This is a genomic window from Stenotrophomonas sp. PFBMAA-4, assembly GCF_030053215.1.
Classification (GTDB): domain Bacteria; phylum Pseudomonadota; class Gammaproteobacteria; order Xanthomonadales; family Xanthomonadaceae; genus Stenotrophomonas.
Genome location: NZ_JASGBW010000029.1, coordinates 1 through 56,379, shown reverse-complemented (window position 1 = coordinate 56,379; position 56,379 = coordinate 1). Strand labels below are relative to the sequence as shown.

General features: G+C 68.4%; 49 protein-coding genes and 3 tRNA genes. 26 read left to right on the top strand and 26 right to left on the bottom strand.

Annotation, left to right across the window (positions count from 1 at the left end; all coding sequences use genetic code 11):
• Positions 1-12: 12 nt before the first annotated feature.
• Both QMZ26_RS16685 and QMZ26_RS16680 read right to left on the bottom strand, forming a co-directional pair.
• Positions 13-1,023 carry an N-acetylornithine carbamoyltransferase gene (locus tag QMZ26_RS16685; protein WP_053443310.1) on the bottom strand — a complete coding sequence of 337 codons (1,011 nt, stop codon included), beginning with the start codon at positions 1,021-1,023 and terminating at the stop codon, positions 13-15.
• Positions 1,024-1,375: 352 nt separating this feature from the next.
• A complete protein-coding gene (locus tag QMZ26_RS16680; RefSeq protein WP_283222101.1) occupies positions 1,376-1,939 on the bottom strand; it encodes a hypothetical protein in 564 nt (187 codons plus the stop codon).
• Positions 1,940-2,127: 188 nt separating this feature from the next.
• Here QMZ26_RS16680 and cysS point away from each other — a divergent pair, with 188 nt between their 5' ends.
• Genes cysS through QMZ26_RS16665 form a run of 3 tightly spaced genes read left to right on the top strand, consistent with a single transcriptional unit; the run spans position 2,128 to position 5,256 of the window.
• Positions 2,128-3,504 carry a cysteine--tRNA ligase gene (cysS, locus tag QMZ26_RS16675; protein WP_200734447.1) on the top strand — a complete coding sequence of 459 codons (1,377 nt, stop codon included), beginning with the start codon at positions 2,128-2,130 and terminating at the stop codon, positions 3,502-3,504.
• Positions 3,505-3,559: 55 nt separating this feature from the next.
• Positions 3,560-4,012, top strand: coding sequence for a SufE family protein (locus QMZ26_RS16670; protein WP_079222523.1), 453 nt, complete (start codon positions 3,560-3,562; stop codon positions 4,010-4,012).
• The gene (locus tag QMZ26_RS16665) at positions 4,009-5,256 is read left to right on the top strand and encodes an MFS transporter (RefSeq protein WP_108758198.1); all 1,248 of its coding nucleotides are present in this window, start codon (positions 4,009-4,011) and stop codon (positions 5,254-5,256) included. The genes QMZ26_RS16670 and QMZ26_RS16665 overlap by 4 nt, the downstream gene beginning before the upstream one ends.
• Positions 5,257-5,437: 181 nt before the next feature.
• Here QMZ26_RS16665 and dksA read toward each other — a convergent pair whose 3' ends face one another.
• Positions 5,438-6,679, bottom strand: a complete 1,242-nt coding sequence (gene dksA, locus QMZ26_RS16660) for an RNA polymerase-binding protein DksA (RefSeq protein ID WP_283222100.1) — start codon at positions 6,677-6,679, stop codon at positions 5,438-5,440.
• 270 nt (positions 6,680-6,949) lie between these two features.
• On the opposite strand from dksA, the gene yidD reads away from it, so the two are divergent.
• The 4 genes from yidD (at position 6,950) to QMZ26_RS16640 (ending at position 11,009) form a co-directional block, all read left to right on the top strand.
• Positions 6,950-7,204, top strand: coding sequence for a membrane protein insertion efficiency factor YidD (gene yidD / locus QMZ26_RS16655; protein ID WP_200734450.1), 255 nt, complete (start codon positions 6,950-6,952; stop codon positions 7,202-7,204).
• Position 7,205: 1 nt separating this feature from the next.
• Entirely contained in the window at positions 7,206-8,552 is a 1,347-nt protein-coding gene (locus QMZ26_RS16650) for a dihydroorotase (RefSeq protein ID WP_110712924.1), read from the top strand.
• Positions 8,552-9,400, top strand: coding sequence for a M23 family metallopeptidase (locus QMZ26_RS16645; protein ID WP_079222528.1), 849 nt, complete (start codon positions 8,552-8,554; stop codon positions 9,398-9,400). Before QMZ26_RS16650 ends, QMZ26_RS16645 begins: the two co-directional genes overlap by 1 nt.
• Positions 9,401-9,500: 100 nt before the next feature.
• Positions 9,501-11,009 (top strand): hypothetical protein, encoded by a 1,509-nt coding sequence (locus tag QMZ26_RS16640; RefSeq protein WP_283222099.1) that lies wholly within the window; start codon positions 9,501-9,503, stop codon positions 11,007-11,009.
• An 87-nt stretch (positions 11,010-11,096) separates the two neighbouring features.
• Here the strand turns inward: QMZ26_RS16640 and QMZ26_RS16635 are convergent, their stop codons facing one another.
• The 5 genes from QMZ26_RS16635 to efp all read right to left on the bottom strand — a co-directional run bounded on the left by QMZ26_RS16635 (position 11,097) and on the right by efp (position 15,320).
• Positions 11,097-11,801 (bottom strand): phytoene/squalene synthase family protein, encoded by a 705-nt coding sequence (locus QMZ26_RS16635; RefSeq protein WP_283222098.1) that lies wholly within the window; start codon positions 11,799-11,801, stop codon positions 11,097-11,099.
• Between the two features lie 11 nt (positions 11,802-11,812).
• Positions 11,813-12,508, bottom strand: coding sequence for a phosphoglycolate phosphatase (locus QMZ26_RS16630; RefSeq protein WP_108758195.1), 696 nt, complete (start codon positions 12,506-12,508; stop codon positions 11,813-11,815).
• A complete protein-coding gene (gene ubiG, locus QMZ26_RS16625) occupies positions 12,505-13,221 on the bottom strand; it encodes a bifunctional 2-polyprenyl-6-hydroxyphenol methylase/3-demethylubiquinol 3-O-methyltransferase UbiG (RefSeq protein WP_283222097.1) in 717 nt (238 codons plus the stop codon). Before ubiG ends, QMZ26_RS16630 begins: the two co-directional genes overlap by 4 nt.
• A gap of 25 nt (positions 13,222-13,246) precedes the next feature.
• Positions 13,247-14,590, bottom strand: coding sequence for a TRZ/ATZ family hydrolase (locus QMZ26_RS16620; protein ID WP_108747050.1), 1,344 nt, complete (start codon positions 14,588-14,590; stop codon positions 13,247-13,249).
• 163 nt (positions 14,591-14,753) lie between these two features.
• The gene (efp, locus tag QMZ26_RS16615) at positions 14,754-15,320 is read right to left on the bottom strand and encodes an elongation factor P (protein WP_079222535.1); all 567 of its coding nucleotides are present in this window, start codon (positions 15,318-15,320) and stop codon (positions 14,754-14,756) included.
• A gap of 120 nt (positions 15,321-15,440) precedes the next feature.
• Between efp and epmB the strand changes: the two genes are divergently transcribed.
• Positions 15,441-16,457, top strand: coding sequence for an EF-P beta-lysylation protein EpmB (gene epmB, locus QMZ26_RS16610; RefSeq protein WP_283222096.1), 1,017 nt, complete (start codon positions 15,441-15,443; stop codon positions 16,455-16,457).
• Between the two features lie 409 nt (positions 16,458-16,866).
• On the opposite strand, the gene QMZ26_RS16605 is transcribed toward epmB, so the two are convergent.
• Positions 16,867-18,993 (bottom strand): GGDEF domain-containing protein, encoded by a 2,127-nt coding sequence (locus QMZ26_RS16605; protein WP_283222095.1) that lies wholly within the window; start codon positions 18,991-18,993, stop codon positions 16,867-16,869.
• A gap of 285 nt (positions 18,994-19,278) precedes the next feature.
• On the bottom strand, positions 19,279-20,049 hold the full coding sequence (locus tag QMZ26_RS16600) for an RNA methyltransferase (protein WP_283222094.1): 771 nt from the start codon (positions 20,047-20,049) through the stop codon (positions 19,279-19,281).
• Between the two features lie 120 nt (positions 20,050-20,169).
• On the opposite strand from QMZ26_RS16600, the gene QMZ26_RS16595 reads away from it, so the two are divergent.
• Positions 20,170-20,997, top strand: coding sequence for an inositol monophosphatase family protein (locus QMZ26_RS16595; protein WP_079222538.1), 828 nt, complete (start codon positions 20,170-20,172; stop codon positions 20,995-20,997).
• Positions 20,998-21,102: 105 nt separating this feature from the next.
• Here QMZ26_RS16595 and QMZ26_RS16590 read toward each other — a convergent pair whose 3' ends face one another.
• Together QMZ26_RS16590 and htpX are read right to left on the bottom strand one after the other, a co-directional pair.
• A complete protein-coding gene (locus QMZ26_RS16590) occupies positions 21,103-21,480 on the bottom strand; it encodes a hypothetical protein (RefSeq protein ID WP_283222093.1) in 378 nt (125 codons plus the stop codon).
• A 127-nt stretch (positions 21,481-21,607) separates the two neighbouring features.
• The gene (htpX, locus tag QMZ26_RS16585; protein ID WP_200733057.1) at positions 21,608-22,474 is read right to left on the bottom strand and encodes a protease HtpX; all 867 of its coding nucleotides are present in this window, start codon (positions 22,472-22,474) and stop codon (positions 21,608-21,610) included.
• Between the two features lie 93 nt (positions 22,475-22,567).
• Here htpX and gluQRS point away from each other — a divergent pair, with 93 nt between their 5' ends.
• The 3 genes from gluQRS to phaR all read left to right on the top strand — a co-directional run bounded on the left by gluQRS (position 22,568) and on the right by phaR (position 24,964).
• Positions 22,568-23,488, top strand: a complete 921-nt coding sequence (gluQRS, locus tag QMZ26_RS16580; protein WP_283222107.1) for a tRNA glutamyl-Q(34) synthetase GluQRS — start codon at positions 22,568-22,570, stop codon at positions 23,486-23,488.
• A gap of 17 nt (positions 23,489-23,505) precedes the next feature.
• Positions 23,506-24,246 carry an acetoacetyl-CoA reductase gene (phbB, locus tag QMZ26_RS16575; RefSeq protein ID WP_079222542.1) on the top strand — a complete coding sequence of 247 codons (741 nt, stop codon included), beginning with the start codon at positions 23,506-23,508 and terminating at the stop codon, positions 24,244-24,246.
• Between the two features lie 184 nt (positions 24,247-24,430).
• A complete protein-coding gene (gene phaR, locus QMZ26_RS16570; RefSeq protein ID WP_079222543.1) occupies positions 24,431-24,964 on the top strand; it encodes a polyhydroxyalkanoate synthesis repressor PhaR in 534 nt (177 codons plus the stop codon).
• A gap of 165 nt (positions 24,965-25,129) precedes the next feature.
• On the opposite strand, the gene QMZ26_RS16565 is transcribed toward phaR, so the two are convergent.
• From QMZ26_RS16565 to QMZ26_RS16540, 6 genes are all read right to left on the bottom strand, one after another.
• Positions 25,130-26,074 carry a TraB/GumN family protein gene (locus QMZ26_RS16565; protein WP_283222092.1) on the bottom strand — a complete coding sequence of 315 codons (945 nt, stop codon included), beginning with the start codon at positions 26,072-26,074 and terminating at the stop codon, positions 25,130-25,132.
• A gap of 2 nt (positions 26,075-26,076) precedes the next feature.
• Positions 26,077-27,006, bottom strand: coding sequence for a DUF1684 domain-containing protein (locus QMZ26_RS16560; RefSeq protein ID WP_283222091.1), 930 nt, complete (start codon positions 27,004-27,006; stop codon positions 26,077-26,079).
• Between the two features lie 25 nt (positions 27,007-27,031).
• On the bottom strand, positions 27,032-28,933 hold the full coding sequence (gene mutL, locus QMZ26_RS16555) for a DNA mismatch repair endonuclease MutL (RefSeq protein ID WP_283222090.1): 1,902 nt from the start codon (positions 28,931-28,933) through the stop codon (positions 27,032-27,034).
• Positions 28,934-29,002: 69 nt separating this feature from the next.
• The gene (locus QMZ26_RS16550) at positions 29,003-30,571 is read right to left on the bottom strand and encodes an N-acetylmuramoyl-L-alanine amidase (protein WP_283222089.1); all 1,569 of its coding nucleotides are present in this window, start codon (positions 30,569-30,571) and stop codon (positions 29,003-29,005) included.
• An 81-nt stretch (positions 30,572-30,652) separates the two neighbouring features.
• Positions 30,653-31,135, bottom strand: a complete 483-nt coding sequence (tsaE, locus tag QMZ26_RS16545; protein ID WP_108747055.1) for a tRNA (adenosine(37)-N6)-threonylcarbamoyltransferase complex ATPase subunit type 1 TsaE — start codon at positions 31,133-31,135, stop codon at positions 30,653-30,655.
• Positions 31,132-32,616, bottom strand: a complete 1,485-nt coding sequence (locus QMZ26_RS16540) for an NAD(P)H-hydrate dehydratase (RefSeq protein ID WP_283222088.1) — start codon at positions 32,614-32,616, stop codon at positions 31,132-31,134. Before QMZ26_RS16540 ends, tsaE begins: the two co-directional genes overlap by 4 nt.
• Before the next feature lie 23 nt (positions 32,617-32,639).
• Between QMZ26_RS16540 and queG the strand changes: the two genes are divergently transcribed.
• The 3 genes from queG (at position 32,640) to QMZ26_RS16525 (ending at position 35,468) form a co-directional block, all read left to right on the top strand.
• Positions 32,640-33,710 (top strand): tRNA epoxyqueuosine(34) reductase QueG, encoded by a 1,071-nt coding sequence (queG, locus tag QMZ26_RS16535; RefSeq protein ID WP_283222087.1) that lies wholly within the window; start codon positions 32,640-32,642, stop codon positions 33,708-33,710.
• Between the two features lie 45 nt (positions 33,711-33,755).
• The gene (gene xseA / locus QMZ26_RS16530; RefSeq protein ID WP_200733063.1) at positions 33,756-35,087 is read left to right on the top strand and encodes an exodeoxyribonuclease VII large subunit; all 1,332 of its coding nucleotides are present in this window, start codon (positions 33,756-33,758) and stop codon (positions 35,085-35,087) included.
• 168 nt (positions 35,088-35,255) lie between these two features.
• Positions 35,256-35,468 carry a hypothetical protein gene (locus QMZ26_RS16525; protein ID WP_283222086.1) on the top strand — a complete coding sequence of 71 codons (213 nt, stop codon included), beginning with the start codon at positions 35,256-35,258 and terminating at the stop codon, positions 35,466-35,468.
• A gap of 37 nt (positions 35,469-35,505) precedes the next feature.
• On the opposite strand, the gene QMZ26_RS16520 is transcribed toward QMZ26_RS16525, so the two are convergent.
• A complete protein-coding gene (locus QMZ26_RS16520; RefSeq protein WP_283222085.1) occupies positions 35,506-36,402 on the bottom strand; it encodes a M48 family metallopeptidase in 897 nt (298 codons plus the stop codon).
• Between the two features lie 89 nt (positions 36,403-36,491).
• Entirely contained in the window at positions 36,492-38,363 is a 1,872-nt protein-coding gene (locus tag QMZ26_RS16515; protein ID WP_283222084.1) for a formylglycine-generating enzyme family protein, read from the bottom strand.
• A gap of 84 nt (positions 38,364-38,447) precedes the next feature.
• Between QMZ26_RS16515 and rnd the strand changes: the two genes are divergently transcribed.
• Positions 38,448-39,527, top strand: coding sequence for a ribonuclease D (gene rnd / locus QMZ26_RS16510; protein WP_283222083.1), 1,080 nt, complete (start codon positions 38,448-38,450; stop codon positions 39,525-39,527).
• A 209-nt stretch (positions 39,528-39,736) separates the two neighbouring features.
• Here the strand turns inward: rnd and QMZ26_RS16505 are convergent, their stop codons facing one another.
• The 4 genes from QMZ26_RS16505 to QMZ26_RS16490 form a co-directional block, all read right to left on the bottom strand.
• Positions 39,737-40,870 carry a hypothetical protein gene (locus QMZ26_RS16505; RefSeq protein WP_283222082.1) on the bottom strand — a complete coding sequence of 378 codons (1,134 nt, stop codon included), beginning with the start codon at positions 40,868-40,870 and terminating at the stop codon, positions 39,737-39,739.
• A gap of 127 nt (positions 40,871-40,997) precedes the next feature.
• Complete coding sequence (locus QMZ26_RS16500) at positions 40,998-43,325, bottom strand: TonB-dependent receptor (protein ID WP_283222081.1); 2,328 nt, start codon at positions 43,323-43,325, stop codon at positions 40,998-41,000.
• Positions 43,326-43,515: 190 nt separating this feature from the next.
• Positions 43,516-46,074, bottom strand: a complete 2,559-nt coding sequence (locus tag QMZ26_RS16495) for a Cache 3/Cache 2 fusion domain-containing protein (protein WP_283222080.1) — start codon at positions 46,072-46,074, stop codon at positions 43,516-43,518.
• Positions 46,075-46,195: 121 nt separating this feature from the next.
• Positions 46,196-46,501: a Rho-binding antiterminator gene (locus QMZ26_RS16490; RefSeq protein WP_283222079.1), complete on the bottom strand. Its 306-nt coding sequence runs from the start codon at positions 46,499-46,501 to the stop codon at positions 46,196-46,198.
• Positions 46,502-46,598: 97 nt separating this feature from the next.
• Here QMZ26_RS16490 and QMZ26_RS16485 point away from each other — a divergent pair.
• Positions 46,599-46,674 (top strand) — tRNA-Ala (locus QMZ26_RS16485).
• 108 nt (positions 46,675-46,782) lie between these two features.
• Positions 46,783-47,676: a hypothetical protein gene (locus QMZ26_RS16480; RefSeq protein ID WP_283222078.1), complete on the top strand. Its 894-nt coding sequence runs from the start codon at positions 46,783-46,785 to the stop codon at positions 47,674-47,676.
• 27 nt (positions 47,677-47,703) lie between these two features.
• Here the strand turns inward: QMZ26_RS16480 and QMZ26_RS16475 are convergent, their stop codons facing one another.
• A complete protein-coding gene (locus tag QMZ26_RS16475; protein ID WP_174208691.1) occupies positions 47,704-47,880 on the bottom strand; it encodes a hypothetical protein in 177 nt (58 codons plus the stop codon).
• 110 nt (positions 47,881-47,990) lie between these two features.
• Positions 47,991-48,752, bottom strand: a complete 762-nt coding sequence (locus QMZ26_RS16470) for a hypothetical protein (RefSeq protein ID WP_283222077.1) — start codon at positions 48,750-48,752, stop codon at positions 47,991-47,993.
• Positions 48,753-48,878: 126 nt separating this feature from the next.
• Between QMZ26_RS16470 and QMZ26_RS16465 the strand changes: the two genes are divergently transcribed.
• The 8 genes from QMZ26_RS16465 to dxs all read left to right on the top strand — a co-directional run bounded on the left by QMZ26_RS16465 (position 48,879) and on the right by dxs (position 56,062).
• The gene (locus QMZ26_RS16465) at positions 48,879-49,343 is read left to right on the top strand and encodes a hypothetical protein (protein ID WP_283222076.1); all 465 of its coding nucleotides are present in this window, start codon (positions 48,879-48,881) and stop codon (positions 49,341-49,343) included.
• 420 nt (positions 49,344-49,763) lie between these two features.
• Positions 49,764-49,839: transfer RNA gene (locus QMZ26_RS16460), tRNA-Phe, on the top strand.
• Between the two features lie 72 nt (positions 49,840-49,911).
• Positions 49,912-49,987 (top strand) — tRNA-Phe (locus tag QMZ26_RS16455).
• A 131-nt stretch (positions 49,988-50,118) separates the two neighbouring features.
• Positions 50,119-50,676 (top strand): lipocalin family protein, encoded by a 558-nt coding sequence (locus QMZ26_RS16450; RefSeq protein ID WP_283222075.1) that lies wholly within the window; start codon positions 50,119-50,121, stop codon positions 50,674-50,676.
• 165 nt (positions 50,677-50,841) lie between these two features.
• Entirely contained in the window at positions 50,842-51,318 is a 477-nt protein-coding gene (locus QMZ26_RS16445; protein WP_108747063.1) for an LEA type 2 family protein, read from the top strand.
• Positions 51,319-51,379: 61 nt separating this feature from the next.
• A complete protein-coding gene (locus QMZ26_RS16440; RefSeq protein ID WP_079222564.1) occupies positions 51,380-53,170 on the top strand; it encodes an acyl-CoA dehydrogenase C-terminal domain-containing protein in 1,791 nt (596 codons plus the stop codon).
• Positions 53,171-53,383: 213 nt separating this feature from the next.
• Positions 53,384-54,049 (top strand): HNH endonuclease, encoded by a 666-nt coding sequence (locus tag QMZ26_RS16435; protein WP_079222565.1) that lies wholly within the window; start codon positions 53,384-53,386, stop codon positions 54,047-54,049.
• A gap of 105 nt (positions 54,050-54,154) precedes the next feature.
• Positions 54,155-56,062, top strand: coding sequence for a 1-deoxy-D-xylulose-5-phosphate synthase (gene dxs, locus QMZ26_RS16430; protein WP_283222074.1), 1,908 nt, complete (start codon positions 54,155-54,157; stop codon positions 56,060-56,062).
• The last annotated feature ends 317 nt before the right edge of the window (positions 56,063-56,379 follow it).

Here is a 56,379-nt window from a genome sequence, read left to right as displayed (position 1 = left end):
CCTTTGTTTGACCTAGCGCCCGGCAACCGCCGCCATGATCGCCTTCTGCACGTGCAGTCGGTTCTCGGCTTCGTTGATGGCGATGCACTGCGGCGAATCCATCACGCCGTCGGTGGCCTTGACGTTGCGGCGCAGCGGCAGGCAGTGGCTGAACACGCCGTTGTTGGTCAGCGCCATCTTGCGTTCGTCGACGATGAAGTGCTTGAACTGGTCGCGGATCGGCTTTTCCGGTTCCCAGTTGCCGAAGAACGGCAGCGCGCCCCAGCTCTTGGCGTAGACGACGTCGGCGCCGGCGTAGGCGCTGTCGATGTCATGGCTGATCTTCAGCGAACCACCGCTTTCGGCCACGTTCTGCTCGGCCCAGCCCATGTAGCGGTCGTCGAGGATGTAGTCGGCGGTCGGGCACAGCAGGGTCACGTCCATGCCCATGCGGGTGGCGATGGTCAGCGCCGAATTGGCCACGGCGGTGTTCAGCGGCTTGGGGTGGTAGGTCCAGGTCAGCACGTACTTCTTGCCGCGCAGGTCCTGGGTACCGAAGTGCTCCTGCAGCGCCATCACGTGGGCCAGTTCCTGGCACGGGTGGGTGATGGTCTCCATGTTGATGACCGGCACCGGCGAGTACTTGGCGAAGCTGTTGAGGACGATGTCCTGGCGGTCGTAGGCCCAGTCGATGAACTTGGGGAACGCACGCACGGCGATGATGTCGCAGTAACGTCCCAGCACCTTGGCCACTTCCGCGATGTGCTCTTCCGTGTCGCCATCCATCACCGTGCCGAGGTTGAACTCGATCGGCCACGCATCCTTGCCCGGCTGCAGCACCACCGCGTGGGCACCGAGCTGGAACGCGCCCAGTTCGAAGCTGGTGCGGGTGCGCATGGACGGGTTGAAGAACACCAGCGCGATCGACTTGCCCTTGAGCTGGTCGCCGAGCTTGTTGCGCTTGAACAGCGCGGCCTGGGTCAGCAGCGCGTCAAGATCGCTGCGGCTCCAGTCCTGGGTGTTCAGGAAGTGCTTGGGGGACATCATCTTTCCTTGCGTGGCGGCGCCGGGGGTGCGGCGCGGTGGAAGGGAGAACAGGGAACAGGGTGGGACGAAAAAGTTGCAGATGAAGCTTTCGGAACATGCATTTTTGAAGCGCGGAAACGAAAAAACCCAGCCGGGAGGCTGGGTTTTCATCGGACGAACAGCAGAAAGCTCCGGTTACCCAGCGAGGATGTGGGGTTCCGGTCGACGGGCACGCGACGTCATGCCAGTGGCCTGGCGGGCGGCGCTGCTGTCGTGCTGGAAGTCGGTGAGCTTCATGGTCGATTATCTTTGCATGGGGGCGGGGTGGGCGCAAGACCCCACGCTGCCGGCAGCGCATGGCCCCAGGCGGTCAGGGGGAACTGGCCGCAGCCTGCTCCGGGCCCACCCAGGGGGTGACCGAGACCCGGATCTTCAACCGGTTGCCGGGGTCTTCCGGCAGCCGCGAACGGTATTTGGTGCCCTTGTAGACGTAGTCAACGTCATAGGCGATGGGCCGGCGGAACTCGCGGCCGACCGGCACGATCTTGCAGTCGCGGGTCAGCATGGGGCCATTGTTGGCCGGGGCCGGGGCCGGATTCTCGGCGACCACCTCCTGGGCGGCCTCCTCGTCGCTGTGCTTGAACATCGAGCGCACCGAGTCCCAGAAGCGACCGATCCGCCCCTTCTCCTCCACCGGCTCCTCGCCGGTCACGTTGACCGGGGCCAGGGTGCGGGTCGAGACCGGCTCGCAGTGCTCCTCGGTGCGGGTCGCGCGCAGGGTCTGGAAGACCGGCTCGACGTTCAGCACCTGGGCGTAGTCGAACTTCACGTTCTCCACGATCACCACCCGGTTGCGCGGCTCGGCCTCCTGGGCCTGGGCCACGACCGGCGCCGCCGACAGGCAGGCCAGGGTGAGCAACGCGGTGGATTTCATTGGCGATGGAAGAAAGGGCACGGCGATAGTGTAGGCAGTGACGACCGCGAGGGGCTGAACATTACCCGTCCGCGCCGCTCCTGCCCACCCCTCGGCGGCCCCCCTGCCCCGCCCGGCCGCCGCCGGCCATCCCCCATTGGGGCCCGACACGTTCTAAAATCACAGGCTTGTCCCCCAGCCACAGCCCCATGACCCTGCGCCTGCACAACAACCTGACTCGCCAGCTCGAACCGTTCACCCCGATCGACCCGGCCTGTCCGACCCTGTATGTGTGCGGCCCGACGGTCTACAACTACGTGCACATCGGCAATGCCCGCGGCCCGGTGGTGTTCGGGGTCCTGGCCGACCTGCTGCGGCGGCGTTTCGGTGGCCTGCGCTACGCGCGCAACATCACCGACGTGGACGACAAGATCAACAACGCCGCGCGCGAGCAGGGCGTGCCGATCAGCACCATCACCGACAGGTTCGCCGCCGCCTACCGTGAAGACATGGCCGCGCTGGGCGTGGTGCCGCCGGACATCGAGCCGGAAGTGACCGCGCACATGCCGCAGATCATCACCATGATCGAGCAGCTCATCGCCAACGGGCACGCCTACGCCGCCGAGGGCCACGTGCTGTTCGCGGTGGCCAGCTTCGATGGCTACGGCAAGCTGTCGCGCCGCGATCCTGAGGAAATGCTGGCCGGTGCCCGCGTCGAGGTGGCCCCGTACAAGCGCGATGCCGGCGATTTCGTGCTGTGGAAGCCCTCCAGTGACGACCTGCCCGGCTGGGAATCGCCGTGGGGCCGTGGCCGCCCCGGCTGGCACATCGAATGCTCGGCGATGGCCGCCGCCCACCTGGGCGAGACCATCGACATCCATGCCGGTGGCGTGGACCTGCAGTTCCCGCACCACGAAAACGAGATCGCGCAGAGCGAGTGCGCCCATGGCGGCAGGATCTTCGCCCGGTTCTGGATGCACAACGGCATGCTCAACTTCGGCGGCGCCAAGATGAGCAAGTCGCTGGGCAACATCGAGCGCGTGCATGACCTGGTGCGCCAGCATCCGCCCGAGGCGCTGCGCCTGGCCCTGCTCTCGGCCCACTACCGGCAGCCGCTGGACTGGTCCGACGCGCTGATCGAACAGTCCGCGCGCACCCTGGACCGCCTGTACGGCACCCTGCGCGACCTGGCCGATGTGACCGCCACGGCGGCGATCCCGGCCGCCGTCGAGGCGACCCTGGACGACGATCTGAACACCCCGCAGGCGCTGGCCGAAGTGGCCCGCATCGCCGGCGAGGCGCGCCGCGCGACCGATCCTGCCGAGCGCACGCGCCTGAAGGGCGAGCTGCTCGGTGCCGGCCTGGCGCTGGGCCTGCTGCAGGCGGACCCGGCGCAGTGGTTCGGCACCGCCGCCAGCGAAGGCGACGACGATGCACGCATCCAGGCCCTGATCGACGAGCGTGCCGCCGCCAAGCAGGCCCGTGATTTCGCCCGCTCCGACGCCATCCGCGACCAGCTGGCCGCCGAAGGCATCGTCCTGGAAGACACCCCGCAGGGCGTGCGCTGGGTGCGCAAGCGCGCCTGACCCGCCCTGCCCCGTGGCTGGCGCCTCCGGCCACGCCCCCACTGTAGAGACCGTTGTGACCGACTCCCCGTTCCCGCTTGAACCCACCGCCGCCGAGGCCCAGGCCGCCATCGCCGAGGAATTTGCCTTCTTCGGCGACTGGTCCGAGCGCTACCAGTATCTGATCGACCTGGGCCGCAAGCTGCCGGCCTTCGCCGACGCCTGGAAAACCGAAGAGCACCGCCTGCTGGGCTGCCAGTCGATGGTCTGGATCGTGCCCGAAGGCAACGCGCAGTCGCTGCGCTTCCACGCCATCAGTGATTCGGCCATTGTCTCCGGCCTGATCTTCCTGGCCCTGCGCGTGTATTCCGGGCGTTCGGCGCAGGAGATCCTGGACACCGAACCGAGCTACATCCAGGACATCGGCCTGGCCCGCCACCTGTCGCCTACCCGCAGCAACGGCGTGGCGGCGATGCTGGCCTTCATCCGCGAGACCGCGCAGGCCCAGCTGCAGCGCGAACAGCCGTGACCGCCGCCGCCACCGGGGACGAAGGCGCGCTGGCCCTGCTGGGCCGGCCGGGCTTTGCCAAGCTGCTGGCGTACCGCATCTTCGCGATGCTGTCCTACCAGGTGGTGGCCGTCACCGTCGGCTGGCACATCTACGAAGTCACCCGCAATCCGTTCTCGCTGGGCCTGGTCGGCCTGGCCGAGGTGCTGCCGTTCTTCTGCGTGGCGCCGTTTGCCGGCTACCTGGTGGACCACCTGCCGCGCCGCCGGCTGGGCATGGTCGCCTGCGCCGGCCTGGTCGCCACCGCCGTGGTGCTGACCGGCGTGGCCACCGGCTGGCTGCCGTTCCAGGGCGTGTGGCCGATCTACGCCGCCATCGCGCTGACCGGCATGGTGCGCGCGTTCCTGTCGCCCATCTACAACGCGCTGTTTGCCCGCGTGCTCGAGCGCAGCCAGTTCGCCCGCGGCGCCGGCCTGGGCAGCGTGGTGTTCCAGTCGGGCATGGTGGTGGGCCCGGCGCTGGGCGGCATCCTGGTCGGCTGGGGCGGCAAGGGCCTGTCCTATGGCGTGGCCACCGCCTTCGCCGTGGTGGCGATGGGCTGCCTGGCCACGCTGAAGGTGAGCGAGCCGGTGCACGACGGCCCGGCCGCGCCGATCTTCAAGAGCATCGCCGAGGGCGCCCGCTTCGTGGTCGGCAACCGGATCATGGTTGGTGCGATGGCACTGGACATGTTCTCGGTGCTGCTGGGCGGCGTGGTGGCGATGCTGCCGGCCTTCCTGCAGGAGATCCTGCACTACGGCCCCGAGGGCCTGGGCATCCTGCGCGCGGCGCCGGCGCTGGGTTCGATCGCGGTGGGCCTGTGGCTGGCCCGCCACCCGCTGCAGAAGAATGCCGGCCGCGTGCTGCTGTTCGCTGTGGCCGGTTTCGGCCTGTGCGTGGTCAGCTTCGGCCTGTCCCAGCACTTCTGGCTGTCGGCGCTGATCCTGCTGTTCTACGGCGCCTTCGACGGCGTCTCGGTGGTGGTGCGCTCGACCATCCTGCAGCTGGCCACGCCGGAGGAAATGCGCGGGCGGGTGTCGTCCATCAACGGCATCTTCATCAGCTCGTCCAACGAGCTGGGCGCGTTCTACGCCGGCACGATGGCGAAACTGCTGGGCCTGGTGCCGGCGGTGGTGCTGGGCGGGTTTGCCGTGTTGAGCGTGGCCGGGATCACGGCGTGGAAGAACCCGACGCTGCGGAAGTTGAACCTGCGCGACCTGCAATGAACCTGTAGAGCCGAGCCCATGCTCGGCTGGCTTCTTTGTAGTGCCGAGCCCACGCTCGGCTGGCCCATGAAGAGCTGAAAAGCAGCCGAGCATCGGCTCGGCTCTACAGGAGCCATCCAGGCACCCAACAAAAAACCCGGCCGAGGCCGGGTTTTTCGCATGACCAGACAACGAACTGGAATCAGTCGCCCTGCTGCTTCTGCAGGTGCTCCCAACGCTCCTGGGCGTCGATGGTGCGCTCGGCGGTCAGGCGCGCTTCGAGGCGCTCCAGGCCGATTTCCTCACCGGTGTCCACGCAGTAACCGTAGTCGCCGGCTTCCAGGCGCTTCAGGGTGCTGTCGATCTTGCCGATCAGCTTGCGGTAGCGGTCACGGGTACGCAGTTCCAGCGAGTTCTCGGTCTCGCGGGTCGCACGCTCGGCTTCATCGCCGATGTCACGCACTTCCTCACGCAGGTTCTCGATGGTCTGCTTGGACTCTTCCACCAGGTCGGCGCGCCAGTTCTGCAGGCGCTGGCGGAAGTATTCCTGCTGCAGCGGGCTCATGTACTCCTCGTCCGAGCCGGGCTTGTAGCCGGTCGGCAGGATCGGGCGGCCGGTGGCCTCGTCGGTCTTGTATTCGACGACCTTGTACTTGCTGCGCGGGGCCGGCGCCGCCGAACGGGCGGTCACAGCCACGGCAACCTTGCCCACGGGGCGCGACACGGTCTTCGGAGCGGGATCTGGTTTCACGGCAGTTTTCACAGCGGTCTTGGCAGGCGATTTCGAAACGGGCACGGGATTCTTGGATTGCGGGGCCGTCGATGCTGCAGGGGTGGCGGCCGGGGCCGGCTTGGGGGCCGGTTGGGCTGCTGCCACTGCCGCGGTCTTGGCCGGGACAGACTTGGCCGGAGCTGCCTTGGCGGCGGGCTTCGGTGCGGTTTTCACTACCGGGGCCGGGGCCGGCTTGGCAGCCGGCTTGGCGACATTCTTGGTTACCTTCTTTACAGCGGCAGGCGTGGCGGCGGGTTTAGCCGTTGCACCCTTCTTCACCGCCGGCTTGGCTGCCGGCTTGGCCGCGGCCTTCTTTGCCACCGGCTTCGGTGCGGGCTTGGCGGCGGCCTTCTTCGGTGCCGGCTTGGCCACGGCCTTCTTGACCGGTGCAGCCTTGCTGGCAGCCTTCTTTGCCACCGGCGCCTTCTTGCTGGCGGCCGCTGGCTTGGTCTTGGCCGGCGCTGCGGCCTTCTTCGCCGCAGGCTTGCTGGCCTTGGCCGGCGTTTTCGTTGCGGTGGCCTTCCTGGCCGCCGGTTGTGAGGATGCTGCCTTGGGGGCCGCCTTGCTGGCCGGCTTCTTGGCAACAGGCTTGGCCGCCAACTTCTTCACAACAGGCTTGGCGGTTTTCTTGGCGGCCTCGACGGCCTTCTTTGCAGTTTTTTTAGCAGCCACGAAACGCTCTTCCTTGGATTCCCCGGGGCCCGGGAAAGCGGGCCTTTATAGCCTACCCGACCCGCAGCAGCAACCTTGGGGGCCTGCTCCATTCAGTCCTGGAGCCAGCGGTCCAAAGCGACGGTCCGACGAACTGGGCCGCCTTGCGCGGTACGGAACCTGGCCGGCACCTCACGGTGCCGGTACCGGTCGCAGGCCATGGGCGACATGCGACCAACGGCCCATCCTGCACAAATGCGGGCTTCATGCCAACTGGCATAAGATGACTGGGTGATCTCGCGCCTGCTCATTGCCCTGCTGCGCTTCTACAAGCGCTTCATCAGCCCCCTGCTGGGGCCGCGCTGCCGTTTTGTGCCCAGCTGTTCTGAATACGCAATGGACGCCATCGCGCTGCATGGCCCACTGCGTGGCAGCTGGCTGGCCGCGCGCCGCCTCGGCCGCTGCCATCCGTTCCACCCCGGCGGCTTCGATCCGGTGCCCGAATCGCCCAACGCCCCCTCTTGCCGTTGCACAGGAAAACACTGACATGTCCTCCACCCTCATCACCAATGCCCGCATGGTCAACGAAGGCCGCACCTTCGACGGCGACCTGCGCATCGAGAACGGCCGCATCGCGCAGATCGGCAGTGGCCTGGCGCCGCGCGACGGAGAACAGGTGGTGGACGCAGCCGGGCGCTGGCTGCTGCCCGGCATGATCGATGACCAGGTGCACTTCCGCGAGCCGGGCCTGACCCACAAGGGCGACATCGCCAGCGAATCGGCGGCCGCCGTGGCCGGTGGCCTGACCAGCTTCATGGACATGCCCAACACCAACCCGCCCACCCTGGATTCAACCATCCTGGAAGCCAAGTACGAGCTGGCACGCGGCCGCGCCTGGGCCAACTACGGCTTCTACCACGGCGCCAGCAATGACAACCTGGAAGCGATCCGCGCGCTCGACCCGAAGAAGGCACCGGGCGTGAAGGTGTTCATGGGTGCCTCCACCGGCAACATGCTGGTGGACAACCCGGAGACGCTGGATGCGATCTTCCGCGAATGCCCCACGCCGATCATCACGCACTGCGAAGACACGCCGATGATCGATGCCAACCTCAAGGCCTTCCAGGAAAAGTACGGCGACGCGCTGACCCCGGACATGCACCCGGACATCCGTTCGCGCGAGGCCTGCATCAAGTCGACCCGCCTGGCCATGTCGCTGGCGCGCAAGCACGGCACCCGCCTGCACGTGCTGCACATCTCCACCGCCGACGAGCTGGCGCTGTTCGAGAAGGGTCCGCTGATCCGCGCCGACGGCAGCCGCAAGCAGATCACCGCCGAAACCTGCGTGCACTTCCTGCACTTCGCCCGCCCGGATTACGCGACCAAGGGCAACCTGATCAAGTGCAACCCGGCCATCAAGGAAGTGTCCGACCGCGAGGCGATCACCGCCGCGCTGGCCGATGACGTGCTGGACGTGCTGGCCACCGACCACGCCCCGCACACCTGGGAAGAGAAGCAGAAGCCGTATGCGCAGGCACCGTCGGGCCTGCCGCTGGTGCAGTACGCGCTGGTGGCCGCGCTGGAGCGCGTGCACGAAGGCAAGCTGACCCGCGAACAGGTGGTGCAGAAGTTCGCCCACGCCCCGGCGCAGCTGTTCGATGTGGAAGAGCGCGGCTTCCTGCGCGAGGGCTACTTCGCCGACCTGGTGCTGGTGGAAGACGTGCCGTTCACCGTCAAGCGCGAGGACGTGCTGTCCAAGTGCGGCTGGTCGCCGTTCGAAGGCACCACCTTCCGTTCGCGCGTGGCCTCCACCTGGGTCAACGGCCAGCGGGTGTGGGACGGCAGCAAGCTGGTGGGCGAACCCGCCGGCCAGCGCATGACCTACGACCGCTGATGCGTTCGGCACTGATGATCGGGGCGCTGCTGCTGGCCGCGCCCCTGCTCACCGCACCCCAGGCGCAGGCGCAGGATGGCATCGGCAGCCTGATCGACAGCCGCGTGGTGTTCCCGGCCAGCGCTTCGCAGGGCGCGCTGGTGATCGGCAAGGTGCCCGCCGGCAGCCGCGTGCAGTACGCCGGCCGGCAGTTGCGGGTGAGCAGCTACGGCAGCGTGGTGTTCGGCATCGGCCGCGATGAGAAGGGTCCGCTGCAGGTACAGGTGCAGCGCCCCGACGGTGGCAGCGAGACGGCCACCATCACCGTGACCGCGCGCGACTGGCCGACCGAGCGCGTCAACGGCGTGCCGCCGAAGACGGTCAATCCGCCACCGGCGATTGCCGAGCGGATCAAGCGCGAACAGGCGCAGGTGACCGCCGCGCGCGCCCGCGATGACGACCGTACCGATTTCACCCAGACCTTCATCTGGCCGGTGCAGGGCCGCATCAGCGGTCGCTTCGGCAATGCGCGCGTGTACAACGGCCAACCCGGCGCCGGTCATTCGGGCATGGACATCGCCGTGCCCACCGGCACCCCGGTGAAGGCACCGGCGGCCGGCGTGGTGACGTTCGCTGGCCCGGACCTGTACCTCACCGGCGGCACCCTGCTGATCGACCATGGCTACGGCGTCAGCTCGAACTTCCTGCACCTGTCGCGCATCGACGTGAAGGTCGGCGACCGGGTGACCCAGGGCCAGGTGATCGCCGCTGTCGGCGCCACCGGCCGTGCCACCGGCCCACACCTGCACTGGGGCATGAACTGGTTCGACACCCGCATCGATCCGTTGCTGGTGCTGGAGCGCAAATAACACGTGCCTGTCGTCGCCGGGCATGGCCCGGCGCTACCCGATCACCGCGCACGGTAGCGCCGGGCCATGCCCGGCGGACAAGGAAACGGAGGAATGTTGCATGCCCGCTCCGGGTGATATCCATGTCGTCCACAACGAACGCCTGCAGGCGTTCGTCGCCTACCAGCTGACCCACCAGGATGCGCGCGACGGCAGCCTGGCCGTGCTGACCCTGGACTGGACCGGCGCCACGCTGCCCGACCCGGACGCCGTGGCGGCCATGCAGCCGGCGCGCTTCAACTACCTGCAACAGGACAACGCGCTGCACCACCTCGGGGTGGGCAAGCAGGTGCCGCGCGACTTCCAGCGCGTGGGCTGGCGCGCGCCCCTGATCGACGCCGCGCCGAACCGGTTCGGCAGCTGGCCCGATGGATCGGAAATCGAACGCCAGCGCCACTGGGATGCACTGGATGCAGCCGCCACGCAGGCTTTCAAGCGCGCCGCCACCGCCGAGGACCGCACGGTACTGCTGGAACACGGCGACCACCCGGTGCGCCGCTGTGCCACCCGCCTCCATGGCGCGGCCATGAACCTGGCCCCGTCATTGCACCTGTTCGATGCCTTGCCCCTGCTCACCCGGCTGGACATCGGCGAGCCGGTGCCCGGCCTGCTGCCGTGGCTGCGCACGCGGCCGCTGATCCACACGCTGGATATCAGCCACACGCAGGACACCACGCTGGACCTGCGCGGCACCGGCCTGGTCCAGGCCAGCATCGATGCCACCGGCCTGCACCACCTGCACCTCAACCACGGCCTGTCCCGGCTGACCCTGCACGGCACGATCACGCCCGGCCTGGTCATCGAAGGCGAGGATGATGGCCGCTGGCTGACGCTCATCAGTACCGATGCCACGCTGCGCTGGTCCGGCCTGGCGGCGCTGGGTGCGCTGCAGCTGCGCGACGTGCGCGAACTTGATGGTGGGCGCATCACCGAACGCTTCCCGCAGCTGCGTGCGCTGCATGTCACCGGCGCGCCCGCCGTGCTGCACGGCCTGCAGCGGCTGGGCGAACTGCAGCAGCTGCATACCCTCAGTGCCAGCGACGTGTTCCCGCCGGAGGATGCGGTGTTTCCTGCACCCGGCTGCTGGCCGCGGCTGTGCCGGCTGTGGCTGGGCAGCGTGCCGGCTGCACTTGGCGCCGCAATCAGGAAGGCCTACAAGCGCGAGGTCGCCGGTGGCCTGGACCTCGCTGTCACCCAGCTGCGCACGCCGGACTGGCTGGCTGCCAACCTCGACAATCCGTTTCGTGATTGGGACGACAGCGCGCAGGTCAGCAGCGCGCAGGCGAAGGCGGCGGCCACGCTGTATCGCAAGGCCTGCAGCGAGGCGCTGAAGCTGGCCTCGGCAAGCGGCGACGCAGCGGCCGTGACGGAGGCGCTGGCGCAGGTGGGACGCACCTACACCGAAGGCTTCAACGCGCTGGATCGTCGCAGCGGCTTCATCGAAACCGAGGAACGCGAGCAGATCTACACCGCGTGGCTGGGCATCGTCGATGCGGTGGAAGCACGCAGCGGAATGGCGCTCGACCGCGAGGCATTGCGCGCGGCGATGAACGAGGTCAGGACGTTCTGAGGGCATCCGCCGGGCATGGCCCGGCGCTACCCGATTACCGCGCCCGGTAGCGCCGGGCCATGCCCGGCGAGCGCAGCGGCAGCCGCATCAACCGCGTGCGGCCCACCACACGCGCAGCAGCGTGCGTACGGGGGTCGCTTCAATCGGCTTGCCGGCCGCCTGTGCGGCCACGCGGGCGCGGGCCAGGCTGGCCCAGACGCGGCGCGCGCGCGGACCGGGTACGCGGGTGCCCCAGCCCTTCAACAGAGCCTGTGCCCACCGCTGCGCGGCGGTGCTGGCGTCCTGGTCCAGCAGGCTGCGCGGCACACCGGCCACGCCGGCATCCTGCAGGCGCTGGGCCAGGGTCTGCAGCTGCACTGCACGGCCGGCGCCCTTGCGCGGCGCGTCGTTGAACAGCACCGCTTCCACGGCGGCAACCGCTTCGGCGTAGTTGGCCAGCGCGCGCTCGGCGCTGGCGGCATCGAGGGCAACCGTGCGCGCCTCGACCAGGTCCGGCAGCGTCCCGGCCAGCTGCGCCCACGGCGCACGCACCGGCTCCAGCAGGCGGCCCAGCGGATGGCGCGAACGCTGCCCCGCCCAGCTGCGCAGCTCCTCGCCCCACCACGCCAGCTTGGCGTCGGCCGGCAGCGGGTCGCCGCTGGTGTTGAGCATGTCGTCGAACTCCTGCAGCAGCGCAAACCACGCCACCGCGAGCTCGCGTTGCGATTCGGCCACGAACGGGGCGGCCACCGACCATTCCGGCCAACGGCTGCGCCACTTGTCGAGGAAACTGTCCAGCGCGGTACTGCTCACTACGTCATTCCTTACGGCTGGGCCGGGGCTGCCGGCCGGGTCGGCCAGAGACTGGCCAGTTGCAGAAGTTCGGCGTTTTCCACCAGCACGTCGGCCTGCCAGGCCAGCGGATCGTCGCTGTGCAGGCGGTAACCCCACAGCGCTGCCACCGAAGGCATGGCCGCCGCGCGTGCGGCGATGATGTCGCGCTCGTCGTCGCCCACGTACACGCAGTCTTCGGCGGCGATGCCGATCGCCTGCGCGGCATGCAGCAGCGGCAGCGGATGCGGCTTGCGCTCGGCCAGGCTGTCACCGCCCACCAGCACCGCGCAGCGCTGCTGCCAGCCCTGCTGCGGCAGGATCAGGCGCGCCAGGTATTCCGGCTTGTTGGTGACGATGCCCCACACGGTACCTGCGGCATCCAGCGCGGCGAGCATGCCGGCCACGCCGTCGAACAGCACCGCGTGCTGGCCGATCAGCGCTTCATAGCGCTGCAGGAACTCGGGAATCAGGGCATCGCGCTCGGCCGCGTCCAGATCCGGGAAGGCGGCGGTCAACATCGCACGCGAGCCCTTGGACACCACCGGGCGCAGCTGCGCCGGGTCGATCGGCGCACGCCCGCGCTCGGCCAGCATCGCATTGCAGGTGGCGACGAAATCCGGCGCACTGTCCAGCAGCGTGCCGTCCAGGTCGAACAGCACCGCCCGCGGGAAGCTGGCCGTGGTCATGCAGGCTTGACCGCGTAGGCCAGGTAGTTGATGTCGGTGCGGCTGCTCAGGCGGGCATGGTTGCGCCACGGCTCATAGGCCATGCCGCTCACATCCACCAGCTGCACATCGGCCTCGCGCAGCCAGCGTGCCAGCTCGGCCGGCTTGATGAATTCCTGGTAGTGGTGGGTGCCCTTGGGCAGCAGCCGTGCCACGTACTCGGCGCCGACAATCGCCACTGCGAACGCGGCAGCGGTGCGGTTGATGGTCGACAGGAACAGGTGGCCACCGGGCTTCAGCAGGCGCTTGCAGGCCTCGATGATCGCGCCCGGATCGGGCACGTGCTCGAGCATTTCCATGCAGGTGACCACGTCGAAGCTGCCCGGCTGCTCGGCGGCCAGGTCCTCGGCGGCCTGCACCCGGTAATCGACGTTGGCGCCGCTTTCCAGCGCATGCAGGCGCGCCACCTTGACCAGCTCCGGGGCGAGGTCGATCGCGGTGACGTCGGCGCCGGCCTGGGCCAGTGCTTCGCTCAGCAGGCCACCACCGCAGCCGATGTCGAGCACGCGCGCACCGCGCAACTGCACGCGGTCAGCCACGTACTTCAGGCGCACCGGGTTCAGCGCATGCAGCGGCTTCTGCGGGCCATCAGCGTCCCACCAGCGGTTGGCCAGCGCGGCGAACTTGTCCAGCTCGGCCTGATCGAAATTGGAGGAAGCGTGGGGGGCAGTCATGAGAAAGTCCTTGCAGCGCCGGGGTTCAGGCGCGGATATGACGGATGCGCTCGCGCCACTGGCGCGCATTGGCGATGATGCCCGGCAGGTCCATGCCGACCAGCTCGCGCTGCACCAGCTTGGGCTTGCCGGCAATCCAGACATCGCTGACCTGCTGGCGGCCGGTGGCGTACACCAGCTGCGACAGCACGTTGTGCAGCGGCTGGGTTTCCAGCGCGGACAGGTCGACGCAGACCAGGTCGGCCTGCTTGCCGACTTCGATCGAGCCGATGCGTTCGCCGAAGCCCAGCGCGCGCGCACCGCCCAGGGTGGAGGCGCGCAGCGTGGTGGCCGCGTCCAGCGCGGTGGCATCGTCGGCCACGGCCTTGGCCAGGATCGCTGCGGTACGGTTCTCGCTGAACATGTCCAGGTCGTTGTTGCTTGCGCAGCCGTCGGTGCCGATGGCCAGGTTCACGCCGGCGCGCTGCAGGGCGCAGGCCGGGCAGAAACCGGAGGCGAGCTTCAGGTTCGATTCCGGGCAATGCACCACGCTGACGCCACGCTCGGCGCAGAGGTGGATTTCGGCGTCGGTCAGCTGGGTCATGTGCACCGCGATCAGGCGGTCGTTGACCAGGCCGAGGCGATCCAGCCGCGCCAGCGGGCGCTGGCCGTGCAGCTTGATCGAATCGTTGATCTCCTGCGCGGTCTCGTGGGTGTGCAGGTGCACCTGCATGTCGAGCTGGTCGGACAGCATCCGCACCCGCTCGAAGTTGGCATCGTTGACCGTGTACGGCGCATGCGGCGCGAACGCGGTGCCGATCAGCGGATCGGTGCGCCACTGATCGTGCAGTTCACCGGCCTTGGCGAAGTACTCGTCGTCGGTCTTGGCCCAGGCGGTGGGGAAATCGATGATGACCGCACCGACCAGCGCGCGGAAACCGTGCTTCTTGTAGACCGCAGCCTGCACGTCGCCGAAGAAGTAGTTCTCGTTGGCGCAGGTGGTGCCGCCGCGCAGCATCTCGGCGATGGCCAGGGTGGTGCCGTCGGCGACGAATTCAGGGCCGATCACCGCCGCTTCCACCGGCCAGATGTGCTGCTGCAGCCAGGTCATCAGCGGCAGGTCGTCGGCGACGCCGCGCAGCAGGGTCATCGGGTTGTGCGTGTGCGCGTTGACCAGGCCGGGCATCAGCGCCGCATCGGGGCGGCTGACCACCTGGGTGGCGCGGAAACGCGCGCGGGCCTCGGCTCGCGGCAGGATGGCGACGATTTCGCTGCCACGCACGGCGACGGCATGATCTTCCAGCACCACCGCATGCGGCTCGATCGGAACGACATAACCGGCTTCGATGAGCAGGTCGCAGGCTTCGGGGAGGTGCGGGCTATCGCTCATGCGGGCTCACTGGCTATTGGAGAAGGGCCTGGCGGGAGGCGGTAGCGCCGGGCCATGCCCGGCGGCTGTCCGTTGCGGCGCCATGGGCGCCGGCAACGGGTTCCGGGCGGTGCCCGGAAAGCCGAGCATGGCTCGGCTCTACAGGTAATCCGGCTGCGCCGGATTACTTGACGCGCGCGGAGTATTCGCCCGAGCGGGTATCAACCTTGACGATTTCATCCTGGTTGACGAACAGCGGCACGCGGACCACGGCGCCGGTTTCCAGGGTGGCCGGCTTGCCGCCGCCGCCCGAGGTGTCGCCACGGACGCCCGGATCGGTCTCGGTGATCTTCAGTTCGACGAAGTTCGGCGGCTGCACGAAGATCGGCGAACCGTTGAACAGGGTGACGATGCAGGACTCTTCGCCCTTCAGCCACTTCTCGGCGCCGCCCATGCCGGCCTTGTCGGCCTGCACCTGCTCGAAGGTTTCCGGGTCCATGAAGTGCCAGTACTCGCCGTCGCTGTACATGTAATCCATGTTGGTATCGACAACGTCGGCCACTTCCACGTCATCGGTGGCCTTCATGGTCATTTCCACGGTGCGGCCCGAGCGGATGAAGCGATAGCGCACGCGGGTGAAAGCCTGGCCCTTGCCCGGCTTGATGAACTCGGTCTCGGAGATGACGGCCGGTTCATTGTTGACCAGGATCTTCATCCCGTTCTTGACATCGTTCATGCCCGCAGTGGCCATGCTCAAGCTCCTCAAATGGCGAAACCGCCGCGCGTGCGGCGAGCCGGTAGAATGGAAAACCCACCGGAACCCCGGTGGGCAACTGTTTATGCCCCCATGATAACCGCAGGCCCCCTCTCCATGCAGCTTTCCGCCTTCCCCCGGCCCCAGTCGCCAGGCGCGCCCGCGCGCTGGCAGCAGCTCTGGCGCCAGGCGCTGCGCGACCCGCACGCCCTGCTGGCCCGGCTGCAGCTGGACCCGGCGGCGCTGGGGGTCTCGGAGGCGGCCATGGCCCAGTTCGCCCTGCGCGTGCCGGAAGGCTTCGTGGCGCGCATGCGCCCCGGCGATGCCGCCGACCCGCTGCTGCGCCAGGTGCTGCCGATCGACGAGGAAATGCGTCCGGCGCCCGGGTTCAGCTTCGACGCGGTGGGCGATGGCGCGGCGAAGAAGGCCACCGGGGTCATCCAGAAGTACCGCGGCCGGGCCCTGCTGGTGGCCACCGGCAGCTGCGCGATCAACTGCCGCTACTGCTTCCGCCGCCACTTCGACTACGGCGCGGAAAACGCCGCCAAGGGTGGCTGGCAGGAGGCCGTGGCGGCCATTGCGGCCGATCCGGACATCGACGAGGTGATCCTGTCCGGCGGCGATCCGCTGTCGCTGGCCACGCACAAGCTGGCCGAGCTGACCGACGCCCTGCGCCAGATACCGCACATCCGCCGCCTGCGCATCCACACCCGCCTGCCGATCGTGCTGCCCGAGCGGGTGGACGAGGAGCTGCTGGCCTGGCTGGGCAGCCTGCCGTGGCCGCTGGCCATCGTGGTGCATGCCAACCATGCCAACGAATTCGATGCCAGCGTGGATGCCGCGATGGCACGCCTGCGCGGCCTTGGCGCACAGCTGCTGAACCAGGCCGTGCTGCTGCGCGGGGTCAACGACAGCGTGCAGGCGCTGCAGGACCTGAGCGAGCGCAGCTTCGCCGCAGGCGTGCTGCCGTATTACCTGCACCAGCTGGACAAGGTCGAGGGCGTGGCCCACTTCGAAGTGGACGACACCCAGGCCAAGGCCCTGATCGCCGGCCTGACCGCGCGCCTGTCCGGCTATCTGATCCCGAAGCTGGTGCGCGAGCTGCCCGGCGACCCCAGCAAGCGCCCGGTGTAACCAGTAGATCCACGCCATGCGTGGATGGGCTTCCTGGCCGAAGCAGCCACGCATGGCGTGGCTCTACTGCGGCGCTCTGGCCCGGTGCGCAAACTGCCCGACGACCCCAGCAAGCGCCCCGTGTAACCAGTAGATCCACGCCATGCGTGGATGGGCTTCCTGGCCGAAGCAGCCACGCATGGCGTGGCTCTACTGCGGCGCTCTGGCCTGGTGCGCAAACTGCCCGGCGACCCCAGCAAGCGCCCCGTGTAACCAGTAGATCCACGCCATGCGTGGATGGGCTTCCTGGCCGAAGCAGCCACGCATGGCGTGGCTCTACTGCGGCGCTCTGGCCCGGTGCGCAAACTGCCCGGCGACCCCAGCAAGCGCCCCGTGTAACCAGTAGATCCACGCCATGCGTGGATGGGTGTCAGAGGCCCGAATCGATCATCCGCACCACTTCGGTGGCGGTGACCGGGTGGCTCAGCCAGTAGCCCTGCCCCAGGTCGCAGCCGCGCTGGGCCAGCAGTTCGAACTGCGCTTCCTGCTCGATGCCCTCGGCCACCACGGTGATGCCCAGCGCATGGGCCATGGCGATGATGGCCGTGGTCAGCGCCAGGTCGTCCGGGTCGCGCTGCATGTCGGCCACGAAGCTCTTGTCGATCTTCACGCCGTCCACCGGCACCTGGCGCAGGTGACTGAGGCCGGAGAAGCCGGTGCCGAAGTCATCCAGCCAGACCTTCACGCCGGTGCGGTGCAGCTTGTCCAGCAGCTGCGCGGCCAGCATCTCGTCACCGATCACCGCGGTTTCGGTCAATTCCAGGTGCAGGCGCGAGGACGGCAGCCCCGATTCGTGCAGGCACTGCGCGACCAGCGCCGGCAGTTCGCCGCCACGCAGCTGGCGCGGCGACACGTTCACGGACACGAACAGTTCGTCGCCGGCTGCGCCACGCGGCCACTGCGAGGCCTCCATGCAGGCCGCACGCAGCACCTTCGGGCCGATCACCTCGATCAGGCCACTCTGCTCGGCCACTTCGATGAACACCGACGGCGGGATCGTGCCCAGGGTCGGGTGCTGCCAGCGCAGCAGCACTTCCACGCCCACCAGGCGGCGGTCGCGCATGCGGAAGATCGGCTGGTAGGCCAGGCGCAGCTCGCCGCGCTCCCAGGCACCGCGCAGCTCCTGCTCCATGTGCACGCGGCGCTCGACCGCGTGGTCCATCGCCCGGCTGTAGTAGCGGTAGCAGTTCTTGCCGGCCATCTTCGCCTGGTACATGGCGATGTCGCCGTTCTTCAGCAGCGTGGTGGCGTCGGCGGCATCGTCCGGGTACAGCGTCACGCCGATCGAGGTGCCCAGGAACAGCTCCCTGCCCTGCACCACCAGCGGCTTGCCCAGCTCGCGCACCAGCACTTCGGCCAGCAGCCGGGCATTGGCAGCCACGTCGCCATCGCCGACCAGGATGACGAACTCATCGCCACCGAAACGCGCCAGCAGCGCGTCGTCGCCGCCCGCCTCGGCCACGGCATGGCCGATGCGCTGGGCGAACTGCAGCAGCGCCTCGTCGCCCGCCTCGTGGCCCAGCGTGTCGTTGACCCGCTTGAAATCATCGATGTCGGCAAACAGCAGGCCCAGCCGGTGCTTGGATGCCCGCGCGGCCATCAGCCGGTGGTCCAGCGCCTCACGGAACGCGAGGCGGTTGGTCAGCCCGGTCAGCGCATCGGTGTAGGCCATGTGCCGCACTTCGCGGTCGTGGCGGGCAATCGCATCGCGCATGCGGGCAAACCCGCGCACCAGCTCGCCGACCTCGTCGTCACGGGTGTTTTCCCGCAGCGGTGCCTGGTAGTCACCGGCCTCGATGCGGCGCGCGGCGGCGGCCAGGTCCCGGATCGGCGCCACCAGGGTGCGTTGCACGTACAGGATGACAACCACCCCGATCACCACCAGCAGGCCCAGCATCAGCAGCAGCCAGCCCAGGTGGCGGCTGCCGACCTGCTGCAGGCGCTCGCCGAGGGTGGCGTTGGCGGCCAGTTCGCGCTCCCGCACTTCATCCAGCGCCATGCCCACGCGGACGCCGCCGATGCGCTGCTTGCCGACCATGATCGGCATGGTGTTGTCGAGCACGGTGGCCGACTGCTGTACCACCAGGCCCTGCGCGGCGGTCGCCGCCGCGGCCAGCGGGTCGGTCATCGGCTTGCCGAAGCCGGGCACGCCGACCGAGCCGTCATGCACCAGCCGGCCCTTGCCGTCGAACACCAGCACGTAGCGCACCACCTGCTGCCGCGAGGTCGAGCGCACCAGCGCGCCCACCTGGCCCAGGTCGTTGTAATAGAGCGGGTTGGCCAGCGAATCGGACAGCTCGCGCGCCAACGCCTCGCCGCGGCTGCGCACGCTGCGGTCGAACAGTTCATGGATGACGCCGCCGCTGAGGCTCTTCACCTCGCTCTGCATTGTCGCCTGGCGGCCCAGCAACACCGCCAGGATCGCCACCACCACCAGCATCGCCCCGCCCATCGCGAGCAGGAAACGGGCCTGCATCCCCGAGCCGAGCCACTTCATGCCACTTCCATCCGTACGTGTCCCGACTGCACTGCCCATTCCAATCCACTCCACCGCGCATGCGCGGCCGCCGGACGCTGCAGCAGCGCCCGGCCCCTCATTGTTTCTGTGACCTTGTCGATCCGATACCACGCCCGAAGCATCTCCGCCGCGGCCATGGCCGCGCGGACAGGCCGCCATGGAACCAGGCTCAGCAATCCCCACTGCGTTGCCTTGCATGAAGCCGACACAAGCATCATCCCCCCAGGGTATCCAGACAGACTACCCGAAAAAATGAGAACGTCGTCAGCCTTCCTTGCCGTGGTTCCCGGCCAGCCGCGCCATGCGCTGGGCATCGGCCAGGATGCCGCGCAGCAGGCGCACTTCCTGTTCACTCGGCTCGCTGCGCAGGAACAGGCGGCGCAGCTTGCGCATGGCCGATTCGGGCGCACGGCCCTTGTGGAAATCGATCTCGTCCAAGGTGTCGCCAAGCTGGGCGAAGAAGCTCTCCATCTGCTCATGGCTGGCCACCGGTTCACGGGAAGCGGCCTCGGCCTCCACCGCCGGCTGCGTGCCCAGCAGCTGCATGCGCGTTTCATAGGCCAGCACCTGCACGGCGGCCGCCAGGTTGAGCGAGCTGAACGCCGGGTCGGACGGGATATGCACCGCCGCATGGCACAGCTGCAGCTCTTCGTTGGTCAGGCCGGTGCGCTCACGGCCGAACACCAGGGCCACTTCGGCGCCCTCGCTGGCCTTGGCCACGGCCCGGGCGGCGGCGTCGGACGGCAGGTATTCCTCCAGCTGGACGCGGCGCGCACGCGCGGTGCAGCCCAGCACCAGGGTGCAGTCGGCGACGGCTTCGGCCAGGGTGGCCACCACCGGGGCGTCGCCGAGCACGTCTTCGGCACCGGCCGAGCGGCGGAAGGCCTCCTCGTCCAGCGGCTTCTCGGGGGCGACCAGGACCATGCGGGCCAGGCCCATGGTCTTCAGGGCACGGGCGGCAGCGCCCATGTTGCCGGGGTGCTGGGTCCCGACCAGGACGAATCGGAGGCGGGTGGCGGCGGAAAACTGGGACATGAACAGGGAAATGTCGAGCTGGACGAAGACCAATGGTAAACTGTGCGGCCGGCCACTGCGCCGGACCCGCTCTTTTCCCCCGCCAGCCCTACCTCTTCTGCCTTTCCGGGAGCCCACGCCATGCAGAAACCCGCCGTCACCGTCATGGTCAAGGCCGCCCGCCTCGCCGGCAACGTCCTGTTGCGCAACATCAACAAGCTCGAGGCGCTCAATGTGGTGCAGAAGGGCCGGATGGATTACGCCAGCGAAGTCGATGCCGACGCTGAAAAGGTGATCGTCAAGGAACTCAAGCGCGCCTACCCCGAGTACGGCGTGTTCGGCGAAGAAGGCGGCGTGCAGGGTGGCCACCGCAACATGTGGGTCATCGACCCGCTGGACGGCACCAGCAACTACCTGCGCGGCGTGCCGCACTACTGCGTGTCGATCGCCCTGGTCGAGAACGGCGAGCCGACCGACGCGGTCATCTTCGATCCGCTGCGCAATGAACTGTTCACCGCCAGCCGTGGCGCCGGTGCCGTGCTCAACGACCGCCGCATCCGCGTGGCCGACCGCAAGGACCTGGGCGGCACCATGATCCACACCGGCTTCGCCCCGCGTGAGCGCGCCCGTGCCAGCGCCCAGCTGAAGGCCGTCGACGCCCTGCTGGTGCAGGCCGAGGACATCCGCCGCAGCGGTTCGGCCGCCCTGGACCTGGCCTACGTGGCCTGTGGCCGCGCCGACGCCTACTTCGAAGCCGGCGTGAAGGCCTGGGACATCGCCGCTGGCGTGCTGCTGGTCCGCGAAGCCGGCGGCAAGGTCTGCGACTTCAAGGGCGCGACCCTGGCCCGCATGGACAACCGTGGCCCGGACACCCAGCAGGTCGTCGCCGGCAACCTGAAGGTGGCCGAGTCGCTGCAGAAGGTGCTGGTCAACACCGGCTACGCCGCCGAGTTCGACGCGAAGTTCTAAGCGTCCAGGCAGCGCGGCTCACTGAAACGGCACCTGCGAGGGTGCCGTTTCTGTTTGTGCCGCGCACGCTTTGTAGAGTCGAGCCATGCTCGACTGCTTCTGCGTTCAGGGATCGATATCGCGGAAGCCCTGCTCGTCGAGCACCGCCTGCACCTTGCCGGAGCGCTTGTCGATGATGCGCAACCCCGCGGGGGGTGCATCGCTGCTGCCGGTCAGCACGTAGGCCGCGCAATGCGCCAGCAGATAGCGGTGCTGCCAGGGAACGTTGTTCCAGGTCTCCACGGTCATCACGTTGCCGCCGCGCTTGCCCGCGTGGCGCAGGCTGATGACGCCGTACCGCTCGCTGTCCCTGATCAATTCGGGGCAGAACGAATGCATGGAGGGCGGAAACGGCGGCGACGGGCCATCCGGCCCCTTGTCACGCGCAGCGGCCGATGCGCTTGCCACCAACAGCAACGGAAGCCAAACCCTGGCGTATCGCATGGATCTCTGTCCTTGAGCATTGCCGGTATGCGGCGCTGGGACGTTAGCACGGGCGCATTGCCAGCGCCGCAGACAAAAACGCCCGGCACAAGGCCGGGCGTTCGTGTTTCCAGGTTCAGCCCGACGCTTACGCGGCAGTCGAAGCGCGCAGCGCGGCGATGCGCTCTTCCAGCGGCGGGTGGCTCATGAACAGCTTCTTCGCCGTCGAACCGGCAATGCCGAAGGCTGCGATCTGGGTCGGCAGCGTGCTCTGGCCGTGGTTGAGCTGCAGGCGCTCCAGCGCGGCGATCATCTTCTGGCGGCCGGCCAGCGAGGCACCGCCAGCGTCGGCGCGGAACTCGCGATGGCGCGAGAACCACATCGAGATCATCGTGGCGAACAGGCCAAACACCATCTCCAGCACGAACACGATGATGAAGTAGGCGAAGCCACGGCCGCCGCCTTCGCGGTTGCCCGACAGCGCGCTGTCGATGACGCCGCCGACCACGCGGGCCAGCACGATCACGAAGGTATTCAGCACGCCCTGCAGCAGCGCCATGGTGATCATGTCACCGTTGGCGACGTGGGCGATCTCGTGGCCCAGCACCGCTTCGGCCTCGTCTTCGCTCATGTTGTGCAGCAGGCCCGTGGACACCGCCACCAGCGCGTTGTTGCGGTTGGCACCGGTGGCGAACGCGTTGATTTCCGGACCGTCATACACGGCCACTTCGGGCATGCCGATGCCGGCCGCCTTGGCCTGGCGCTCGACGGTGGCCAGCAGCCAGCGCTCGGTCGGGTTGCGCGGTTCGGTGATGACCACCGCGCCGGTGGAACGCTTGGCCATCCACTTGGACAGCAGCAGCGAGATGAAGGAACCACCAAAGCCGAAGATGCCGGCCATGACCAGCAGGCCGCTCATCGAACGGGAGTCCACGCCCAGGATGGACATCACGATGCCGGCGAGGATCAGCACCGCAAGGTTGGTGGCCAGGAAGAGGGCAATGCGGGTAAACATGGGAAATTCCGGCTCGGAAGGGGTCGATATCTGCCAATTTGCGGTGCAGTCAGCTTGAATTCAAGCGCCAACCTGACCGACGATTCAGCCAGCATGACCTCGCCTATTCCCTGCGGCCGCTTTGCGCCCTCGCCCACCGGCCTGCTGCACCCCGGTTCCCTGCTCGCCGCCCTCGGCAGCTGGCTGCTTGCGCGCCATCACGGCGGCCTGTGGCGGCTGCGCATCGAGGATGTCGATCCACCCCGCACAGTCGCCGGCGCGGCGCAGTCACAATTGCAGGCGCTCGCCGCCTTCGGCCTGGACCACGACGGCGAGGTGCTCTGGCAGAGCGGACGCGGCGATGCCTACCAGGCCGCGCTGGACGTACTGCTGGCCAGTGGCCTGGCCTTCGTCTGCCACTGCAGCCGCAGCGAAGTGGCCGCCAACGGCGGCATCCACCATCGCTGCGTGGCGCGGCAACCGCGACCGGACCCCGCCGTCCGCTTCCGCGTGCCACCGGGCAGCGTGGTGCAGTTCGAGGATGGCCTGCGCGGCCTGCAGACCCAGGATGTGCACGCTGACGTCGGCGATTTCGTGCTGCGCCGCGCCGATGGCTGCTGGGCCTACCAGCTGGCCGTGGTGGTGGACGACGCCGCGCAGGGCGTCACCGAAGTGGTGCGCGGCGCCGACCTGCTCGATTCCACCGCACGGCAGATCCTGCTGCAGCAGGCGCTGGGGCTGGCAGTGCCGCGCTACTGGCACCTGCCCCTGCTGCTGGATGCGCCCGGCCACAAGCTGTCCAAATCGCTGGCCGCGCTGCCGGTGGACAGCGCGCGGCCGGTACCGGTGCTGCGCCAGCTGTGGCAGCTGCTGGGCCAGGCGCCGGCTGCGCTGGAGGGCATCGGCGAGGTACACGCGCTGCTGGCCGCCGCGCGCCGGGCCTTCGACCCCCAGCGGCTGCCACGCAGCGACATCCTGCTGCCACCGGGCGCACTTTCCGCGCCGATGTTGCAGAATCCCCCTTCCCCCACCTGAAACCCGGACAGCATTCCATGACTTCTCGCGTCGCACTGGTCACCGGCGGAACCGGCGGCATCGGCACCGCCATCTGCCAACGCCTGGCCGACCAGGGCCACCGGGTCGCCACCAATTACCGCGACGAGGCCAAGGCCCGCGCCTGGCAGCAGGCCATGACCGAACGCGGCTACAACGTGTCGATCTTCCCCGGCGATGTGTCCGACCCGGACAGCGCCGAAGCGCTGATCCGCGCGGTTGAAGCCGAGCTGGGCCCGGTCGAGATCCTGGTCAACAACGCCGGCATCACCCGCGACACCACCTTCCACCGCATGCGCGCGGACCAGTGGCACGACGTGATCAACACCAACCTCAATTCGGTGTTCAACGTCACCCGCCCGGTCATTGAAGGCATGCGCCGCCGCGGCTGGGGCCGGGTCATCCAGATCAGCTCGATCAACGGCCTGAAGGGCCAGTATGGCCAGGCCAACTACGCCGCGGCCAAGGCCGGCATGCACGGCTTCACCATCTCCCTGGCGCGCGAGAACGCCGGCTTCGGCATCACCGTCAACACGATCTCGCCGGGCTACGTGGCCACCGACATGGTGATGGCGGTGCCGGAGGAAGTGCGCGCCAAGATCATCGCCGACATCCCCACCGGGCGCCTGGGCAAGCCGGAGGAAATCGCCTACGGCGTGTCCTTCCTGGTGGCTGACGAGGCCGCCTGGATCACCGGCAGCAACCTGGACATCAACGGCGGCCACCACATGGGCTGGTAAGGCCGCGCAGGCACCGGCAGCGGGCAAGCGAAGGCCCCCTGCCGTTGGTCATGCTGCGCAGCACGCAAACCCTTGCTGCGCAACATGATCGGGCGTGAAACCCAAGCCCGGCGGGGGCTGCGGCGGTTGCCAAGGCTTGTGCACTGCGCCATGCTGCACATCTACAGTGACGAGTGACCGCTTCATGGCTGCGACCCGCATCATCAAGAAGTATCCGAACCGCCGTCTCTACGACACCGAAATTTCCAGCTACATCACCATAGAGGATGTGCGCCAGCTGATACTTGACGGTGAAGACTTCGAGGTCCGCGACGCCAAGAGCGGCGATGACCTGACCCGTTCGGTCCTGCTGCAGATCATCGCCGACCAGGAACAGGACGGCGAACCGATGCTGTCCACCCAGCTGCTGAGCCAGCTGATCCGCTTCTACGGCGATTCGCTGCAGGGCTTCATGGGCAACTACCTGGAGCGCAGCATGCAGGTCTTCCTCGACCAGCAGCAGCAGTTCCGCCAGCAGATGGGCAACCTGCTGGGCCAGACCCCGTGGGCGATGATGAACCAGCTGACCGAACGCAACCTGGAGCTCTGGCAGGAATTCCAGCGCAACATGGGCACCGGCTTCGGCGGCCCGCGCCCCGGCGGTACGGGCACCGGCACCGGCACCAAGCCGAACGAGCCGGGTACCGGCACCGGCACCGGCGGCAAGACCCGGCGCTGAGGCCACCGCCCAGCCCGAAACGAAGACGGCGCGCCCTGTGGCGCGCCGTTTTGTTTTGGATGCCGGCATCCCAGCGGGTAGAGTCGACCGTTGGTCGACTATCGCGAAGCGCGGGCATTTCCGCCATCCGACCGAAAAGCAGTCGACCAACGGTCGACTCTACCCTCAACGCTTCGGCTTGCACCCCGTGCACACGCGCTCGACCTTGTAGCCCTTGGCCTTCAGCTTTTCCACAACGCCGTCGCTGCCCAGCAGGTGCAGGCCACCGACCACCACCAGCGTGCCGCCCTGGCCATCCTGCAGGTACGGCAGCAGCTTGGGCACCCAGGCATCGTTGCGCGCGGTGTTGATGCGCTGGTAGAGCTGCGGGTACTGCTGGCGCATTTCCACCGCCATCTTGTTCCACAGCAGGCGGTCATCGCCACGCCGCCAGGCGTCGTGCAGCATCAGCGACTGCGCATCGCCCTTCTCGGCCTGGTCAAGCGCTTCGGCCATCATCTGCCGCTGCTCCTGCAGGCTCATGCCATCGAGCAGGTTGATCTGGCTCTGCATGTCCTCCAGCCCGCCGGTCTGCTTGCCTGCCTTCTTTGCCTGCGCCATGAAATAGCGGTCCAGGCCGAGGTTCGCATCCAGGCCCATCTTCTGCATCTGGCCGATGGTGATGTTGAGCGCGACGAACCAGCTCTTCATGCCCTGCAGCTGCGCCAGGGGCAGCTTGTTCTGCGTGGCATAGGCCTGCAGCTTCTGCCAGGTGGCATCATCCAGGTCACGCTTCAGTTCACTGCCATCGCGGCGGATGGCGGTCTGCACCATCTGGGTGGCGGCCTGGGTCGATTCCATTTCCTCCGGCGACACTTCGAACAGCACGCGCTTGGACGCGGTGAAGGCCTGCTCGACATCGGCCGACAAGGGGTAATCGGTGGGCTTGAGCAGGTGGAACGAGCCAAGCAGGTAGACGCGGGCATCGCCCGGGCCGGTCACCTTCCACAGTAACGGCACCGGCGGCTTGGCGGCCGGCGCTTCGGCCGGTGCGGCGCGGGCGGCGGCCAGGGGAGCGACCGCGCAGGCCAGCAACAGCACGGCACCGCGCAACAATGATCTGATCGACATGGTCAGCCTTCTCCTTCAGGCAGGTGATACGCCTTCTCACCAGCGTCCACGCGCAGGTCCAGCCGGTTTTCCGGCGGTGCCAACGGGCAGGTCGCATACGGGGTGAACGCACAGGGCGGGTTGTAGGCGTGGTTGAAATCGATGCGCACGCTGCCATCGGCGGCCGGTGCATCGATGTCCAGGTAGCGCCCGGCCGGGTAACTGCCGTGGCCGCTGGTGCGGTCGGCAAAGACCAGGAACAGGGGCTCGCCCGGCGCGCCGATCGCTTCCAGGCGCCAGCTGCGCCCGTCGCGTTCAAATTCCACCGCGCCGGCATTGGGCATTTCGGTGGTCAGGCCGGTGATGTCCACGATCGGCAGGGTCTTGCCAGCGGGATGGGCGATGAAACGTGCCTGCACCTGCCAGCCGGCACCGCCTGGCCAGTACTGCAGGCCGGCGAAATCGCGGCGCGCCGCGGCGTCGGCATGCTTCACCCGCAGCGCATCGCGCGGGCCGCGCCGGATGATGCTCAGATGGCCCTTGCCGCCATCGAAGGCGAGCACGGTGGGCGCCGGATCCTTGTCGGTGTTCATGCGCACGCGGCCACGTACCGGCTGGCCGTCCTGGCTGACATCCACGCCGGCTTCGGGGCTGAACCACCACTGGTCGCCCTCGCGCCGCAGCAGGCCCAGCTTGTCCGGGCCCACGCCCAGGCGGATGCCGCTGCTGGCGCCGCTGCCGATGAAGTGCGACTTGTACTGCAGCCAGTGCAGGCCGACCAGCGCCGTCCAGCCGTCGGGCCGGGTGAGGTCTTCATAGCGCTGCACGCGCCATTGCTGCTGCGCGGCCGCGAACGCCGGATCGTCCTTCACCACCGCCACAGGCTCCGGTGACGGGCTGCAGGCGGCCAGCAACAAGGCGACCAGCAGTCCGCCCACTCCCCGATAACGCATGGATGCTCCCTCGATGTTGCGCCGCTCAACGGCCGCGCAGGAACCAGCGGTCGATCTCCGCCAGCGAAAAACGTGCCCAGGTCGGTCGCCCGTGGTTGCACTGGCCCGAGCGCTCGGTGATTTCCATGTCGCGCAGCAGCGCGTTCATTTCCGGCACGGTCAGGCGCCGGTTGGCGCGCACGGCGCCGTGGCAGGCCATGGTCGACAGCAGCTCGTCGCGCGCACTGGCGATGCGCCGGCTCTGGCCATGCTCGCGCAGGTCGGTCAGCACGTCGCGCAGCAGGCCTTCCGGCTCGGCGTTGGCCAGCAGCGCGGGAATGCTGCGCACGTGCAGCGCGCCGGGGCCGGCACGGGTGACCTCGAAACCGAGCGCGGACAGCGTCTCCGCCTCGGCTTCGGCGGTGTCGGCCTCGCGCTCGCCCACGGCCAACGTGATCGGCACCAGCAACGGCTGCGACTGCAGGCCGATGCCATCATGTGCGTTCTTCAGGCGTTCGTAGCCGATGCGCTCGTGGGCGGCATGCATGTCCACCACGATCAGGCCTTCGGCGTTCTCGGCCAGGATGTAGATGCCATGCAGCTGCGCGATGGCGTAGCCCAACGGCGGCACGCCGGCGTCGGCACTGGTCACCGGCAGGCCGTTCTCGCTCGGCATCGGCGGCAGCGCACTGCTGCGTTCGCCTGCACCGGGCGCGGCATACAGTGCGGCATAGGCGGCGGGCGCATCGGCGACCTGCAGGCCCAGCGGCTGCTGCGGGCGCCAACCAGAGAAACCGCCACCACTACCGCCCGATCCCGGGGCCGCGCCGCGCACCAGGCCAAAGCCCGACGCTCCCGCGCTGGACGGCATCGGCGCGCTGCCGGCATCGGCAGGATGGGCCGGACCGGCGCCGATCTCCTGTGCGGAAACGCCGGCACGGGTGTCGGCCAGCGCATCCTTCAAGGTGCGGTAGACGAAGTCGTGCACCAGCCGCGAATCGCGGAAGCGCACTTCGTGCTTGGCCGGGTGCACGTTGACGTCCACCCGGGTCGGGTCCAGTTCCAGGAACAGCACGTAGGCCGGCTGGCGGCCGTGGTAGAGCACGTCGCCGTAAGCCATCTTCACCGCATGGGCGACACTGCGGTCGCGCACCGAACGGCCATTGACGTACAGGTACTGCTGGTCGGCGCTGGCCCGCGAATAATGCGGCTGCGCGATCCAGCCATGCAGGCGCAGGCCGGCACCGGTGTGGTCCACGCGCACGGCCTGGTTGGCGAAGTCCTCGCCGAGGGTCTCGGCCAGGCGCGCATCGGAATACAGGTCGCCGGGCTTGTAGCGGCGCGAGGCCTTGCCGTTGTGCGAGACGCGCAGCTCGACATCGGGGCGGGCCAGCGCCAGCGAGCGCAGCCACTCTTCGATGTGGCCCATTTCAGTGCGCTCGGCACGCAGGAACTTGCGCCGCGCCGGCACGTTGTAGAACAGCTCACGCACTTCCACGGTGGTGCCCGGTGCATGCGCACGCGGGGTCACTTCGCCGATCTTGCCGCCTTCGATCTGCAGCGCCGAGCCGTGCTCGTCATGCGCGCGGCGCGAGGCCAGGGTGAAGCGGCTGACCGAGGCGATCGACGGCAGTGCTTCGCCGCGGAAGCCAAGGGTGGCCACCGATTCGAGGTCGTCGAGGTCGGCGATCTTGCTGGTGGCGTGCCGCGAGACGGCCAATGGCAGCTGCTCGGGGGCGATGCCACTGCCGTTGTCGCGGATGCGGATGAGGCGCACACCGCCCTCCTCCAGATCGATGTCCACGCGGCTGGCGCCGGCATCGATGGCATTCTCGACCAGCTCCTTGACCACCGACGCGGGCCGCTCGACCACTTCGCCGGCAGCGATCTGGTTGATGAGGATTTCCGGCAACGGCCGGATCGGGCGCGGATGGGTAGCAGACGTCATGCGGGGATGATAACGGAGGCACACGTCCGCCGGGCGCGGCCCGGCGCTACCGACCGCTCGATCCGCGGGTTATTTGCTGCCGCCGGCCATGGTCGCGGCGGCGTCGATCTCGGCTTGGGCGCGGGCTGCATACAGCGTGCCCGGCGGCGGCTGCCGGCTGAAGAAGGTGTGCACGCCATCGAGCACCGCGCCAGCGACCTTGCGCTGGTAGGCCGGGTCGATCAGGCGGCGCTCTTCGTCCGGGTTGGAGATGAAGGCGGTTTCCACCAGCATCGCCGGCATGTCCGAAGTGCGCAGCACGGCGAAGTTGGCGCGCTCGAGGTTTGGCTTGTGGTTGTTGCCGATCCGCTTCAGGCCGCCCAGCACGTGGCCGGCCGCGTCTTCGGACGCCTTCATGTAGCCGCTCTGGGCCAGGTCCAGCAGCACGTTGGCCAGGGTGCCTTCGGTCTGCTGCAGGCGCACGCCGCCAACCAGGTCGGCCGCGTTTTCCTTGTCAGCCAGCCAGCGTGCGCGCTGCGAAGAGGCGCCCTTGGTGGACAGCACGTACACCGACGAACCCGTGGCCGAACGGTTCTCGGCGGCGTCGGCATGGATCGAAATGAAGATGTCGGCCTTGTTCGCGCGCGCCTTCTGCGCACGCATCGGCAGCGGGATGAACACGTCGCTGTCGCGGGTCAGGTAGGCCTTCAGGCCCGGCGTGGCGTTGACCTGGCGGGCCAGTTCACGTGCCACCGCCAGGGTGACGTCCTTCTCGCGCTTGCCGGTCGGGCCGATCGCGCCCGGATCCTGGCCGCCATGACCCGGATCGATGGCCACCACCAGGTGGCGCATGCCTGGCTGCATGCGGATGCGCGAGGCATCGCTGGGCATGGCCGGTCGCGGTGCTTCGGCCGGCGCAGCGGCGGGCGCAGGCGTCGGCGCCGGTGCGGCGGCCACCACGGTACGGGTCGGCTGGCCGGCAAGGATCGCGGCCGGCGAAGACGACGAAGACGGCGGCGGCGTGCTGCCGGCACTGATGCCCGCAGCGGCCACCTGGGCCGGGGTGGTGGTCGGGGCCGGTGCCGGCGCAACCGGTGCAGCGGCGGTAGCGCTGGCCTGCTGCTGTACCTGCGCGGTCAACAGCGCAGTTGCACGGGCGGCATCGCCACGCGACTGCGCCGTCTGTGCGGCGGCCGTACTGGCGGTGGACGGGGCGACGGGAGCAGCGGCCGCAGGCGCGGCACGGCTGGCGGCGGTGGCTGGACCATCGCCCGGCCATTCGATCACCAGCCGGGATTCGTTGCCTTCGCGCTGCATCTGCGGGCGGAACGGCGCCACCGATGCGGCCAGGTCGAAGACGACACGGAAAGTGCCCGGAACCGGCTGTCCGGTACGGACAGCGGTGACCACGCCCTGCGCGGCCGGCATCTTCAGGTTGTGCACGGCGCTGGAATCGGGGAAATCGATCACCAGGCGGTTCGGCGAGGACAGCGACAGGGTCTTGTAGCCGCCGCTGCCAACCAGTGAGATTTCCGCACGGGTGCCGGTCGCGCCGGTGTTCAGCTGGACCTGGCGGACCTCACCGGCCCACGCGCAGACGCTCGCCAGACCCAGTCCGACGGCGGCACAGATGGCGATGAGACGGTTCCCCAGGCGCATGGTCAGGATTCAATCACCCCGCTGAACGGAATGCAACACCTTTTTCCTTAATAATCCGTAACCTGCCGGTGTTTGTTCTCGTCAGCCCACAGAAATGGCCTGCAAGTCGCCCCCATCGGGAAGCCGACCGAGCCATTCACGCCCGGCGTCGCTGGCCCCAGTGAGACGGACGCGTCGGCCCTGCCCCTCGATCTCCAGCGCCACCACCAGATCGGTGGGCGGGAGGGCGCCGGCGCCGCGCTCGGGCCATTCGACCAGCCACAGCACCGCGCTGCCCTCGTCCAGGCCAAGGAAATCCAGTTCGCCCGCCTGGCCGATGCGGTACAGGTCCAGGTGCCACGCTTCGCCACCGCTGGCCAGCGGGTAGCGCTCGACCAGGGTGTAGGTCGGGCTGCGGATCGCGCCCTGCACGCCCAATGCACGCAGCAGTGCGCGTGCGGTGGTGGATTTGCCGGCGCCGAGATCGCCCCGCAGCTCGACCAGCGCCTGCGGCGGACGGGTGGCGGCCAGCCACTGGCCCAGCAGTTCGGTGGCTTCGCTGTCGGCCAGGAAGAATTCAGTCATTGCGGCAGTTCCGGGTTGGCCAGCCGCCGCAGGGGCGCCAGCAGATCAGTAGGGAGCAGGCCGCGTGCGCCATCGAGGGCGGCGGCATCGCCGGCCAGCGCATGCAGCAGGGCACCGCACGCGGCGGCGTCGAAGGCATCCAGGCCCTGCGCGCGCAGGCTGGCGATGATGCCGGTGAGCAGGTCGCCCATGCCGCCCACGGCCATGCCGGGGTTGCCGGCGGCAATCAGGCGCGGGGTCTGGCCCGGGGCGGCCACGATACTGCCCGCCCCCTTCAGCACCACCACCGCGTGGTAGCGCTCGGCCAGCGCCTGTGCGCAGCGGTAGCGGTCGGCCTGGATCTCGGCCGTCGTGCATTCAAGCAGCCGCGCGGCCTCGCCCGGGTGCGGGGTCAGGATGGCATCGGGCAGCGCGCGTGGGTCGCGGGCCAGCAGGTTCAGCGCATCGGCATCAATCACCAGCGGCTTGCCACAGGCCAGCACGCGGGCAAACAGGGCGCGGGCCCAGTCGTCCTGGCCCAGCCCGGGGCCGATCGCCACGACACGGGCCTTGTCCAGCAGGTTCGGCAGCACGTCGCCGTCTTCCAGCGCGTGCACCATCGCCTCCGGCAGCCGCGCCAGCAGCGGGCCGACGTGGTCGCCACGGGTGCCGATGCTGAGCAGGCCGGCACCGGCGCGCAGGCCGGCCTCGGCGGCCAGGGCGATGGCGCCGCCACTGCCGTGGTTGCCCCCCACGCACAGCACGTGGCCGGATTCTCCCTTGTGGGTATTGGCACGGCGCGGCGGCAGCAGGCGCGGCAGGCGATCGGCCGCCCAGCGCTGTGCGCTGGCGCTCACCTCTTCCCAGGCCGCGTCATCCAGCTCCAGCGGCGCAAGCCGGCGCTGGCCGACATGGTCCAGCGCGCCACCGGTGAACAGGCCCCGGTGGTTGGCGATGAACTGCAGGGTCACCTGCGCGCGTACCGCCACGCCGGGCACCTGGCCGCGATCGGCGTCCACGCCACTGGGCACATCCAGCGCAAACACCGGCGCATCCTGGGCGTTGATCGCCTCGATCAGCGCGCGGGCATCACCTTCCGGTGCGCGGTCCAGCCCCAGCCCGAACAACGCATCCACCAGCAGGTCGCACGCCGGAAGCGCGCCGTCCACGGTTTCCACCTGGCCACCTGCGTCGGTGAACGCTGCGGCTGCCTGCCGGGCCAGCACCGTGGCCGGCGGCTTCCCGGCCAGCGCGAACAGGCGCACCTGCCGGCCTGACTGCAGGGCATGCGTCGCCAGCACGTAGCCATCGCCCCCGTTGTTGCCACTGCCCGTCACCACGCACAGCTGGCGGGCATCGGGCCATTGCTGCAGCAGGCACTGCCACGCGGCCAGACCGGCCTGGGACATCAGGCCCCAGCCGTCGTCGCCGGCCAGCGCGGACGCGCGTGCATCCAGCGTGCGTGCAGCGGCGGAATCGAAGAGAAGGGAGAGATCGGGCATGCCGGGATTTTATACTGGTGCGCATGTTCCCCGTCCCCGCCCCCCTCGATCCGGCCCAGGCCGTCTCGCGCATCCGTGAACTGGCCCGCGCGCACGGCTTCCAGCGCTGTGGCATCGCCGGCATCGAGCTGGGCGAGGATGAGGCGCACCTGGCCGACTGGCTGGGCAAGGGCCTGTACGGCACGATGGACTGGATGGCCCGCCACGGCACCCTGCGCGCACGCCCGGCCGAGCTGCTGCCCGGCACCGTGCGGGTGATATCGGTGGGCATGGATTACAGCCACAAGGACGACACCGAAGCCTGGGCCACCCTCGCCGACCCGGGCCGCGCCTACGTCGCGCGTTATGCACTGGGCCGCGATTACCACAAGCTGATGCGCAACCGCCTGCAGAAGCTGGCCACGCAGATCAACGATGAAGTGGCGCCGCTGGGCTACCGCGTATTCGTCGATTCGGCACCGGTGCTGGAACGCGCGCTGGCGCGCAATGCCGGGCTGGGCTGGATCGGCAAGCACACCTGCCTGATCGACCGCCACGGCGGCTCCTGGTTCTTCATCGGCGAGATCTACATCGACATCCCGCTGCCGATCGATGCGCCTGCCACCGCCCACTGCGGCACCTGCACGCGCTGCATCGACATCTGCCCCACCCAGGCCATCATCGGCCCGCAGCGGCTGGATGCACGACGCTGCATTTCCTACCTCACCATCGAGCACGACGGCGCCATCCCCGAAGACATGCGGCCCCTGATCGGCAACCGCATCTACGGCTGCGACGACTGCCAGCTGGTCTGCCCCTGGAACAAGTTCGCCAAGCGCACCGACGAGGCGGATTTCCGTGCGCGCAACAACCTCGATACCGCGCGCCTGGACCAGTTGTTCGCCTGGGACGAGGCCGAGTTCCTGCGCCGCACCGAAGGCAGCCCGATCCGCCGCAGTGGCCATGAACGCTGGCTGCGCAACATCGCGGTGGCCCTGGGCAATGCACCGGCCTCGGCCGAGGCGCTGGCCGCCCTGCATACCCGCGTCGACGATCCTTCGCCGCTGGTGCGTGAGCACGTGCAATGGGCGCTGGCCCAGCACGGCGCGCGCTGACGTGCGATCCTGAGCGCCCTGCTCCGCCCGCCCTCCGCCGTACCCATGCAGCCACGGAACAACGACGTCCTCACCCCCAGCCAGCTCAACACCCTGGCCCGCGACCTGCTGGAAGGCAGCTTCCCGGCGATCTGGGTCGAAGCCGAGCTGGGCAGCGTGGCCCGCCCCGCGTCCGGGCACCTGTACTTCACCCTGAAGGACGCACGCGCGCAGCTGCGCGCTGCCATGTTCCGGATGAAGGCGCAGTACCTGAAGTTCGTGCCGCGCGAAGGCATGCGCGTGCTGGTGCGCGGCAAGGTGACCCTGTACGACGCCCGTGGCGAGTACCAGATGGTGCTGGACCACATGGAGGAAGCCGGCGAAGGTGCGCTGCGCCGCGCCTTCGAGGAACTGAAGGCACGCCTGGAGGCCGAGGGCCTGTTCGACCCGGCACGCAAGCGGCCGATGCCGGCGCACGTGCAGCGCCTGGCGGTGATCACCTCGCCCACCGGCGCCGCCGTGCGCGACGTGCTGAGCGTGCTGGCCCGCCGTTTCCCGCTGCTTGAAGTGGACCTGCTGCCGACCCTGGTCCAGGGCAGCACGGCCGCCGCGCAGATCACCCGCCTGCTGCAGGCCGCCGATGCCAGTGGTCGTTACGACGTGATCCTGCTGACCCGCGGCGGTGGCTCGCTGGAGGATCTGTGGGCCTTCAACGACGAGGCACTGGCCCGCGCGATCGCCGCCAGCGGTACGCCGGTGGTGTCGGCGGTGGGTCACGAAACCGACTTCAGCCTGAGTGATTTCGCCGCCGACCTGCGCGCGCCGACGCCGTCGGTGGCCGCCGAACTGCTGGTGCCCGACCAGCGCGAACTGGCCCTGCGCCTGCGCCGCACCGCCGCGCGCATGGTGCAGCTGCAGCGGCACACGATGCAGCAGGCGATGCAGCGCGCCGACCGCGCCCTGCTGCGCCTGAACGCACAGAGCCCGCAGGCGCGCCTGGACCTGCTGCGTCGCCGCCAGCTCGACCTGGGCCGGCGCCTGCATGCAGCATTCAACCAGCAGCAGGAGCGCCGTGCGGCGCGCCTGCGCCACGCAGCAGCAATCCTGCGCGGTCACCATCCGCAGCGCCAGCTGGACGAGATGCAGCGGCGCCTGGCCGCCCTGCGCGGCCGCCCGCAGGCGGCGCTGCAGCGCTTGCTGCAACGGGACGCATTGCGGCTGCGTGGGCTGGCGCGTTCGCTGGAGGCGGTGAGCCCGCTGGCGACGGTGGCACGTGGCTACAGCATCCTGACCCGCCGTGATGACGGCACGCTGGTGCGTCAGGTCGGGCAGGTACAGCCGGGGGATGCCCTGCAGGCGCGCGTCGGTGACGGCGTGATCGACGTGCTGGTCAAGTAAGGGGTTGTTCGGCAGGGCTTGCAGCCCTGCACCTGCGGTAGTGCCGGCCGCTGGCCGGCAACCTCAAGATCAAGAGCGGCATTCCGTGGGATGGCGGAGCGGCGGCTGTTGGTGGGTGCCGGCCGTTGGTCGGCACATCTGTTGGATATCGAATGAATTCATCCACGCATGGCGTGGATCTACTGGCAACTGCGGCTGTTGGTCGGCACATCTGTCAGATATCGAATGAATCATCCACGCATGGCGTGGATCTACTGGCAACTGCGGCTGTTGGTAGGTGCCGACCAACGGTCGGCACCTACCAAAGCAGAACGCCGTTCCAACAGCTCGCAGGAAACTGTCGAAGGCGGGGTGCCGGCTCTTGACGTTGACGTTGATTGAGCAGGTGCAGGGCTGCAAGCCCTGCAAAACACCCCCCCTACTTCGCCTGCTCGCAGAACTTCTGCCGGTACTCCAGCGCCTTCGGCATCAGCGCCTGCAGGTTCTGGATCCGGGTGCCCGGGTTGGGATGGGTCGAGGAAAACTCCGGCGGCGACTGCCCGCCACTGGCCTGCCCCATCCGCTCCCACAACGGCACCGCCTCGCGCGGGTCGAAGCATGCCGCCGCCGCCAGCATCAGCCCCACCTCATCGGCCTGGGTCTCGTGGCTGCGCGCATACGGCAGCAGATAGCCATAGCCCATCGCCGACATCATCATCTGTTGCTGCTGCGCATCCATGCCGCTGGCCGCGCCCGCCATCTGCCCGATCTGCGTCAGCTTCTGCTGCGCCATGCGCTGCGCACCATGGCGCAGCAACGCATGGGCGATCTCATGGCCCATCACCACCGCCATCGCATCGGTGGTGCGCGCCACCGGCACCAGGCCGGTGTACACCGCCATCTTGCCGCCCGGCAGGCAGAACGCGTTGGCCTGGTCGGACTGTATGACGTTGACCTCCCAGTCGAAATCACGCGAGAAGTGCCCCGGCTGCACGCCGTGCTCCTGCGCCAACGCGGTCTCCACCACGTCCACCTTGGCGATCAGGCGCTGCGCGATGGCGCGGATGTCGCGCGAAATCTGCGCGTTCGGATCCAGCGGCCGCTCCTGCGACAGGATCTCCTGGTACGCCTGCAGGCCCAGTGCTTTTTCCTGGCTGGCATCCAGGGTGCTGTCGATCAGCACCTTCTCGCCGGTGTAGGGGTCGACCGAGCGGTTGGAAAACCAGTAGAACGCCGCATAGCCGGCCGCCAGCACCAGCACCCACCAGCGGATGTTGCCGAACAGGCCGCGCCGGGGGCCCTGTTGCGGCGAGCGGGAAAAGGGATCGTTGCGCATCGACAGGCCTTCCAGCAGACCCCGCCGGCCGGCGGGCACGGCGCAATCTTAGTGCGCCGCCGCCCAGGGCGGGTGAAGCCGCTGCGGGATCAGATGCCGCGCACCAGGCGGAAGCCGATGCGCGCGCTGGTGGTGTCCGAATCCTGCGGCTGGCGCCAGGCGGCGCGGGTCTGTTCCGGTGCGTTGGCCCAGTTGCCGCCACGGATGACCCGCGAGCGGCAGCCCGGGTTGAACCACGCCGCGCCATCGGACGGGGCGCGCCGGTAGCTGGCATGCCAGCAGTCGGCCACCCACTCGCTGAGGTTGCCGGACAGGTCATGCAGGCCGAAGGCATTGGCCTGGAAGGTGGCCACCGGTGCCGGGCCCCACCAGCCATCGCCGTAGCCGACGAAGGCGTTCTGCCAGTGCCGGCCCGAGGGCGAGACATCGCGGCTGCCGGTGTAGTTGCCATTGCCTTCCGGCGGCAGGCCGGCATCGCCCCAGGGGTAGCGGCCACTGTTGCCGCCCCGCATCGCGTACTCGAACTCGGCCTCGCTGGGCAGGCGGTAGGAACGGCCGGTCTGCTCGGACAGCCACGTAGCGTAGTTCTCGGCGTCGCGCACGCTCACGTGCATCACCGGCGAATTGCCCATTGCCCGGCTGCCGTCGTAATCCGAGCGCCAGTCCACGCCGCTGCGGCGGATGAAGTTGCCGCTGCGCTCGTCGTAGACCACCGAATGGCCGCGCCGGGTCGCGCGCGGGCGGGCGCTGGTCGCCTTCACATAGCGCTCGAAGTCGCTCACGGTCACTTCGGTGATGGCCATCGCAAAGCCGCGCTCGAAGCGCACGTAGTGCGAGGGCCGCTCGGCGTCGGTGGCACCGGGCTCGGTATCACCGGCGCCCATCTGGAAGCCGCCATGCGGCACCACGATCATCTGCGGGCCACGGCCGCCGTCACGCAGTGCATCGCTGAACACCTGGCCGGGGCGGAAGCTGCCGTAATGGGTGGCCAGGTCGATGCGCTCGCGCAGCTGCGCCACCACCGGGTCACCCGGCAGGGCGATGCGCAGCGCTTCGGCCAGTTTCTCGCGCGCCGGCTTCAGGCCCTGCGGCGTGGTCAGGTCGCGCAGCCCTCCGTCACGCAGCTGCACCAGCGCCGAGGCGCGGATCTGTTCGATGCGCTCGAAGGCATCGGCGATGGTCGGCGAGGAATCGCGCACCTTGCTGGCCTCGGCCAGCCAGGCACCGGCACTGGCGAAGTCGCGCGCACGCGCGGCGTCCTCGGCACGACGGATCAACCCACTCTCCGCCGCCGCGAGGCCCTGCCGCGCACGCCGGTTGTCCTTGTCCAGGGCCAGCGCTTCGCGGAAATTGGGAATGGCGCCGTCGCCGTCCTCGCCGATGCGGTCGGCACGCAGGTCATCCTCACCGGCACGGTTGTAGGCCACCACGCGCTGCGCGGTCTCCACCCGGCCCTGCAGCGCGCGCACCTTGTCGTCCTTCGGCGCCAGGGTCAGCAGCACCAGCGCCTGCCGGCTGGCTTCGGCCAGTGCCTCGCGCTGCTTCAGCGGCCGCGCCAGCAGCGCGTCGGCCTGCTGCAGCAGGCGTTGCCGGGCTCGCTGCAGGCCGTCGCGGGCCTGGCGATCGTCCGGATCCTCCTCCTGCACCGCCAGCCACAGCGGGATGGCTGCGTCGGCATCCTCGTACAGGTGGTCGCGGGCGAAGGCCTGCCCGGCAGCACGGCGCAGCTGCGCCTGGCTGCGCTGCTGCCGGTCCACGCGGGGCGGCGTCCACTGCTGGATGTCCTCGGCCGCATCGTCATCGGCGATGGTGACGGTGCCCTGCCCCGGCGCGTCCGCGGGCTGGGCCTGCGCCGGACGCTCCTCATCGGCCCCGCTGGCGGGCACCGGGGGCGGCGGCGTGCAGCCGGCCAGGGCAACGGCCAGGGCGGTGCACAGCGCGGACGACAGCGGAAAACGCAAGCGGGGGCTCCTTCAACACGGATGCGGACCGACGTTAGGCTATTCTCCCCTGCCTGAGCAAACCCGAGTAGTAGGCCCTGACACGTGGCAACCTGGATCACCACCCCCGCCGAGCTGGACACGTACCGCCAGCAGCGCCCGAGCCGCATCGGCCTGGACACCGAATTCATCCGTGAACGCACCTTCTGGCCGCAGCTTGCGCTGGTGCAGATGGCCGTCGGCAATGACATCCTGCTGATCGACCCGCTGATTCCCGGCATGCCCGAAGCGCTGGCCCCCTGGCTGGCCGACGAATCCATCACCAAGGTGATGCACAGCGCCAGCGAAGACCTGGTGGCGTTCAAGTGGACCTGCGGCGTGCTGCCGCGGCCGCTGTTCGACACCCAGATCGGTGCAGCGCTGGCCGGCATCGGTGCCGGCATGGGCTACCAGAAGCTGGTGCAGGAAATAACCGGCGTCGCCCTGGCCAAGGGTGAAACCCGCTCGGATTGGATGCGCCGGCCGCTGTCCGATTCGCAGCTGCAATACGCCGCCGACGACGTCGAGCACCTGTTCGCGCTGCATGACGCCATCGACGGCAAGCTGCAGGCGCTGGGCCGCCAGCAGTGGCTGCATGATGATGGCGAGCGCCTGCTGGCCAGCGTGGCCAACGATGAAGAGCGCTGGCCGCACCTGGGCATGCGCGCGGCGCAGTTCCTCGATGCCGCGGCCCAGCGCCGCCTGCTGCGCCTGCTGCGCTGGCGCGATATGCAGGCACGCAGCAGCGACCGCCCGCGCAGCTGGATCCTGGACAACGAGCTGGCCGCCACCCTGGCGCGCACGCCGCCGGCCGACGAGGCGGCGCTGGGCAAGCTGTTCGAGCAGTTCCCGAAGGCACCGCGCAAGCTGGCCGGTGCGGTCTGGCAGGCCCTGTCCACGGCGCTGGACGACGAAGCCGATGCACCGCTGGCAATGCAGGCCAGCGATACCAACAAGCAGCTGCTGAAGAAGCTGCAGGACGCGGTGGCCGAGCGCAGCCGCGAGCTGGGCCTGGCCGACGGCGTGCTGGCCTCGCGCAAGCACCTGGAAAGCTACCTGGAGCGTCGGCAATGGCCCGCCGCACTGGCTGGCTGGCGCCAGCAGGAACTGGAAGCGCGCCTGCAGGCACTGCTGCCGGCGCGTTGATTGCGCGGCGCTGGTTGGGGCCGGCTGCACCGCCCAGAGCAGTCGACTGACAGTCGACTCTACCGGGCTGCGGCGATCCTCACCGGAGGTCGGCTGGGTAGAGTCGACCGTTGGTCGACTACCGCGCGCAGCGCGGGTGTTCGGCTGCACCGCCCAGAGCAGTCGACTGACAGTCGACTCTACCTGGGCCCTGCCGTCCGCACTGTCGCTCAGACGTAACCGCGCTCCTTCAACCGGCCCCAGCGCTCCGGCCCGATCGCCCGGCGCAGCCCGGGCAGCGGGTCAATGCTCCCCGTGTTGTCAGCCACGGCCACCACGAAATCATCGGTGGCTGCGAGCAGCGCGCGGCGTTCGGGTGCGTCCAGCCAGGCCGCCACGTTCTTCAGCACGCGCTTGGCCGACGCATCGCTGCCGCGCATTTCCATGTACTGCGAATGCCGCTTGCAGGCCTCGACCAGCGCAACATCGTCGAACCAGCACTCGTGCGCATCGCCCTGCACGCCACGCATCTCATCCGGCGCCCACAGGTAGTAGGCCACGTCCTCGCCACGCGCCAGCACCGCCTCGCGGTAGGGCTGCCGGCCCCACACCAGGAACGGCGGCCAGGCCGCAGTGAAGTCACTTTCGGTGAAGCACAGCAGCAGGCAGTACAGCGGCTCATCGCGCGGGATGCGCGGCAGCTGGGCCGCAATCGCCTCGATCAGCAGGCGCTCGACGTCAGCGGTGACCGTGGCCAGCGTCTCGCCCGGGCGTGGCCGCTGGTAGATCCGCTCCTGCTGGCCGATGGGGCGGCGATACCGGTCCATGTATTCAAGCACGATGCAATCCAGCTGGCCGCCATCGGTGTAGCTGAAAAGATGCTGCCGCCAATCGACACGCTCGCCCCTGCGCCGGCTGCAGGTCACTGTCCGCAGCAGCCGATCACCGTCCCAATCGTAGGTAGAGTCGATGCTGCTGCTGTCATCCAACCGCTTCAGGCTCTGCAGGCGTCCGTTGCTCTCGCGGAACTCCGAAACGCCACTGATATAGCCGCCGCTACTGAAGTCGATGTAATAGCGGCAGTCGCCCTGGTACAGCCACACCCACGTGCGGCCGGATGAGCCGCGCTCGAGCACAATGCGCCCGTCTGCATCCAACCCGTGGCGCACATGCCTGCGCGCGTCTGCCTTGGCATCTGGTACCCAGCGTGACGGTCGCGCACCGACAATCTCGCTGATGTACGGCTCGTCGTACCCCATTGAGTCGGTTGCCCAGCGCCAGCTGACCACCTGAGCCTCACACGCCGACTGCAATGCGAGTGCAACGGCGGGGTCTTCGTAAGCGTGATACAGCGACTTCAGCATGGTCGATGTCCATTCAACACGGCGGGCGAACATACCACGTCGCTCCGCACTGGCTCAGCACGCACACCGCGGAAACGACAACGCCCCGCAGTGCGGGGCGTTGCCGGTGGCTGCATGACGCCAGCGCTTACCAGTTCATGTTCAGCGAGACACCCACGGTGCGCGGTTCGTTGTAGACCGCGGCCATGTAGTTCTCGATCACGCCCTTGAGGTTCTTCTCGTTGGTGATGTTGCGCGCAAACAGCGCCACTTCGTAGGCACCGTAGTTGCCGGAGTAACCCAGCTTCAGGCCGCCTTCGAAATCACCCTTGGAGTTGAATTCCTTGCTGTCGTACAGGACGAAGCTGGTGTAACCCTGCTTGTTCCAGTCGGTGGACACGAACATCGTGCCGGCATCGCTGACCGGGAAGTCGTAACGGGCAGCGAAGTTCACGTTGTACTTCGGCGCGTTCGGCAGCGGGTTGCCGTCGATCTGGGCGAAGGTGTTCGCACCGACCTTGATGGTCGGGTCATTCACGGTGCACACCACCGCGCCGTTCAGCGCGCAGACCTGCGCATACACGCGCTTGTCCTGCACTTCGCTGTGCAGCAGGCTGACGCCGGCGCTCAGGGTCAGGTTCGGGATCGGGCGCAGTTCCATGTCGGCTTCAAAGCCGTACGCCTTGGCCTTGTCTGCGTTGAACAGCACGCCATTGCCGTCCGAATCGTTGCCGTTGAGCTGGATGTCGTTGACGGTGTAGGTGAACGCGGTGGCGTTCAGGCGCAGGCGGTTGTCCCACAGGCTGCTCTTCACGCCCGCTTCCCACGACAGGATCGTTTCCGAATCGGCGGTGGTGAAGTCGGCGTTGAACACCGCCGAACGGCCCTGGATGGTCGGGCCGCGGAAGCCACGGGCGACCTTCGCGTAGACGCTCACGTTCGGGTTGAACTGGTACATCGCGCTCAGGTCCCAGCTCGGGGTGGTATCGGACATCTTCACGTCCGTACGGCCCTTGTAGGTGACCACGCCGGCAGCGGTGTCAGCGGTCTTCAGCAGGCGGGTGTGCTTCTCGTCCTTGGTCTGGCGCAGGCCGGCGGTGATGCTGAACTTGTCGGTGAAGGCGTAGCTGATCTGGCCGAAACCGGCCCAGGAGGTGTTCTTGTTGCGCAGGCGCACCCAGTTGTTCGGGTTGCGGGCCGCGCCCTGCAGGAACCACGCGCGCTGGTAGAAATCGGTGGTATCGCTGCCGTTGAAGTAGAACGCGCCGGCCTGCCACTGCAGGGCGTTGTCATCGTGGCTGGCCAGGCGGAATTCCTGGGTCCACTGGTCAAGGTCGCGGATCTGGCCCATCGACTGGCCGTAGCCGTTCGGCACGCCGTTGACCGGGAAGTTCACCGCTGCGCCGCCGTCGGTGTCACCACGGCTGTAGCCGGAGGTGGTTTCGTAAGCGGTGATCGAGGTGAAGTCGACCGCGCCGAAGTCATAGCGCGCCTTCACCGAGCCGCCGTAGGTCTTGTAGGCCTGCGGGTTGTTGTCGGCTTCGTCGTAGGCGACCTTGTCGCGCGGCACGTCGGTCTGGTTCGAGCCCTTGGTCAGCGCGTTGCGCAGGAACAGGGTCGAGGTGCCTTCGTAATCGCGGGCGTGGGCCGAGGCCAGGATCGAGAACTGGTCGCTCGGGGTCAGCAGCAGCTGCGCGCGCACGTTGCGGTCATCGAAGCCGCCCATGGCGTTCTTCTTCGGGCTGACCGTGCCATCGGCGCTGGGGCCGGTGTAGGTGTTGTCGACGTAGTCGTCGCGGTGCTGGTACAGGGCCGACACGCGGAACGCAGCGACATCGTTGATCGGGCCACCGAAGCCGCCGTCGATCGAGACGCTGTTGTAGCTGGCATAGCTGGCGCTGACGCGGCCGCTGTAGTCTTCGCTCGGCTTGATCGTGTCGAACTTGACGATGCCGGCGGTGGTGTTGCGGCCGAACAGCGAGCCCTGCGGGCCGCGCAGCACTTCCACCTGGTCCACGTCATAGACCGGGTTGGACTTCAGCACCACGTGCTCCAGCACCACATCGTCCTGGATGATCGACACCGGCTGCGAGGCACCCAGGTAGAAGTCGATGTTGCCCAGGCCGCGGATGTAGAAGCGCGGGAAGATGCGGCCGGTGGTGGTTTCCGCATACAGGCTCGGCACGCGGCCGGACAGCGCCAGCAGGGTCCCGTCGCCGCCGGCGGTGAAGTCGCGCATGCGCTCGCCCTGCACCACGCCCACCGATACCGGCACTTCCTGCAGGTTCTGCTCTCGGTGTTCGGCGGTCACGGTGATGGTGTCCAGACCGGTCGGGGTCGGCGCGCTGTCCTGCGCGGCGGCACCGAAGCTGCCGACCAGGGCCAGGCCGGCACAGGCCAGGGCCAGCGGGTGGCGACGGAAAGAAACAAAGGACGACATGCCCGACGAACGGCGGGAATCGGTATGGGAAGGCATCGAGAGCTCTTGAGGAGGCATCCGTGCGGCCTGCGCGAGCCGGGCGGTAGAAAGGGGAGACACTGCGCAAGCGTTCATTATCGCCCGAATTGTTACGATTTCGTTGCGCACCCCGTCGCAGTCAGGTTCCCGCCCACTGCGGCAAAGTGGGGGCGGCAGCGAACACCACCGCCCCCGGGCCCTGCTCCCCTTACACGCCTGCAGCCAACGGAGAACGTGCCAGCACGAAACGACCGGCCGCCTCCTGCAGGGCATGCGCCTGGCTGCTCATCGCCCGTGCCGACGCCGACGCTTCCTCCACCAGCGCGGCGTTCTGCTGGGTCACGCCGTCCATCTGCACGATGCTCTGGTTGACCAGCTCGATACCGGCGGCCTGTTCCTGGCAGGCATGGGCGATCTCGCCCACCAGTCCCCCCAGCTCGGTCACCGATGCCACCACGTCCTGGATGGTCCGCCCGGCATCACCGGCCAGCACGTTGCCTTCGGCCACCCGGGCGACCGAATCCTCGATCAGCCCCTTGATCTCCGCGGCGGCCAGCGTGGAGCGCTGCGCCAGCGCGCGCACCTCGCTGGCAACCACCGCAAAACCGCGTCCTTCCTCACCCGCCCGCGCCGCTTCAACCGCCGCGTTCAACGCCAGGATGTTGGTCTGGAAGGCGATGCCATCGATCACCGCGATGATCTCGGCGATGCGCCGCGATGCCGCGTCGATCAGGCCCATCGTCGCCTGCATCTCCGCCATTGCAACGCCACCGCGCCCGGCCACCTGTGCCGCCTCGCTCGCCAGCTGGTCGGCGCGGCGCGCATGGTCGGCGTTCTGGCGCACGGCCGAGGTCATCTCCTCGATCGACGCCGCCGACTCTTCCAGGTTGGCCGCCTGCTGTTCGGTGCGACGCGACAGATCGTCGTTGCCGGCGGCGATCTCCGCTGCAGCCAGGCTCACCGCGCCGGCCGCCTGCTGGATGCGGCCGACGATGCCGGTCAGCGCGCCCACGGTGGCATTGGCGTCCCCACGCATGCGTGCGAACACACCCTGCGACTGGCCGTCGATGCGATGCCGCAGGTCACCTTCGGCCAGGTTGCGCAGCAACCCCGAAAGCGCCATCAGGTTTTCATCGGCCGTGCCCATCACACTGTTCAGGCCCTGCACCATCTGCCGGAAATCGTTGGCAAAGGCCTGCGCATCACCGCGCACGCTGAAATCGCCGGCGGCAGCGGCCGCCACCAGGCGCTTGATCTCGCCGTTGATGCCCTGCAGTTTCGAACGCACGCCATTGAGCGCCTGGGTGATGGCCACCTGTTCGCCCGGCAGCACGTCCATCGTCTGCTGCAGGTCGCCCTCGGCATAGCGCTCGACCAGCGCAACCATGCGCTGCTGGGTCTGCAGGTGTGCGGCCACCAGCGCGTTGGTGCCGGCCACCATGGCGCGGAATTCACCCTCGAAGGCCTGTTCGTCGATGCGGTGGCTGACCACGCCGGCCGCGTGCTGTTCGCCCATGGCCGCCTGCGCCTGCAGGATCTCACGCAGCTTGGAGCGCATCTGCTGCAGCGACCCCAGCACGCGGCCGACCTCGTCGTCCCGGCGTACCTCGATCTCGCGGTCCAGGCGCCCGCTTGCCACGTCACGCGCGACCTGCGCGGCGGCGGCCAGCGGGCGACCCAGCAACCGGCGCACCACCAGCACGATCAGGGTCACCACCGTGGCCAGTGCCAGCGCCGAGATCAGCGCGATGCGCAGCATCAGGCCGTTGAGCACATCGTCCAGCACCGACTGCGGCTCGAGGCCGAGTACCAGCCACTGCCACGGGCCGTAGCGCTGTGCCGAGGCGAACCACGCCTGCTCGCTGCCACCCGCAGCCGGGCTCAGATGCAGGCGTGCCTGCGTGCTGCTGCCGTCCAGCAGCGCCTGCAGCGCCGGCAGGTCCTGCGCGGCCACCCGCTCCTGCAGCAGCCCGCCCTCGCCGTCGGTGGCGGCCACCACGCGGCCGCGCTCCTTGCCGGCGCGGGTATCGAGCACGATGAAGCGCCCCTCGCGGCCCAGCGTGGCCTCGCGCAGGCGCGCCTTCAGCGCGGCCAGGCCCTGCGAATAATCCTGGCCGACGAAGGCAATGCCGGCCACGCTGCCATCGGCGGCGCGGATCGGCATGTAGTGGGTCATGTAATCGGTGCCGAACAGGTGCGCCGGGCCGGTGTAGCCCTGCCCGCCCAGCACCCGCGCATACGCGGGATTGGCGTGGTCAAGCACGGTGCCCAGCACACGCTCGCCCTGCGCGTTGCGCAGCGACGTAGCCACGCGCACGAAATCATCGCCATCGCGCACGAACACCGTGGCCACGCCACCGGTGGCGTCGGCGAAGCGATCGACTTCGGTCGACGCCGGGCCGATGGCCTGGCTGCCCAGGCGCAGCGTCGGCGTGCTGCGGCCGGCCACATCGATGGTTGCGGCGCCATTAGCCTGCGCCTCACCCTGCGGCAGCATCGCGCGGAAGGTACCGGCGATGCGCTCGGTGCTTTCACTCAGGCTGCGGTCGTACAACTGCACCGAATCGCGCATCAGCACGGTGGCGGTGTCCAGGCCGGCGCTCACGCGCTGCTGGTAACTATCAGCGGTGTCGCGGTAGATCAGGACCGCCAGGGCGGCGAAGGCGACGGTGGTGATCGCGGCCATCAACAGGGCAAGCCGCGAGGCGATGGTCAACGCGCGGCGCGGCGGCGAGGCAGAGAAACGGGAGGCAGCAGGGGTCATCATGGAAAAACGGATCCGTGGAAGGGAGTACTCGAAAGCGCACCCCCATTAACGGCACCGTTCTGGTCCTCTTTACGCCCGCCGCCTAGCCGGATCTGGTTATTGACAGCGCCAAGCCATTGATTCAGAAACCTTGTTCAGCTTCGCCAGTGGGATCGGCGGGCCCGGGCCCCAGCACCGTGCGCGCGCCGGCAGTGCCATCAGCGCCCACCGTGGCCACTGCATGCAGCTGGTCCAGGCGGATGCGGCGCTCGCCGTCGGGCGTATCCAGCAGCAGGAACTCTTCCTTGTCCGCAGTGCTCTCGGTGGTCCGCGCCCGCGCTACGAAACGGCTGCCGTCGCGCAGTTCGACCTGCAGCAGGGCGCGGTGCAGGCAGGCGATTTCCAGCACATCGTGCAGGTCGCACTCCAGCGGTTGGTAGTCGGTCATGTGGGGTTCCTCGGCGGTGATGGTGCTCAGCCTGCCATGGGTCCCGGGCCGCCGCTTGGCAAGCCCGGGGGGCGGCGCTACACTGGATCCCAGCCGTGGGGCCATAGCTCAGCTGGGAGAGCGCGTCGTTCGCAATGACGAGGTCAGGAGTTCGATCCTCCTTGGCTCCACCACTATTCAGTGCGGCAACGCACGCAGAAGGCCGGAAGTCCTGAAGTAACAGGGTTTCCGGCCTTTTTTGTTGCACGGTTGGCAACGGAATCGGCCACGAGGACACGCGGGTGATCGGGAAAAACGCACGGACGCTGATTGCTGCGATTGTCCTTCTGGCCATCGGGGCCTATGCCATCTGGTCGGGCGACGGCCGCGACCACAGCACCGCCGCCGGCGCGCGTGCGCCCGCTGCGCACCCCTCCTCCCCGAAAGCGCCCGCCGCGCCCGGCCGGCACGCTGCCGCCCCTGCGCCCGCCGCCCCGCCGCGCCCGCAGGCATTCGCGTTCGGCGATCTCAAGGCACGGGCGCAGTCAGGGGACGCGGTTTCCCAGCGTGAACTGGCTGAACTCTACGAGCGCTGCTTCGCGGTCAACATCGCACCAGAAAACTACCTGCCGGGCTACGAAGTCATGGCCCGCCACACCCGGTACCCGGAGGAGACGGCAGAAATGATGCGCACTGCCCGTTCCACCGCGGCGTTGTGCGCGAAGGTCGACGGCGGCCAGATCATCCCGCTCCAGGCCATCCGCGCCTGGCTTGAGTCTGCAGCCACCCGCGGTGACCTCGCCGCCCAGGTCCGGCTGCTGTTGCTCAACGGTGAGAAACCGGACGCGGCCGCCTACACGCGCCTGATGGACGATGTCACCAGATCGAAAGACCCCGCCGCCGTGTTCCGGCTTGGCGAACTGGTGGCGTACCCCGCACACAGCAGCGCCACGGGCCGGTACGCGGACCTCTCTTCCGATTCGATTTCGGGCCATGCGTGGAGCATCGTCGGCTGCCGCATGGGATATGACTGCAGCAGCAGCTCACCGCTGATGGCGTCCGTCTGCCTGTCGGGTGGCGGATGCGCCGGGGAGAACTACGAAGCGTACGTTCGTTCGAGCCTCATCTCCGCGCGCGACGCACGCTTTCTCGACCTGCGCATCCGCGAAGTGTCGGCACTGCTGGCGCAGCCATAGGCCGGGCGCCAGCGGCCAGCGGCGCTCTCAGGCCGGGTCCTGGCTTCCATCCTTGCGCTGCGGCCGGCGCGAATGCGCGTCATGCACCTGCTGGTCGTCCTGGCCCGGTCGCTGCTTTGCCACCTCATCCTGCCGGCGATCCTGGCGGCTTTCCTGGGCACCCTCGCGGGCCTGCTGCTGGTTGGGGTTCTGCTTGTCGTTCATGGGGGCGCTCCGGCCGGCAACAGGCCGGCCTGGTCAACGCACGCTAGACGCGCGCCAGTGATGCGCGGGTCAGGCCGCCGCGAGCGCTGCGTGCAGGGGCGGCATGCAATTCAGGCCTGCACGCATTCACGCACGGCGAACGGATGCCCGCAGGCGCTACAGGTGGAATGTCCGAACGCCAGCGCCAGCAACTGCTCGGCGCGCTGGTCGCCATCGTCGCGCACCTGGTGCATCAGCCATTGCTCGGCCACGCCCACCGGTTCGCCCGGCAACAGTGCCGTCGTCGCCGACGGCGCGCCGAACACCGGATCCTCATGGCAGACGTACGGCGCTTCCGCATCCAGCGTGCAGTACAGGTCCGCCGAACACGATACGCACTCGCCTACGATCTCGCCCTCGGCAAGCCGGTCCAGGTGCTGCGACCAGGCCTTCTCGCCACTCAGGCCCAGCCAGGCCTGGCGCAACCAGCCACGTTCACCGTGACCATCGTCGGACAGCGGCACCGCATCCTTGCCGGTGCCTTGCAGCCGCTTGTGCACCTTGCTGCGCAACGCCTGGATGACATCGCCATGCGGCACCAGCCCAGGGTCGCCCACGTCCGAGCAGGCAACGATGGCGCCGGCCAGCAGCAGCGCATCATCTCCGTCGCTGCGCCCGGTCTGCCGCGCGATCGACAACAGCACCGGCAGCGCCGCGTGGCTGGCCGAATAAACCGAGCCCTGGTGGCACAGGTGCGACCAGATGTCGTTCCAGTCCTGCTGGTGCTGCGGGTCCATCATCGATGCCAGCAGTGCGCCCGCTTCAGACGCGTCGCCGTAGGCACCCTGCAGCGTTGCCCAGTCGATGGCATGAACGTCGGCGGTTTTTGGCATGTCCTTCCCTGGTCGATGCAACAGGCGTCCAGCATGACCCATCGGCGGGCGGGATGGACAGTGCGCTTGTGGCTGCAACGCTCGCGCGGCCAGAATCGGCACATCACCGACGCACAAGGAAGCGCCATGTACCGCCCCACCCTGCTGGCCGCACTGCTGGCCCCGCTGCTGCTCACGACCGGCTGTGCCCACCGTCTGGCAGCTGCGCCGCCGCCGATGCCCGGCTACATCGGCAACTACGAAGCCGTGCGCGCCGCACAGGACGATCCGGCACGCGGTATTTCCGGCATCTTCGCCATGACCGTGCAGGCCATCGGCAGCGACGATGGCCGCATCTACCTCAACAGCGAACGCGACTACCGGCATCCGCTGAACATCACCCTCAACCTGGACTCGGCCCTGCGGCCGGGGCTGGAAAGCGCGCTGGGCCTGAAGCTGGACCACCTGCAGAACCGCCGCCTGCTGGTGCGCGGCACCGCGCGCCAGGTCCGCATCGATTTCATCGACGGCAACGGCCAGCCCAGCGGCAAGTACTACTACCAGACGCAGATCAGCGTCAGCGACCCACGGCAGGTACGTTTCGCGCCGTGAGTCGCATTGGCCTGTACCGGTAGCACCGGGCCATGCCCGGCGAAATGCCAACGGCGCCGCGCTGCGCGCTCGCGGGGCGCGGCCCCGCGCTACCCGTACCTGACGACCAACATCGTCTGGTAGCGCCGGGCCATGCCCGGCGAAATACCAACGCCGCCGCGCCGCGCTACCCTGACCTGGCGACCAACATCGTCCGGTATCGCCGGGCCATGCCCGGCGAAATACCAGCGGCGCCGCGCTGCGCGCTCGCGGGGCGTGGCCCCGCGCTACCGTTGTGGCCGCCTGCACAGCACCGAGGATCAAGCACTTGCGCGTGCGCAGACGGCAATGTGAAGGTTTTTTGCCAAAACGCTTGCCGAACGCAGTCGACCTCCGTAATATGCGCGTCCTTGGCAGCGACCTCGCTGCAACGAAACAAGTGGCCGAGTAGCTCAGTTGGTAGAGCAGGGGATTGAAAATCCCCGTGTCGGCGGTTCGATTCCGTCCTCGGCCACCATTTTCGAAGGCCTGCAGAAATGCAGGTCTTTTTTTTCCGGCCACCGCGTTCGCGCGGTTGGCCAACCAGACTGGCCGAGTAGCTCAGTTGGTAGAGCAGGGGATTGAAAATCCCCGTGTCGGCGGTTCGATTCCGTCCTCGGCCACCAGTTTGAAGACCTGCAGAAATGCAGGTCTTTTTTTTTGCCGCTTCGCGCGACCGATGGAACCTGAACGATGGTTTTCACGCCCGGTCCAGCGTCCAGTCGCCTACTCTCGACGTCTCGACCGGAGACGTCCCATGCGACTGCGCCACGCGCTGCTGCCCTGCCTGCTGATCGCCGTCGCCCACGCCGGTGCCGCCAACGTGCGGTCGGTCGAGGCGCTGGATATCGATCGCTATGCCGGCCAGTGGCATGAGATCGCACATCTCCCCGTCTCCTTCCAGAAAAAGTGCGTCGGCGACATCACGGCGACGTACAGCCTGCGCCGCGACGGCCGTATCAGCGTCAGCAACGCCTGCCGCGTGCAGAGCGGAGAGCGCATCGCCGCCGATGGCGTGGCACGCCCGGTGGAAGGCCAGCCCGGCCAGCTGCAGGTGCGCTTCGCCCCCGACTGGCTGAGCTGGGTGCCGCTGGTCTGGGCCGACTACTGGGTGATCGCGCTGGACCCGGACTACCAGTGGGCCGTGGTCGGCGAACCCGACCGCCGATACCTGTGGATCCTCTCGCGCCTGCCCGACATGGACCGCGCCCTGTTCGAGCAGCTCAAGGCCAAAGCCGAAGCGATGGGGTACGACCTGGCGCCCCTGCGGGTGATGGCCCCGCTGCGCGATCCCGCGCCCGCGCCGGCCGACTGAACCCCAACCCTTCCAGCATCCCGGGCGCGCCCCTGGCAGCGTCCCGCGCACGCCTGCCGGTCATGCTCACGCGCTACCCTCTGCGACGGGTCGCCATGGGCGATCCATTCCACCATACGCCGTAGTATGCTTATCCCACGCACCCCCTACAAAGGACCTGCGCCCATGCTCCACCGTTTCCGTTTCGCCTTGATTGTCCTGTGCACCCTGGCCCTGGCTGCTTGCAGCGATGGCATCGTCAAGCGTGTTTCGGAACCGGCGGCCAGCCTGCAGCAGCTCACCGTGCGCGCCGACGGCAACTGGACCGTCGCCCTGCGCCTGCAGAACTACAGCTCGATGCCCATGACCTTCGACGATGTGTCGCTGACCCTGACCGTCGGCGACACCGAAGCAGGCACCCTGCAGGCCAAGCCGGCCATCTCCATCGGCGGCACCTCGGCCGACGTCATCAACCTCGACCTGGTGCCCAGCTCCGGCGCGCGCCTGGTGGTGGCCGACGCCCTGGCCGGCAACCGCACCCTGGCCTATGGCCTGAAGGGCACGGTGGCCGCCACGCCGCAGGAAAAGAAGCAGCGCAGCTTCGACATCAGCGGCCGCAGCACCCTCAACCAGGCCCCCGGCCTGCCCGGCGTGCTGCGCTGAGATCCCCCTTTCGCCGCGGCATCGCCTGCCGCGCCCTTTTGTCCTGATCGAGACGTCACCGATGAGCAGCTACACCGCCCCGCTTTCCGACCTCCGTTTCGCCCTGCACGACGTGCTCAAGGTGGAACCGCTGTTCGCCCGCCTGGGCTTCACCGACGCCACCGCCGACGTGGTCGATGCCGTGCTGGAAGAAGCCGGCCGCTTCAGTGCCAGCGTGCTGGCCCCGCTCAACAGCGTGGGCGACGAAATCGGCTGCGTGCTCGACCAGGCCACCGGTGAAGTCACCACCCCGCCCGGCTTCAAGCAGGCCTATGACCAGTTCGTCGATGGCGGCTGGACCGGCCTGACGGCCGCACCGGAACTGGGTGGCCAGGGCCTGCCGCACACCTTGGGCGTGCCGCTGAACGAAATGATCAACGCGGCCAACCTGGCCTGGGGCAACTTCCCCCTGCTCTCCCATGGCGCCATCGAGGCCCTGAAGCAGCACGGCGAGGCGTGGCAGCACGACGCCTTCCTCAAGCCGCTGATCGAAGGCCGCTGGACCGGCACCATGTGCCTGACCGAACCGCATTGCGGCACCGACCTGGGCCTGCTGAAGACCAAGGCCGAGCCGAACGCCGACGGCAGCTACGCGATCACCGGCACCAAGATCTTCATCACCGCCGGCGAGCACGACCTGACTGAAAACATCGTGCACCTGGTGCTGGCCAAGCTGCCCGACGCCCCGCCGGGCGCCAAGGGCATCTCGCTGTTCGTCACCCCCAAGTTCAAGGTCGACCGCGACGGCAACGTCGGCGAGCGCAACGCACTGCGCTGCGGCTCGATCGAGCACAAGATGGGCATCAAGGGTTCGGTCACCTGCGTGATGAACTTCGACGGTGCGCAGGGCTACCTGGTCGGCCAGCCGCACAAGGGCCTGCAGGCGATGTTCACCATGATGAACACCGCACGCCTGGGCGTCGGCCTGCAGGGCATCGGCCTGTCCGAGCGCGCCTACCAGAACGCGCTGAAGTACAGCCGCGAGCGCCTGCAGTCGCGCGCCCTGAGCGGCGCCAAGTTCCCGGAAAAGGCCGCCGACCCGATCCTGGTCCACCCGGACGTGCGCCGCATGCTGCTGACCATCAAGTCGCTGGTCGAAGGCAGCCGCCTGCTGGCCCTGCACGCAGCCACCCTCATCGACGTGGCGCACAGCGCCGGTGACGCCGCCGAGCGTGAGCGCGCCGACACCCTGGTCAGCTTCCTCACCCCGATCTCCAAGGCCTGCCAGACCGAATGGGGCATCGAGAACACCTACAACGCCCTGCAGTGCTTCGGTGGCCACGGCTACATCCGCGAGCACGGCATGGAGCAGCTGGCGCGCGATGCACGCATCACCACGCTGTATGAAGGCACCACCGGCATCCAGGCGCTGGACCTGATCGGCCGCAAGACCGCCTCCAGCCAGGGCGCCGGCCTGAAGCTGATGCTGGCCGAGATCGAAGCCTTCGCCAAGGAACACGAAGGCAACGAGGCGCTGGCCGAGTTCATCGGCCCGCTGCAGGCCAAGGCAGCCGAGTGGGGCAAGCTGACGATGGACGTGCTCAAGCGCGCCGCCGCCAACCCTGACGAACTGGGCGCGGCCAGCTACGACTACCTGTTCTACTCGGGTTACGTGGTGCTGGCCTACTGGTGGGCCCGCAGCGTCGCTGCCGCCGACGCCAGCGCACACGGCGCCGCCTTCGCCCAGGGCAAGCGCGAAACCGCCCGCTTCTACTTCGCCCGCGTCCTGCCGCGCACCCTCGCCCACGCCGCCGCCATGCAGGCCGGCGCCGCCCCGCTGATGGCCATGGACGACGAGCGCTTCGGCGCCTGAGCCGACGGCGTCTAAGCCCCAGTAGATCCACGCCATGCGTGGATAAGGGGCCCAGACCCCGCCATGTATCTGGAGGAGAGCCCCCCTTTGTTAAGGGGGGCGCGCCAACGGCGCGGGGGATAGGAAGAATGCGCGGACCCGAATCCTGCGATTTGCGTATCGCCCACAGGCGATACACAAATCGCAATGATTCGGGTATAAGCTGTTCTCCCGATGGAGACAGACACTACACGCTTGGGTCTGATCGAAGCCGGAGCCTCGATTTCTGCTCCGGGCGCCGCGTCATCGCCCAATGCCAGCCCGCTGCATCGCCCCGGCACCGTCCGCCTGCTCTCGCTTGACGCCCACGGACGCGTCCTGGATTGGATCACCTGGCAGGACGCAGCCTGTCTCTACGCCCGCAACGCGGTCTCCTGGACCCTGGGCGACCCCTGCCTGCATATCCACGGCGGCACCAACCGCCTCAGCGGCCTGCAGAGCGGCATGGACCTGCACCCGATCATCGCCGCCCGCGGCCATGCCCGCTCGCGCGCACCGGACCCCACGCCGAACCTGACCAACCCGGCGCTGTTCGCCCGCGACGCCCACCTCTGCCTGTACTGCGGCCAGCAGTTCAACCGCCCCACCCTCACCCGCGACCACGTCATGCCCCTGTCCAAGGGCGGCCTGGATTGCTGGGAAAACGTGGTCACCGCCTGCTTCCAGTGCAACTCGCGCAAGAGCAACCGCACCCCGCAGCAGGCCAACATGCCCCTGCTGGCCATCCCCTACCGGCCCAGCTGGATCGAGCACCTGATCCTCTCCAACCGCAACATCCTGGCCGACCAGATGGCCTTCCTGAAGGCGCAGTTGCCCAAGCGATCCAAGCTCAGCACCTGAACACCGGCACCGGCAACCCTCACCGTCCTGTCACGGGCGGCGGCGTTTGCTTGCCCCACCCCCGATTGAGGGCGAAAATGGGCGTTCAGAATAAGTGCGAACACGATGATCGACTCTGCCCGCTATCCCCGCCTCGCGCGCATCCAGACGCCCGATGACCTGCGTACGTTCGACGAATCCGAAATGCGCGCGGTCGCCGATGAGCTGCGCGCCTACCTGATCGAGTCGGTGGGCAAGAGCGGCGGTCACTTCGCCGCCGGCCTGGGCGTGATCGAACTCACCGTGGCCCTGCACTACCTCTACCAGACCCCGCACGACCAGCTGGTCTGGGACGTCGGCCACCAGACGTACCCGCACAAGATCCTCACCGGCCGCCGCGACGAGATCCACACCGTCAAGCAGAAGGATGGCGTTGCGCCGTTCCCCAAGCGCGAGGAAAGCGAATACGACACCTTCGGCGTCGGCCATTCCTCCACCTCGATCTCGGCTGCGCTGGGCATGGCCATCGCGCGCCAGTCGCAGGGTGATGACCGCAAGGTCGTGGCCGTCATCGGCGACGGCGCGATGACCGCCGGCATGGCCTTCGAAGCGCTGATGCACGCCGGCGGCATGGACCCGGAACCGAACCTGCTGGTCATCCTCAACGACAACAACATGTCGATCTCCGAGGCCGTCGGCGGTCTGACCAAGATGCTCGGCCGCGCCACCGGCAGCCGCACGCTCAACGCGCTGCGCGAGGGCGGCAAGAAGATCCTCGGCGACAAGAAGAACAACCCTGCCCGCTTCGTCAAGCGCTGGGAAGAACACTGGAAGGGCATGTTCGTGCCGTCCACCATGTTCGAGGAAATGGGCTTCCACTACACCGGTCCGATCGACGGCCACGACATGCCCGCCCTGCTGTCCACGCTGAAGACGCTGCGCGCCTCCAAGGGCCCGAAGCTGCTGCACGTGATGACCACCAAGGGCAAGGGCTACGAGCCGGCCGAAGGCGACCAGATCGGTTACCACGCGGTGGGCCCGTTCGATCCGGACAAGGGCCTGGTGGCCAAGACCGGCGCCAAGAAGCCGACCTATACCGACGTCTTCAGCGATTGGCTGTGCGATGCCGCCGCTGCCGAACCGCGCCTGTGCGGCATCACCCCGGCGATGCGCGAAGGCTCCGGCCTGGTGCGTTTCAGCAAGGAATACCCGCAGCGCTACTTCGACGTGGCCATCGCCGAGCAGCACGCGGTGACCCTGGCCGCCGGCATGGCCACCCAGGGCGGCAAGCCGGTGGTGGCGATCTACTCCACCTTCCTGCAGCGCGCGTACGACCAGCTGGTGCATGACGTGGCCATCCAGGACCTGGACGTGCTGTTTGCGATCGACCGCGCCGGCGTGGTCGGCCCGGACGGCGCGACCCACGCCGGCAACCTGGACCTGAGCTTCCTGCGCTGCGTGCCGAACATGGTGGTGATGGCACCGTCCAACGAAGCCGAATGCCGGCAGATGCTGAGCACCGGCCTGCAGCACCCCGGCCCGGCCGCCGTGCGCTACCCGCGCGGCACCGGCACCGGCGTGGATGCCGGCAACGACCTGTCCACCTTGCCGATCGGCAAGGGCGAGCTGCGCGTGCAGGGCAACCGCATCGCCCTGCTGGCCTTCGGCAGCACCGTCAGCGCCGCCGAACAGGTCGGCCGCGAGCTGGGCCTGAGCGTGGTCAACATGCGCTTCATCAAGCCGCTGGACCGCGAGCTGGTGCTGGCCATGGCCAACAGCCACGACGGCCTGGTGACCATCGAGGACAACGTCGTGGCTGGCGGTGCCGGCTCGGCCGTGGCCGAGCTGCTGAACGCCGAAGACGTGCTGCGCCCGATCCTGCACCTGGGCCTGCCGGACGCCTTCCAGCACCACGCCAGCCGCGAAGACCTGCTGGCGGAAGCCGGCATCGACGCCGCCGGCATCCGCGCGGCAGTGCTCAAACGTTGGCCGAAGCTGGAAAGCGGTACGCCGCCGCTGAGCGCCGCAAGCTGAGTAGATCCACGCCATGCGTGGATGGGTTCATCAGTGCGGACCAACGGTCCGCACCCAGCCAACCAGTAGATCCACGCCATGCGTGGATGGGCTCATCTGTGCGGACCAACGGTCCGCACCCACCCAACCAGTAGATCCACGCCATGCGTGGATGGGTTCATCAGTGCGGACCAACGGTCCGCACCCAGCCAACCAGTAGATCCACGCCATGCGTGGATGGGCTCATCTGTGCGGACCAACGGTCCGCACCCACCCAACCAGTAGATCCACGCCATGCGTGGATGGGTTCATCAGTGCGGACCAACGGTCCGCACCCA

Bases quoted from the DNA above. Each gene is read 5' to 3' on its own strand.
- QMZ26_RS16685 (WP_053443310.1), bottom strand. From the start codon at position 1,023: ATGTCCCCCAAGCACTTCCTGAACACCCAGGACTGGAGCCGCAGCGAT.
- QMZ26_RS16680 (WP_283222101.1), bottom strand. From the start codon at position 1,939: ATGAAATCCACCGCGTTGCTCACCCTGGCCTGCCTGTCGGCGGCGCCG.
- cysS (WP_200734447.1), top strand. From the start codon at position 2,128: ATGACCCTGCGCCTGCACAACAACCTGACTCGCCAGCTCGAACCGTTC.
- QMZ26_RS16650 (WP_110712924.1), top strand. From the start codon at position 7,206: ATGTCCTCCACCCTCATCACCAATGCCCGCATGGTCAACGAAGGCCGC.
- QMZ26_RS16645 (WP_079222528.1), top strand. From the start codon at position 8,552: ATGCGTTCGGCACTGATGATCGGGGCGCTGCTGCTGGCCGCGCCCCTG.
- QMZ26_RS16640 (WP_283222099.1), top strand. From the start codon at position 9,501: ATGCCCGCTCCGGGTGATATCCATGTCGTCCACAACGAACGCCTGCAG.
- QMZ26_RS16630 (WP_108758195.1), bottom strand. From the start codon at position 12,508: ATGACCACGGCCAGCTTCCCGCGGGCGGTGCTGTTCGACCTGGACGGC.
- ubiG (WP_283222097.1), bottom strand. From the start codon at position 13,221: ATGACTGCCCCCCACGCTTCCTCCAATTTCGATCAGGCCGAGCTGGAC.
- QMZ26_RS16620 (WP_108747050.1), bottom strand. From the start codon at position 14,590: ATGAGCGATAGCCCGCACCTCCCCGAAGCCTGCGACCTGCTCATCGAA.
- efp (WP_079222535.1), bottom strand. From the start codon at position 15,320: ATGGCCACTGCGGGCATGAACGATGTCAAGAACGGGATGAAGATCCTG.
- epmB (WP_283222096.1), top strand. From the start codon at position 15,441: ATGCAGCTTTCCGCCTTCCCCCGGCCCCAGTCGCCAGGCGCGCCCGCG.
- QMZ26_RS16605 (WP_283222095.1), bottom strand. From the start codon at position 18,993: ATGAAGTGGCTCGGCTCGGGGATGCAGGCCCGTTTCCTGCTCGCGATG.
- QMZ26_RS16600 (WP_283222094.1), bottom strand. From the start codon at position 20,049: ATGTCCCAGTTTTCCGCCGCCACCCGCCTCCGATTCGTCCTGGTCGGG.
- QMZ26_RS16595 (WP_079222538.1), top strand. From the start codon at position 20,170: ATGCAGAAACCCGCCGTCACCGTCATGGTCAAGGCCGCCCGCCTCGCC.
- QMZ26_RS16590 (WP_283222093.1), bottom strand. From the start codon at position 21,480: ATGCGATACGCCAGGGTTTGGCTTCCGTTGCTGTTGGTGGCAAGCGCA.
- htpX (WP_200733057.1), bottom strand. From the start codon at position 22,474: ATGTTTACCCGCATTGCCCTCTTCCTGGCCACCAACCTTGCGGTGCTG.
- gluQRS (WP_283222107.1), top strand. From the start codon at position 22,568: ATGACCTCGCCTATTCCCTGCGGCCGCTTTGCGCCCTCGCCCACCGGC.
- phbB (WP_079222542.1), top strand. From the start codon at position 23,506: ATGACTTCTCGCGTCGCACTGGTCACCGGCGGAACCGGCGGCATCGGC.
- phaR (WP_079222543.1), top strand. From the start codon at position 24,431: ATGGCTGCGACCCGCATCATCAAGAAGTATCCGAACCGCCGTCTCTAC.
- QMZ26_RS16565 (WP_283222092.1), bottom strand. From the start codon at position 26,074: ATGTCGATCAGATCATTGTTGCGCGGTGCCGTGCTGTTGCTGGCCTGC.
- QMZ26_RS16560 (WP_283222091.1), bottom strand. From the start codon at position 27,006: ATGCGTTATCGGGGAGTGGGCGGACTGCTGGTCGCCTTGTTGCTGGCC.
- mutL (WP_283222090.1), bottom strand. From the start codon at position 28,933: ATGACGTCTGCTACCCATCCGCGCCCGATCCGGCCGTTGCCGGAAATC.
- QMZ26_RS16550 (WP_283222089.1), bottom strand. From the start codon at position 30,571: ATGCGCCTGGGGAACCGTCTCATCGCCATCTGTGCCGCCGTCGGACTG.
- tsaE (WP_108747055.1), bottom strand. From the start codon at position 31,135: ATGACTGAATTCTTCCTGGCCGACAGCGAAGCCACCGAACTGCTGGGC.
- QMZ26_RS16540 (WP_283222088.1), bottom strand. From the start codon at position 32,616: ATGCCCGATCTCTCCCTTCTCTTCGATTCCGCCGCTGCACGCACGCTG.
- queG (WP_283222087.1), top strand. From the start codon at position 32,640: ATGTTCCCCGTCCCCGCCCCCCTCGATCCGGCCCAGGCCGTCTCGCGC.
- xseA (WP_200733063.1), top strand. From the start codon at position 33,756: ATGCAGCCACGGAACAACGACGTCCTCACCCCCAGCCAGCTCAACACC.
- QMZ26_RS16525 (WP_283222086.1), top strand. From the start codon at position 35,256: ATGGCGTGGATCTACTGGCAACTGCGGCTGTTGGTCGGCACATCTGTC.
- QMZ26_RS16520 (WP_283222085.1), bottom strand. From the start codon at position 36,402: ATGCGCAACGATCCCTTTTCCCGCTCGCCGCAACAGGGCCCCCGGCGC.
- QMZ26_RS16505 (WP_283222082.1), bottom strand. From the start codon at position 40,870: ATGCTGAAGTCGCTGTATCACGCTTACGAAGACCCCGCCGTTGCACTC.
- QMZ26_RS16500 (WP_283222081.1), bottom strand. From the start codon at position 43,325: ATGCCTTCCCATACCGATTCCCGCCGTTCGTCGGGCATGTCGTCCTTT.
- QMZ26_RS16495 (WP_283222080.1), bottom strand. From the start codon at position 46,074: ATGATGACCCCTGCTGCCTCCCGTTTCTCTGCCTCGCCGCCGCGCCGC.
- QMZ26_RS16490 (WP_283222079.1), bottom strand. From the start codon at position 46,501: ATGACCGACTACCAACCGCTGGAGTGCGACCTGCACGATGTGCTGGAA.
- QMZ26_RS16475 (WP_174208691.1), bottom strand. From the start codon at position 47,880: ATGAACGACAAGCAGAACCCCAACCAGCAGCAGGCCCGCGAGGGTGCC.
- QMZ26_RS16470 (WP_283222077.1), bottom strand. From the start codon at position 48,752: ATGCCAAAAACCGCCGACGTTCATGCCATCGACTGGGCAACGCTGCAG.
- QMZ26_RS16465 (WP_283222076.1), top strand. From the start codon at position 48,879: ATGTACCGCCCCACCCTGCTGGCCGCACTGCTGGCCCCGCTGCTGCTC.
- QMZ26_RS16450 (WP_283222075.1), top strand. From the start codon at position 50,119: ATGCGACTGCGCCACGCGCTGCTGCCCTGCCTGCTGATCGCCGTCGCC.
- QMZ26_RS16445 (WP_108747063.1), top strand. From the start codon at position 50,842: ATGCTCCACCGTTTCCGTTTCGCCTTGATTGTCCTGTGCACCCTGGCC.
- QMZ26_RS16440 (WP_079222564.1), top strand. From the start codon at position 51,380: ATGAGCAGCTACACCGCCCCGCTTTCCGACCTCCGTTTCGCCCTGCAC.
- QMZ26_RS16435 (WP_079222565.1), top strand. From the start codon at position 53,384: ATGGAGACAGACACTACACGCTTGGGTCTGATCGAAGCCGGAGCCTCG.
- dxs (WP_283222074.1), top strand. From the start codon at position 54,155: ATGATCGACTCTGCCCGCTATCCCCGCCTCGCGCGCATCCAGACGCCC.